At 75.4% G+C, this 41,414-nt stretch carries 45 protein-coding genes; 23 read left to right on the forward strand and 22 right to left on the reverse strand.

Features of this window, described 5'->3' with window-relative positions:
* Positions 1-590 (reverse strand): SDR family NAD(P)-dependent oxidoreductase (locus VGP36_15720; protein HEV7656161.1); only part of this gene is annotated, 590 nt, incomplete at its 3' end.
* A 24-nt stretch (positions 591-614) separates the two neighbouring features.
* Positions 615-1,757: an acyltransferase gene (locus VGP36_15725; GenBank protein HEV7656162.1), complete on the reverse strand. Its 1,143-nt coding sequence runs from the start codon at positions 1,755-1,757 to the stop codon at positions 615-617.
* Positions 1,758-1,865: 108 nt separating this feature from the next.
* On the opposite strand from VGP36_15725, the gene VGP36_15730 reads away from it, so the two are divergent.
* Together VGP36_15730 and VGP36_15735 are read left to right on the forward strand one after the other, a co-directional pair.
* Complete coding sequence (locus tag VGP36_15730; GenBank protein ID HEV7656163.1) at positions 1,866-2,585, forward strand: VIT family protein; 720 nt, start codon at positions 1,866-1,868, stop codon at positions 2,583-2,585.
* Positions 2,586-2,632: 47 nt separating this feature from the next.
* Positions 2,633-4,204, forward strand: coding sequence for a phospholipase D-like domain-containing protein (locus VGP36_15735; protein HEV7656164.1), 1,572 nt, complete (start codon positions 2,633-2,635; stop codon positions 4,202-4,204).
* Between the two features lie 58 nt (positions 4,205-4,262).
* On the opposite strand, the gene VGP36_15740 is transcribed toward VGP36_15735, so the two are convergent.
* Genes VGP36_15740 through VGP36_15750 form a run of 3 tightly spaced genes read right to left on the reverse strand, consistent with a single transcriptional unit; the run spans position 4,263 to position 7,254 of the window.
* On the reverse strand, positions 4,263-5,090 hold the full coding sequence (locus VGP36_15740; protein HEV7656165.1) for a hypothetical protein: 828 nt from the start codon (positions 5,088-5,090) through the stop codon (positions 4,263-4,265).
* A gap of 18 nt (positions 5,091-5,108) precedes the next feature.
* Positions 5,109-5,792, reverse strand: coding sequence for a response regulator transcription factor (locus VGP36_15745; protein HEV7656166.1), 684 nt, complete (start codon positions 5,790-5,792; stop codon positions 5,109-5,111).
* Positions 5,793-5,799: 7 nt separating this feature from the next.
* Complete coding sequence (locus VGP36_15750; protein HEV7656167.1) at positions 5,800-7,254, reverse strand: HAMP domain-containing sensor histidine kinase; 1,455 nt, start codon at positions 7,252-7,254, stop codon at positions 5,800-5,802.
* 211 nt (positions 7,255-7,465) lie between these two features.
* Here VGP36_15750 and VGP36_15755 point away from each other — a divergent pair, with 211 nt between their 5' ends.
* Positions 7,466-7,927: a hypothetical protein gene (locus VGP36_15755; GenBank protein ID HEV7656168.1), complete on the forward strand. Its 462-nt coding sequence runs from the start codon at positions 7,466-7,468 to the stop codon at positions 7,925-7,927.
* Here the strand turns inward: VGP36_15755 and VGP36_15760 are convergent.
* The 6 genes from VGP36_15760 to VGP36_15785 all read right to left on the reverse strand — a co-directional run bounded on the left by VGP36_15760 (position 7,851) and on the right by VGP36_15785 (position 14,173).
* Positions 7,851-9,047, reverse strand: a complete 1,197-nt coding sequence (locus tag VGP36_15760) for an MFS transporter (protein ID HEV7656169.1) — start codon at positions 9,045-9,047, stop codon at positions 7,851-7,853. The two genes, VGP36_15755 and VGP36_15760, sit on opposite strands and share 77 nt — an antisense overlap.
* Complete coding sequence (locus VGP36_15765) at positions 9,031-9,774, reverse strand: phosphatase PAP2 family protein (protein ID HEV7656170.1); 744 nt, start codon at positions 9,772-9,774, stop codon at positions 9,031-9,033. The genes VGP36_15760 and VGP36_15765 overlap by 17 nt, the downstream gene beginning before the upstream one ends.
* Positions 9,774-10,739 (reverse strand): lysylphosphatidylglycerol synthase transmembrane domain-containing protein, encoded by a 966-nt coding sequence (locus tag VGP36_15770; GenBank protein ID HEV7656171.1) that lies wholly within the window; start codon positions 10,737-10,739, stop codon positions 9,774-9,776. Before VGP36_15770 ends, VGP36_15765 begins: the two co-directional genes overlap by 1 nt.
* Positions 10,736-11,848, reverse strand: a complete 1,113-nt coding sequence (locus VGP36_15775; GenBank protein ID HEV7656172.1) for a glycosyltransferase family 4 protein — start codon at positions 11,846-11,848, stop codon at positions 10,736-10,738. The genes VGP36_15770 and VGP36_15775 overlap by 4 nt, the downstream gene beginning before the upstream one ends.
* Positions 11,845-12,693, reverse strand: a complete 849-nt coding sequence (locus tag VGP36_15780; GenBank protein ID HEV7656173.1) for a PIG-L family deacetylase — start codon at positions 12,691-12,693, stop codon at positions 11,845-11,847. Before VGP36_15780 ends, VGP36_15775 begins: the two co-directional genes overlap by 4 nt.
* 259 nt (positions 12,694-12,952) lie before the next feature.
* Entirely contained in the window at positions 12,953-14,173 is a 1,221-nt protein-coding gene (locus tag VGP36_15785) for an MFS transporter (GenBank protein HEV7656174.1), read from the reverse strand.
* A gap of 65 nt (positions 14,174-14,238) precedes the next feature.
* Here VGP36_15785 and VGP36_15790 point away from each other — a divergent pair, with 65 nt between their 5' ends.
* The 6 genes from VGP36_15790 (at position 14,239) to VGP36_15815 (ending at position 19,753) form a co-directional block, all read left to right on the forward strand.
* Positions 14,239-15,282 (forward strand): metalloregulator ArsR/SmtB family transcription factor, encoded by a 1,044-nt coding sequence (locus tag VGP36_15790; protein HEV7656175.1) that lies wholly within the window; start codon positions 14,239-14,241, stop codon positions 15,280-15,282.
* Between the two features lie 9 nt (positions 15,283-15,291).
* Positions 15,292-15,894 carry a maleylpyruvate isomerase N-terminal domain-containing protein gene (locus tag VGP36_15795; protein HEV7656176.1) on the forward strand — a complete coding sequence of 201 codons (603 nt, stop codon included), beginning with the start codon at positions 15,292-15,294 and terminating at the stop codon, positions 15,892-15,894.
* Between the two features lie 19 nt (positions 15,895-15,913).
* Positions 15,914-16,408 (forward strand): SRPBCC family protein, encoded by a 495-nt coding sequence (locus tag VGP36_15800; protein HEV7656177.1) that lies wholly within the window; start codon positions 15,914-15,916, stop codon positions 16,406-16,408.
* Between the two features lie 79 nt (positions 16,409-16,487).
* Positions 16,488-18,074 (forward strand): hypothetical protein, encoded by a 1,587-nt coding sequence (locus VGP36_15805; protein HEV7656178.1) that lies wholly within the window; start codon positions 16,488-16,490, stop codon positions 18,072-18,074.
* 247 nt (positions 18,075-18,321) lie between these two features.
* The gene (locus VGP36_15810; GenBank protein HEV7656179.1) at positions 18,322-19,002 is read left to right on the forward strand and encodes a DUF6308 family protein; all 681 of its coding nucleotides are present in this window, start codon (positions 18,322-18,324) and stop codon (positions 19,000-19,002) included.
* Between the two features lie 34 nt (positions 19,003-19,036).
* A complete protein-coding gene (locus VGP36_15815; protein HEV7656180.1) occupies positions 19,037-19,753 on the forward strand; it encodes a class I SAM-dependent methyltransferase in 717 nt (238 codons plus the stop codon).
* A gap of 92 nt (positions 19,754-19,845) precedes the next feature.
* Here VGP36_15815 and VGP36_15820 read toward each other — a convergent pair whose 3' ends face one another.
* The 3 genes from VGP36_15820 to VGP36_15830 are packed head-to-tail and all read right to left on the reverse strand — an operon-like array spanning position 19,846 to position 22,605.
* Positions 19,846-20,988 carry an MFS transporter gene (locus tag VGP36_15820; protein ID HEV7656181.1) on the reverse strand — a complete coding sequence of 381 codons (1,143 nt, stop codon included), beginning with the start codon at positions 20,986-20,988 and terminating at the stop codon, positions 19,846-19,848.
* Complete coding sequence (locus tag VGP36_15825) at positions 20,985-22,145, reverse strand: MFS transporter (protein HEV7656182.1); 1,161 nt, start codon at positions 22,143-22,145, stop codon at positions 20,985-20,987. The genes VGP36_15820 and VGP36_15825 overlap by 4 nt, the downstream gene beginning before the upstream one ends.
* Before the next feature lie 43 nt (positions 22,146-22,188).
* The gene (locus VGP36_15830) at positions 22,189-22,605 is read right to left on the reverse strand and encodes a VOC family protein (protein HEV7656183.1); all 417 of its coding nucleotides are present in this window, start codon (positions 22,603-22,605) and stop codon (positions 22,189-22,191) included.
* A gap of 182 nt (positions 22,606-22,787) precedes the next feature.
* Here VGP36_15830 and VGP36_15835 point away from each other — a divergent pair, with 182 nt between their 5' ends.
* Positions 22,788-23,240: an ATP-binding protein gene (locus VGP36_15835; GenBank protein HEV7656184.1), complete on the forward strand. Its 453-nt coding sequence runs from the start codon at positions 22,788-22,790 to the stop codon at positions 23,238-23,240.
* A gap of 80 nt (positions 23,241-23,320) precedes the next feature.
* The gene (locus tag VGP36_15840) at positions 23,321-24,469 is read left to right on the forward strand and encodes an aminotransferase class I/II-fold pyridoxal phosphate-dependent enzyme (protein HEV7656185.1); all 1,149 of its coding nucleotides are present in this window, start codon (positions 23,321-23,323) and stop codon (positions 24,467-24,469) included.
* A gap of 3 nt (positions 24,470-24,472) precedes the next feature.
* On the opposite strand, the gene VGP36_15845 is transcribed toward VGP36_15840, so the two are convergent.
* A complete protein-coding gene (locus tag VGP36_15845) occupies positions 24,473-25,111 on the reverse strand; it encodes a nitroreductase family protein (protein HEV7656186.1) in 639 nt (212 codons plus the stop codon).
* Positions 25,112-25,120: 9 nt separating this feature from the next.
* Positions 25,121-26,383 carry an MFS transporter gene (locus VGP36_15850; protein HEV7656187.1) on the reverse strand — a complete coding sequence of 421 codons (1,263 nt, stop codon included), beginning with the start codon at positions 26,381-26,383 and terminating at the stop codon, positions 25,121-25,123.
* An 89-nt stretch (positions 26,384-26,472) separates the two neighbouring features.
* Here VGP36_15850 and VGP36_15855 point away from each other — a divergent pair, with 89 nt between their 5' ends.
* Positions 26,473-26,784: a helix-turn-helix domain-containing protein gene (locus VGP36_15855; GenBank protein HEV7656188.1), complete on the forward strand. Its 312-nt coding sequence runs from the start codon at positions 26,473-26,475 to the stop codon at positions 26,782-26,784.
* An 11-nt stretch (positions 26,785-26,795) separates the two neighbouring features.
* Here VGP36_15855 and VGP36_15860 read toward each other — a convergent pair whose 3' ends face one another.
* On the reverse strand, positions 26,796-27,176 hold the full coding sequence (locus tag VGP36_15860; GenBank protein HEV7656189.1) for a nitroreductase family deazaflavin-dependent oxidoreductase: 381 nt from the start codon (positions 27,174-27,176) through the stop codon (positions 26,796-26,798).
* A gap of 158 nt (positions 27,177-27,334) precedes the next feature.
* Here VGP36_15860 and VGP36_15865 point away from each other — a divergent pair, with 158 nt between their 5' ends.
* The 3 genes from VGP36_15865 to VGP36_15875 all read left to right on the forward strand — a co-directional run bounded on the left by VGP36_15865 (position 27,335) and on the right by VGP36_15875 (position 29,691).
* Positions 27,335-27,502 carry a hypothetical protein gene (locus tag VGP36_15865; GenBank protein HEV7656190.1) on the forward strand — a complete coding sequence of 56 codons (168 nt, stop codon included), beginning with the start codon at positions 27,335-27,337 and terminating at the stop codon, positions 27,500-27,502.
* Positions 27,503-27,672: 170 nt separating this feature from the next.
* Positions 27,673-28,005: a TfoX/Sxy family protein gene (locus VGP36_15870; GenBank protein ID HEV7656191.1), complete on the forward strand. Its 333-nt coding sequence runs from the start codon at positions 27,673-27,675 to the stop codon at positions 28,003-28,005.
* A gap of 111 nt (positions 28,006-28,116) precedes the next feature.
* The gene (locus tag VGP36_15875; GenBank protein HEV7656192.1) at positions 28,117-29,691 is read left to right on the forward strand and encodes a DHA2 family efflux MFS transporter permease subunit; all 1,575 of its coding nucleotides are present in this window, start codon (positions 28,117-28,119) and stop codon (positions 29,689-29,691) included.
* A gap of 15 nt (positions 29,692-29,706) precedes the next feature.
* Here VGP36_15875 and VGP36_15880 read toward each other — a convergent pair whose 3' ends face one another.
* Positions 29,707-30,552, reverse strand: a complete 846-nt coding sequence (locus VGP36_15880; GenBank protein HEV7656193.1) for an ABC transporter permease — start codon at positions 30,550-30,552, stop codon at positions 29,707-29,709.
* Positions 30,549-31,541 (reverse strand): ATP-binding cassette domain-containing protein, encoded by a 993-nt coding sequence (locus VGP36_15885; GenBank protein ID HEV7656194.1) that lies wholly within the window; start codon positions 31,539-31,541, stop codon positions 30,549-30,551. Before VGP36_15885 ends, VGP36_15880 begins: the two co-directional genes overlap by 4 nt.
* Before the next feature lie 95 nt (positions 31,542-31,636).
* Here VGP36_15885 and VGP36_15890 point away from each other — a divergent pair, with 95 nt between their 5' ends.
* The 3 genes from VGP36_15890 to VGP36_15900 are packed head-to-tail and all read left to right on the forward strand — an operon-like array spanning position 31,637 to position 33,878.
* Positions 31,637-32,527, forward strand: coding sequence for an NAD(P)H-binding protein (locus VGP36_15890; protein HEV7656195.1), 891 nt, complete (start codon positions 31,637-31,639; stop codon positions 32,525-32,527).
* Positions 32,524-33,255: a CPBP family intramembrane glutamic endopeptidase gene (locus VGP36_15895; protein HEV7656196.1), complete on the forward strand. Its 732-nt coding sequence runs from the start codon at positions 32,524-32,526 to the stop codon at positions 33,253-33,255. Before VGP36_15890 ends, VGP36_15895 begins: the two co-directional genes overlap by 4 nt.
* Positions 33,240-33,878, forward strand: a complete 639-nt coding sequence (locus VGP36_15900; protein HEV7656197.1) for a hypothetical protein — start codon at positions 33,240-33,242, stop codon at positions 33,876-33,878. The genes VGP36_15895 and VGP36_15900 overlap by 16 nt, the downstream gene beginning before the upstream one ends.
* Before the next feature lie 31 nt (positions 33,879-33,909).
* On the opposite strand, the gene VGP36_15905 is transcribed toward VGP36_15900, so the two are convergent.
* Positions 33,910-34,623 carry a class I SAM-dependent methyltransferase gene (locus VGP36_15905; GenBank protein HEV7656198.1) on the reverse strand — a complete coding sequence of 238 codons (714 nt, stop codon included), beginning with the start codon at positions 34,621-34,623 and terminating at the stop codon, positions 33,910-33,912.
* 220 nt (positions 34,624-34,843) lie between these two features.
* Between VGP36_15905 and VGP36_15910 the strand changes: the two genes are divergently transcribed.
* The 5 genes from VGP36_15910 to VGP36_15930 are packed head-to-tail and all read left to right on the forward strand — an operon-like array spanning position 34,844 to position 40,028.
* The gene (locus tag VGP36_15910) at positions 34,844-35,698 is read left to right on the forward strand and encodes a hypothetical protein (protein HEV7656199.1); all 855 of its coding nucleotides are present in this window, start codon (positions 34,844-34,846) and stop codon (positions 35,696-35,698) included.
* A 29-nt stretch (positions 35,699-35,727) separates the two neighbouring features.
* The gene (locus VGP36_15915) at positions 35,728-37,134 is read left to right on the forward strand and encodes an aminotransferase class V-fold PLP-dependent enzyme (GenBank protein ID HEV7656200.1); all 1,407 of its coding nucleotides are present in this window, start codon (positions 35,728-35,730) and stop codon (positions 37,132-37,134) included.
* Positions 37,131-37,637 (forward strand): DinB family protein, encoded by a 507-nt coding sequence (locus tag VGP36_15920; GenBank protein HEV7656201.1) that lies wholly within the window; start codon positions 37,131-37,133, stop codon positions 37,635-37,637. Before VGP36_15915 ends, VGP36_15920 begins: the two co-directional genes overlap by 4 nt.
* A gap of 46 nt (positions 37,638-37,683) precedes the next feature.
* Positions 37,684-39,078 (forward strand): ATP-binding protein, encoded by a 1,395-nt coding sequence (locus VGP36_15925; GenBank protein ID HEV7656202.1) that lies wholly within the window; start codon positions 37,684-37,686, stop codon positions 39,076-39,078.
* Between the two features lie 41 nt (positions 39,079-39,119).
* Entirely contained in the window at positions 39,120-40,028 is a 909-nt protein-coding gene (locus VGP36_15930; GenBank protein ID HEV7656203.1) for a LysR family transcriptional regulator, read from the forward strand.
* Positions 40,029-40,049: 21 nt separating this feature from the next.
* On the opposite strand, the gene VGP36_15935 is transcribed toward VGP36_15930, so the two are convergent.
* Positions 40,050-40,490 carry a methylglyoxal synthase gene (locus tag VGP36_15935; protein ID HEV7656204.1) on the reverse strand — a complete coding sequence of 147 codons (441 nt, stop codon included), beginning with the start codon at positions 40,488-40,490 and terminating at the stop codon, positions 40,050-40,052.
* A 425-nt stretch (positions 40,491-40,915) separates the two neighbouring features.
* On the reverse strand, positions 40,916-41,293 hold the full coding sequence (locus VGP36_15940; GenBank protein HEV7656205.1) for a VOC family protein: 378 nt from the start codon (positions 41,291-41,293) through the stop codon (positions 40,916-40,918).
* Between the last annotated feature and the right edge of the window lie 121 nt (positions 41,294-41,414).

Below are 41,414 nucleotides of genomic sequence, written 5' to 3' on the forward strand. Positions count from 1 at the left end.
CGGGCCGCGGCCCCGACCGCGAACAGCACGTTGGCGGTCTTCGACTGCGCGTACGCGAGCCAGGGGTCGTACGGGCGGCGGTCGAAGAACAGGTCGTCGAAGTCCACCCCGCCGTTGACGTGCCCGACCGAGCTGACCGAGACGACCCGGGCGTCGCCGGCCGCGGCCAGCGCCTCGGACAGGCCGGTGGCCAGCGCGAAGTGGCCGAGGTGGTTGGTGGCGAACTGGAGCTCCCAGCCCTCGGCCGTGCGCAGCAGCGGGGTGGCCATGACCCCGGCGTTGTTCACCAGCACGTGCAGCGGTCCGGTCCAGCCGGCCACGAACGCGGCCACCGACGCCTGGTCGGCCAGGTCCAGCGGCGCGACCAGGACGTCCCCCGCGATGCCGGCCGCCGCGCGCGACCCGGCCTCGACGTTCCGCACGGCCAGCGTCACCTCGGCGCCCGCGCCCGCCAGCGCCCGCGCGGTCTCGACCCCGATCCCGGAGGAGGCGCCGGTGACGATCGCCCGCCGGCCGGTGAGGTCGACGCCCGCGACCACCTCCGCCGCCGTCGACGTCGCCCCGAACCCTGTCCGCACCAAGCCGGTCATCCGGTCCTCCTCCGCGTCCGTCCCTCAGAGGCTAACCGGAGTCTCCTCCGCTTCTTCCCGTGGGTGGTGGAAGGGCCAGCCGCGGTGGCGCTGGAAGGGGATCTCGAAGACGGCGGCGAACAGCCGGGCCACGACCAGCGCGAGCGGGACGGCCACCCCGAGCGTGGCCCAGAACGTCGGCAGCCCGCGCGGGACGAGGTCATGGTGCTTGATCGTGCGGCTCACGATCACCACCAGCGGCAGCTGGACCAGGTAGAGGCTGTAGGAGAACGAGCCCAGCCCGCGCACCGGCCGGGTGTCCAGCAGCCGGACCAGCGGCGCCGGCCGCCCGGACGTCACCGCCACCAGCAGCAGCACCAGCGCCGGGCCGATCGCGAGGTCGATCCAGACGTACTCGCGGACGGTCCAGATGGTGCCGCGGATCACGATGACGGCCAGCACGGGAGCGGCGGCCAGTGCGGCCAGCCAGGGCCAGGGCAGCCGGCGGACCCGGTCCGAGGCGACCACGATCCCGGCGCCGGCCATCCCGAGCACGAACAGCGGCGCCAGCTGCGGGGTCAGCCCGCTCAGCTTGTTCACCGGCGACACGGCCGGGCCGAACAGGCCGACCGCGACGGCCGGCAGCGTGGCCAGCACCACCATCGCCACGGTCCCGAGCCGGCGGCGGAGCAGGAGCAGCAGCGGGAACACGACGTACAGCTCGGCCTCGACGGCGATCGACCAGAACGTGCCGTTCGGGGTCGGCGCGACCACGAGGTCCTGCAGCAGCAGGCCGTAGACGGCGACCGTCCGGCCGGTGGGCGCGACCGAGTGCGGCTGCGGCCCGTACGACCAGGCGACGATCAGGCTGAACACCAGCGCCGCCCAGTACGGCGGGAGGATCCGCCAGGCCCGGCGGCGCGCGTACCGCCCGATCCCGCCGAGCCGCCAGCCGTGCCGGGCCGGCGACACCGAGAGGGAGAAGCCCGAGACGACGAGGAAGAACACCACGGCCAGGTGCCCGAACAGCAGCCCGCCGAGCCACCACGGCCCGTGGTTGCGCGGGAAGCCGGGGTAGGTCAGCAGCCAGCAGTGGAACAGCAGCACGTAGAGCGCGGCGAACCCGCGCAGCCCGTCGAGCCCGGCCAGCCGGCTGCGGGCCGGGGCAGACACCGGAGCTTGCTCCACACGGGTCACCGTCCTCTGGTACGCCTTCGGACTCGCTGGGGTTCATGTCCAGATCAGGCAAGTCTTGCCTTGCTGGCGGCCGATCCCGGATCTGCGGACAGTGGTGGGGTGAGCGAGCAGCTGGCGACCCATCCGTACGAGCCCCATGCGGGCGGCCTGGCCGGGCGGCTGAACTGGCTGCGGGCCGGCGTCCTCGGGGCCAACGACGGGATCGTGTCGGTGGCCGGGATCGTCGTCGGCGTCGCCGGGGCGACCCCGGCCCGCGGACCGGTGTTCACCGCGGGCCTGGCCGGGCTGGTCGCGGGGACGGTCTCGATGGCGCTGGGCGAGTACGTCTCGGTCAGCAGCCAGCGCGACAGCGAGCGGGCGCTGCTGGCCAAGGAGGCGGCGGAGCTGCGGGACATGCCGGAGTCGGAGCTGGCCGAGCTGGCCGCGATCTACGAGGGCAAGGGGCTGCGGCCGGAGACCGCGCGGCAGGTCGCGGTCGAGCTGACCGCGCACGACGGGCTGACCGCGCACGCCGAGGCCGAGCTGGGCGTACACCCCGACCAGCTGGCCAGCCCGGGGCGGGCGGCGCTCGCCTCCGCGGTGGCGTTCGTGGCCGGGGCGCTGCTGCCGCTGGTGGCGATCCTGCTGCCGCCGGTGGGGGCGCGGGTCTGGGTCACGGTCGCGGCCGTGCTGGCCGCGCTCGGGATCGCGGGGGCGGTCAGCGCCCGCATCGGCGGCAGCGACCCGCGCCGGGCGGTCCTGCGGGTGGTCCTCGGTGGCGCCGCGGGCCTGGCGCTGACCTGGTCCATCGGCTACCTCTTCGGAACCGCCCTGCACTGAGGCCACCCCCTCGGCGGCCCGTGGACCCGAGGGGGTAGACAGCAGTCGTGGGAGTGGAGGACTGGCTGCTGACGGCGGCCGAGCGCGGCAACCCGGCGACCGGGATCGACCGCCGGCACCCCGGCGGCGAGGCCTGGTCGACCGGCAACCGGGTCACCCCGCTGGTGCACGGCGGCCGCTACTTCGCCGCCCTCGTCGCCGCGGTGGACCGTACGGTCGCCGGGGACCTGGTGTTGTTCACCGACTGGCGCGGGGACCCGGACGAGCGGCTGACCGGCGAGCCCGGCAGCGAGGTGTCCGGGCTGCTGGCCCGGGCGGCCGGGCGCGGGGTCGACGTCCGGGGGCTGGTCTGGCGCTCGCACCTGGACCGGCTGGCGTTCTCGGCCGCGGAGAACCGGCGGCTCGGGGCCGAGATCAACCGGGCCGGCGGCCAGTGCCTGCTGGACATGCGGGTCCGCCTCGGCGGCTCGCACCACCAGAAGTTCGTCGTGCTGCGGCACCCCGGGCGGCCCGAGCTGGACGTCGCCTACGTCGGCGGGATCGACCTGTGCCACAGCCGCCGGGACGACGCGACGCACGCCGGCGACCCGCAGCCGATGGGGATGGCCGCGGCGTACGGACCGCGGCCGCCCTGGCACGACGTGCAGCTGGAGATCCGCGGGCCGGCCGTGGCCGACGTCGAGGCGGTGTTCCGGGAGCGGTGGGACGACCCGCAGCCGCTGTCCCGCAACCCGGTGCACCTGCTCGTGGACCGGGTCCGGGAGCACGAGCGGCGGCGGCGCCCGCTGCCGGGCCCGCTGCCGGAGCCGCCGGCGGCCGGGCCGCACACCGTGCAGCTGCTGCGGACGTACCCGGCCCGGCGCGGGGGGTACCCGTTCGCGCCGGCGGGGGAGCGCAGCGTCGCCCGGGGCTACCTCAAGGCGCTGGAGAGGGCCCGGCACCTGATCTACGTCGAGGACCAGTACCTCTGGTCGGCCGACGTGGCGTCGGTGTTCGTCGCGGCGCTGCGGCGGGAGCCGGAGCTGCGGCTGATCGTGGTGCTGCCGCACCACCCGGACCAGGACGGGCGGCTGTCGAAGCCGCCGAACCTGGTCGGCCGGGGCCGCGCGCTGGACCGGATCCGGGCCGCCGGCGGGGACCGGGTCGCGATCTACGGCGTGGAGAACCCGCAGGGCACCCCGGTGTACGTGCACGCGAAGGTCTGCGTCGTCGACGACATCTGGGCCTCGGTCGGGTCGGACAACCTCAACCGGCGGTCCTGGACCCACGACTCCGAGCTGGCCGCGGTCGTGCTGGACGAGACGGCCGGGGAGGCCGAGGGGCCGCGGGCGTTCGCCCGGGAGCTGCGGCTCACGCTGGCCCGGGAGCACCTCGACCGGGCCGACGGGGACGTCGCCGACCTGCTCGACGTCCGGTCCGCGTTCGACCCGATGGCGGCGTCGGCGCGGGCCCTGCAGGCCTGGCACGACCGGGGCCGTACGGGGCCGCGGCCGCCGGGCCGGCTGCGGCCGCTGGACGACTCGGCCGATCCGCGGTCCTGGTGGGCGGCCGCGCTCTACCGCACGGCCTACGACCCGGACGGGCGGCCGCGCGAGCTCCGTCGCCGGCACACCTTCTGATCCGCCGGCGTCGGCGGGTCAGGCGGGCGGTGCGGCCTGTCCGCCGGCCTCGGCAGGGTCAGGCGGGTTGTACGGCCTGGGTCCGGGAGAGGCGCAGCGCGCCGGCCAGGACGAGGGCGACGCCGGCCAGGGCCGCGGGCACCCAGCCCGGCCGGGGCGTGTCGCCGAGCAGGGCCGCGCCGGCCAGCGCCGGGGCCAGGGTCTCGGCCGCGACGACCGTGGCCGAGGTCGCGGTGACCGAGCCCCGCTGCAGCGCGGCCGGGTAGAGCACCTGGGAGACGGCGCCGGCCCCGAGCAGCGCCCACACCGCCGGATCCCGCACCAGCACGGTCGGGTCGAGGGTCGCCGGCACCACCCGGCCGGCCAGCGCGACCAGCCCGAACTCCAGCCCGGCCAGCAGCCCGAGCACGATCCCGGTCACGCCCGGCCGCCGCGCCAGCGCGGCCGCGACGAGCGACAGCAGCACGGCCGTCGCGAGCAGCCCCCAGCGCCCGGATCCGGACAGCACGCCCGGGTGCTCCCGCCCGGCCGAGAGCGCGACCAGCCCGAGCCCGGCCACGACGGCGCCGACCGCCAGCCACGCCGGCCGGCCGATCCGCGCGTGCAGCACCGGCCCGGACAGCAGCGCGACGACCGCGAGGTTGGCCGAGATCGCCGACTGCACGGCGTACACGGGCAGCTGGCGGAGCGCGACCAGGCTGAGCGCGAAGCCGACCAGGTCGAGCAGCAGCCCGGCCGCGTACGGTCCGGACCGCAGCAGGCGCAGCAGCAGCCGCGGGTCCAGCCCCTCGGCCCGGTCGGCCCGGGCCGCGGCGACCGCCTGCAGGACGGTCGCCCCGCCGTACGCGACGGCGGCCGCCAGCGCGCACAGCAATGCGAGGACCACGCGCCGACCGTACGGGGATCAGGGCGCCTCGTAGCGGTAGCCGTAGCCGCGCAGGGTGGTGATGCGACCGGTGAGGCCGGCCTCGCCGAGCTTCCGCCGTACGGCCAGGACGTGCATGTCGAGGGTCTTGGTCGAGCCGAACCAGTTCTCGTCCCAGACGTCGGACATCAGCCGCTCCCGGCTCAGCGCCTCCCCGGCCGAGCGGGCCAGCACGGCCAGCAGGTCGAACTCCCGCGGCCGCAGCGGCACCTCCACCCCGTCCACGGTGACCCGGCGGCTGCCCGGGTCGACCAGCAGCGGGCCGACCCCGATCGGCGGCTCGGGGGCCGGCTCGGAGTTGCCGCGGCGCAGGTGGGCCCGGACCCGGGCCAGCAGCTCGGTCAGCCGGAACGGCTTGGTCAGGTAGTCGTCGGCCCCGGCGTCCAGGCCGAGCACCACGTCGATCTCGTCCGTACGGGCGGTGAGCATGACGATCACCACGTCCGGCAGGGCCGAGCGCAGCTGCCGGCACAGCGCGGTCCCGTCCAGGTCCGGCAGGCCGAGGTCGAGCAGGATCAGGTCGACCCGGGCCCCGCCGGCCATGTGCTCCAGCGCGGCCCGGCCGGTGCGGGCCCAGCGGACCCGGTGACCCTGGGTGGCGAGCGCGCCGGCCAGCTGGTCGCCGATGTCCGGGTCGTCCTCGACCAGGAGCAGCTCGGACACGCAGCGATTATGCCGCCGTCCACGACCGAAGGATCAGACTCACCACCGGCCCCGCCCCGGGCTGGCCTCCCGGCCCCGTTCCGGGCCCGGCTCCCGGCCCCGCCTCGGGCCCGGCTCCCGGCCCCGCCTCGGGCCCGGCTTCCGGCCCCGCCTCGGGCCCGGCTTCCGGCCCCGTTCCGGGCCCGACTTCGGGGCCGCGCAGCGGGCCGGAGCCGGGGTCGGTGACGACGAGGCGGGCGCCGATGGACTCGGCGAGATCGCGGGCGAGGGCGAGGCCGATCCCGGTGCCGCGAGCGCGAGGGTCCCCGCGGCGGAACGCGGCCGCGAGCCCGGCCGCGTCGAACCCCGGTCCCTGGTCGGACACGTCCACCGCGAGCCCGCCCCCGGCCGTGCGGACCGTGACCGTGACCGTGCCGGCCCCGTGCGCGAGCGCGTTGGTGACCAGCACGTCCAGGACCTGGTGCAGGACCGCCGGGGTCGCCGCGGCCGGCGGCAGCCCGGGCTCGACCCGGATCAGCGCCTCCCGGCCGCGGCCGGCCGCCAGCTCGGCCCAGCGGCCGGCCCGGGCCGACTCGACCAGCGTGCCCAGGTCCACCGGCCCGACCGGCGCGAGCGGGTCGCGACCGCGGGCGATCAGCTCGTCGACGGTCGACTCGACCCGGTCGGCCCGCGCCAGCGCCTCCCGGATCGCGGCGTCCCGGTCGGCGGTGGGCGTCAGCAGCGTCCGTTCCAGGCCGAGCCGGAGCGCGGTCAGCGGCGTACGGACCTGGTGGGAGGCGTCCGCGGCCACCGACCCGGCCCGCTCCAGCAGGCCGCCCAGCCGCCGGGCCGTGGCCCGCAGCGCCCGGCCCGCCTCGGCCGCCTCGTAGAGCCGGGACGACCGCGGCTCGACCGCGAAGTCGCCCTCGCCGAGCGCGTGCGCGGCCCGGGTCAGCTCCTCCAGCGGGGCCGCGATCCGGCCGGCCTGGCGGCGGGCCAGCAGGGCCGCGACCGCGAGCACGAGGACCGCGAGCACGGCCATCGCCCCGAACGTGGCCCAGGTCCGGTCCAGCACCCGGTCGTACGCGACCGCGGCCCGGACCACCACGTCCCGCCCGCCCGACCGGACCGGGACGGCGACGGCCAGCTCGCCGCCGGAGAGCTCCTGCTCCTCGTCCCGGCCCGCGCCGACGGCGACCGCGAGGGCGCTGTGCGCGGGGCCGGTGCCGGTCAGGCGGGTGCCGCCGGCGTCGTACACGGCCAGGTGGGTCTCCGGGCGCCGGGGTTCGGGCAGGCCCGCGCCCAGGCCGGAGGTGTCGCCGGACAGGGACCCGGCCGCCCGGCTGGCCTCGGCGGACAGGCGGGCGGCGGCCTCGCCGCGGTAGAGCCGGGCCGCCGCGATCGCCAGCGGGACCGCGAACAACGTCACCGCGAGGACGGCGACGACGAGGATCGCCGAGCCGACCGCGCGCCGCACCGGCACCAGCCGCCCGTCCTCGTCCCGCCGAGGCCCCGGCACCGGCCCGGGCGCGGGGTCCGGAGGGGCGACGGGGGGCGGGGGAGCGGGCGTTGACCGTCCGCTGACCTCCGGTACCGGCGCCGTTGACCGGCGCTGACCTAGCGTCATGTCCGTCTACCGCGGCCGGCATCGGCGCCAGCACCACACCGATCGCCCGCACCCGCCGAGGAGCCCGGTGACCGAGTCCGTCCCACCCGCACACGGTCCCACGCCCGGTTCCGTATGCCGCCGCGGTGCCGGGATCGTCGCACTGCTGCTGCTCGCCGGCACGCACGTCGCCCCGCTGCGGACCGGCGGAAGAGCCGCCTACCTGGACGCCGGCCTGGCCACGGTCGCGGCCGCCGCGCTGCTCACCGCCGGCCTGCTCGCCGCCCGGGACACCCGCTGGGACTGGTACGGCGCGGGCCTGCTGGCCGCCGCGGCCCTGGCCGGCTACCTGGTCAGCCGCGGCATCGGCTGGCCCGGCGCCAGCACCGTCGTCGGCCACTGGAGGTCCCCGGCCGGCACCGCGGCCGTCGCCGCCGACCTGCTCACGCTGGCCGTGGTGGCGGCCGGGCCGGTCAGCGAGCGGCACGCAGGAGCGGCACGAACAGAACCAGGGCGACCGCCTGGACCGTCCCCACGAACGCGACCGTGACGCCGAGGCCGTGCTCGTAGAGCAGGCCGATCAGCGCCGCGCCGGCCAGCCAGGCCAGGCCGTACACGGCGGTGAAGGTGCCGTAGCCGGCGCCGCGGCGGTGCGCCGGGACGAGGTCGGCGACGGCGGCCCGCATGGTCGAGTCGTGCACGCCCATGGCGGCGCCCCAGACCACCGCGCCGGCCACGAACAGCCCGGTCGTCGCGGAGAACGAGAGCAGCGGGACCACCGCGGCCAGCGGCGGCAGCACCACCAGCCCGCGCAGCCCGATCCGGTCGTAGACCCGGCCGAAGGCGACGGCGGCGATCGCGGCCGCGGCCATCGCCACCGCGTACAGGACCGGGACGAGCGGGGTGGCGAGCAGGTGCCGGCTGGTGAGGTGGAAGGCGAGCACGGCCCAGGTGGAGAAGCCGAGCATGGTGGTCGCGGAGAACGCCGCGTACTGCCAGAACCGGCGCGGCAGGCCGGCCTCCAGCCGCAGCCGTTTCTTCTCCGGGACCTCCACGGCCGGCTCCCAGACCGCCGGGTCCGGCGCCCGGCGGCGCAGCCGGGCCAGCGCCGCCAGCGCCAGCGCCCCCGGTACGGCCAGCAGCCCGAACGCCAGCCGGTACCCGCCGCCGAGCGCGATCGTCGCCGCGATCAGCAGCGGCCCGGTCATCGCGCCGACCTGGTCGACCGCCTCGTGCAGCCCGAAGGCGTAGCCGCGGCCGAGCTTCGCCGAGGCATGCGCGAGCATCGTGTCCCGGGCCGGGGTCCGCACCGCCTTGCCGACCCGCTCGCCGTTGTAGAGCAGGCCGGCCGCGGTCAGGCCGCCGGCCAGCGCGAGCAGCGGTACGCAGACCGCGGTCAGCCCGTAGCCGAGGATCGTCTGCGGCCAGGGCCGCCGGGACCGGTCCACGAACCGGCCGGTGACCAGCCGCAGCACCAGCGCGGCCGCCTCCCCGGCGCCGGTGACCAGCCCGACGACCGCGGCGGTCGCGCCGAGCGAGCCCAGGTACGGCCCGATGATCGAGCGGGCGCCCTCGTAGACCACGTCGGCCAGCGCGGAGACGATCCCGAAGCCGACGACGAACCGGACCGGGCTGATCCGGTTGGCCGCCGGCTCAGGTCGGGGCGGCACGTTCGGCGGCGGCCAGCGGCCGGGGCGCCGGCGCCCACCGCAGCACGCCGGTCGCGGCGGTCGCGGCCAGCGCGACGGCCACCCCGGCGACGACGTCGAGGGTGTAGTGGTTCGCGGTGGTGACCGTCACCGCGGCGGTGATCAGCGGGTAGACGGCGGCCCCGATCTTCCGTACGCGGCCGGTCAGGACCGTGCCGGCCAGCACCGCGACCCAGGTCGCCCAGGCCAGGTGCAGCGAGGGCATGGCCGCGAACTCGTCCGGGGACACCGGTCCGGCCGGTCCGGTGCCGAGCCCGGCCGCGGCCAGCGAGTCGACGAACCCGCCGCCGGGCAGCAGCCGCGGCGGCATCACCGGGTAGACCAGGAAGACCGCCAGCCCGACCAGGTTGATCGCGACCAGCGCGGTCCGGGCCGGCCGGTACGCGTCCGGCCGGAACCACCAGCACCAGGCCAGCAGCCCGATCGTGACCGGGATGTGCGCGAACTGGTACCAGCCGCCGGCCAGCAGCTCGAACAGCCCGTGCCGGGACAGCCAGTCGTTCGCCGGGTGCTCGAGGTCCAGGTGCAGGACCCGCTCCAGCGCGAGCACGTCGTCCGCGTGCCGCTCGGCCTCGCCGCTGCGGGTCGCGGCCAGCCGGCGGACCCAGTCGTACACCCGCACCAGCAGGAGCACGACGACGATCTCGCCGAGCAGGTACGGCCGGACGCGGTCGCGGCGCAATCCCATCAAATGATGCGGCGTTTCACGAGCACCCCGAGGGTCCAGGCGCCCGGCACGAGCGGCACCCACACCGTGAGGAACCGGTACGCCAGCAGCCCGCCCACGGCCGCCGGCACCGTCAGGCCGGACGCGACCAACGCGGCTCCGAGCACGACGTCCAGGCTACCGATGCCGCCGGGTGACGGGATCAGCGCGCTCAGCGCGGACGAGCCGAGGTAGACCGCCAGCACCACCCCGAGCGGGAGCGGGCTCCCGACCGCGTGCAGGACGCCGTACAGGACGATCCCGTGCACGACCGGCAGGGCGAGCGCGCCGGCCCAGAGCTGGGCCGCCCGCCGCGGGTGGGTGGCGACCGCGGCCAGCCGGCGGTACTCCTCGACCACCCGGACCCGCACCGCCCGCAGCGGCCGCCGGGCCAGCACCGCGGCGGCGGCCAGCACGACCAGGACACCGGCCAGCACGAGGCCGCCGGACCCGTCGGAGAGCCGGTCGACCCGGGTGCTCGCCTCCGTCCGCAGCGCCGGCGGGGCGAACGCGATCGTCGCCACCAGCAGCGCCAGGTGGGTCACCGCGCCGGCGCTGGCGTTCAGTGCCTGGCAGGCGAACGCGGCGTCGCGGGTCATCCCCTGCCGGCGCAGGAACCGGACGTTCACGGCCAGCCCGCCGGCCCCGGCCGGCAGCACGTGGTTGACGAACGAGCCCGCGACCTGGACCGCGAACAGCCGCAGCAGCGGCGGCCGGTCGGCCAGCACGCCCATCTGCATGACCGTCCCGGAGATCCAGATCAGGCAGGCGGCCGCGGCGGCGAAGATCAGCCACTCGCCGTCCGCGGCCAGCAGCTGGCCGGCCCCACCGGCCAGCGCGGACCGGTGCAGCACCGCGACGACGACCGCGCCGAGCGCGACCAGCCCGGCCAGCCCGGTGGTCACCGGCGAGATCCGGCCGTCCTCGATCGGGTCGAGCGCGGTCACCGCCGGGCCCCGGTGAGCGGACGGGGCATGCCCAGCAGCGCCGCCGCCTCGTCGTACGCGGCGGCCGAGCGGGCCAGCACCGCGTCCCAGCTGATCGGGCAGGGCGTCTCCCGGTTGTGCCGGGAGATCGACTCGCGCAGCGGCTCGTCGGTGGCCAGCCGGACCAGCTGCGCGGCCATCTGCTCGTCGGTGCCGGACAGCAGCCCCTCCTGCCCGTGCCGGACGAACTCGACCACCCCGGTCGAGGCCCGGGCCAGCACCGGCAGCCCGGCGCAGCGGGCCTCCAGCGCCGCGATGCCGAACGACTCCAGCCCGGCCGGCGCCACGAACACGTCGGCCGAGTGCAGCAGGCCGGCGACGACCGAGCGCGGGGCACTGCCGGGAAGGGTCACCCACGGCATCATGCCGTGTTCGCGCAGGTACCGCTGGGCCGCCGGCCGGCGCGGTCCGTCCCCGAGCACCACGGCCCGCAGCCGGATCGAGTCCGGGATCTCGGCCCGGGCCTGCCGCAGCATGCGCAGCAGCGGCAGGGTGCGCTTGCGAACGGTCAGCCGCATCACCGCGGCGATCACGATCGTGTCCGGGATCCGGGGCCGCCGCGGCTGGTCCCAGTCCCCCTGGTCGATGCCGTTGGGCAGCATCGTCACGGTGGTGCCGCGGGGGAGCATCCGGCGGACCGGGGCCGCGGCGGCCGCGCTGACCGCGGTCCAGCGGATCGGCAACCGGCTGATCCCGGCGACCGCGTCGACCGACCGGAAGATCGGGGCCACGTACGCCCAGAGCGAGTGCACGGTCACCACGGTCGGGATGCCGGCCCGGGCGGCCGCGCCCGCGACCGAGAACGCCAGCGGCGAGCCCACCCCGACGTGCACGTGCACGGCGTCGAACTTCCCGCCCAGGACCGTACGGACGGCGGCGGCGGGGCGGCGTACCCGCGGGCCGCTCACCCGGTGCACCGGCAGCGGATCGGGCTCCGGTCCCGGGCCGGAGCCGGTGACGACCTCGACGGTGTGCCCGGCCGCCTGCTGGTGGCCCGCGAGCCCGGCGATCTGCAGCTCCATCCCGCCGAGCCGCGGCAGGTACGAGTCGCTGACGTGCGCGATCCTCATGCGTCCTGCCGGACCGGCGTACGCAGCGAGGCGAAGACGTCGTCGGACAGCGGCGGGCCCGGGACCCGGCCGCGCTCGACGTACCACTCCCGGCCGAGGACGCGGGCGAACACCGGGCGGGGCAGCCGCAGCAGCACCGCCACCGTCCGGATCCCGGTGTCGGCGCCGGCCTGGCTGGCGTGCGCGGCCAGCGCCGCCCGCTTCGCCGCCAGGTACGGCCGGACGTCCAGCTCGTGGGTCAGCTCCGCCCGCGGCGTGTACGCCCGGTCCAGCGCCGGCATCGACCAGCGCCGCCGCAGCACGGGCAGCCGGCGCAGCAGCCGGACCACCCGCAGCAGCGTGTCCCGGTCCACGGTCGCCTCCAGCACGACCGGCGTGCCGGCCAGCGCCGCGGCCCGGACCCCGACCCGGTGCACCTGCACGTGGTCGGGGTGGCCGTAGCCGCCGGCCGGGTCGTACACGGTCAGCGCGTCGGCCCGCTCGGCCCGCAGGATCACGGCCACCTGCTCGGCCACGGCCTCGACGTCGGCGTCGGCGAACGCGCCCGGGACCCGGTGCGCACCGTCCATGCCGGAGTCGGCGTGGCCGAGCCAGCGCACGTCGTAGCAGCCGAGCGCGGACGCGGCCGTCTCCAGCTCCCGGACCCGGCGGTCGCCGAGCCCGTCCCGGCGGGCGGCGTCGGTCAGCCCGGCCTCGCCGCGGGTCGCGACGACCAGCACGACCCGGTGCCCCTCGGCCGCCGCGCGGGCCATCAGGCCGCCGGTCAGCAGGGCCTCGTCGTCGGGGTGGGCGTGCAGGCAGACGAGGGTGCGGGAGGCCGCGTCGACCGCGGACGGCGTGGTCACGGCGCGACGCTAGAAACCCCCCGGCAAACGGACGGCAAACGGGCTCAGCCCAGGCGGAGGCGGCGAGGCGGTCCGGGTCGGCGAGCACGTCGATGGCGGCCGGACCTGGCCGGGCCGGAGGCTCTCCCGATGGCCGGGCTCGTCCGGACGTACCTGCGAGCCACCGGGCGGCGCCGGCTGATCCTGCCGGTCCGCAGTCCGGCGGCGCGGGCGATCCGGGCCGGTGCGAACCTCGCCCCCGACCGCGCCGTCGGCGAACTCACCTGGGCCGACCACGTCGCCCACCGGGGCCCCGCTCCGCGCTGAGCTCCCGTACGAGGACGGGGAGCGCGACGAGCAGGGCGAGCGCGCGGATCGCGCCGGCGACGGGATAGCCGGCGCGGACGCCGAGGGCGTGCGCCACCAGCCCGCCGGTGAGCGCGCCGGGCGGGATCAGCCCCCAGCCCAGCATCCGGTAGACGCTGTTGACCCGGCCCAGCAGTTCCGACGGCACGATCTGCTGGCGCAGGCTCACGGTCACGATGTTCCAGAGCCCGGTGACGAACCCGTTGCCGGCCAGCAGCACCGCCAGCACCGCCGGGTCCGGCGCCAGCCCGATGCCGACGAACAGCAGCACGTTCGCCGCCAGCGCGGCCAGCAGCGCCGGCAGCGCGCCGGTCCGGGCGATGATCCGCGCGTTCACCAGCCCGCCGACCACGCTGCCGACGGCCCCGCCGGCGAGCAGCAGCCCGTACCCGCGGGCGTCGAGGTGCAGCGTCCGGGTGGCCAGCAGCACCAGCGTCACGCCGCCGAGCTGGAAACAGAAGTTGTTGACGCCGAGCAGCAGCGCGAGCGTGCGCAGCAGCCGGTGCCGGGTCAGGTAACGCAGGCCGTCCGCGATCGCGGTCCGGATCGGCAGCTGCCCCGACGGCCGGGCCCGCCGGGGCAGCGTGGCCAGCAGCGCCGCCGACAGCGCGAACGTCCCGGCGTCCAGGCCGAACGGCAGCGCCACCGAGACCGCGAACAGCAGGCTGCCCACCGGCGGCCCGAGGAACAGCTGCCCGATCGTGGTGACCGTGTACTGGGCCGCGTTCGCCTTGTGCAGCAGGGGTTTCGGGACGAGGTCGGGCAGGATCGCCTGGGCCGCGTTGCCGAACACCACCTCGCCCGCGCCGAGCCCGAACGCGAGCACGGCGAGCACCGGGATCGTGATCGTCCCGAACGCGGCCAGCACGGCCACGACGGCGACCAGCCCGGCCTGCAGGGCCTGCGCGCGCCACATCAGCGCGGCCCGGTCGTACCGGTCGACGAGGGCGCCGGCCGGCAACGACAACACCAGCCAGGGCAGGTACGTCGCGGCCGAGACGACCGAGATCAGCCGCGGATCGCGGGTGATCGTCACCGCCAGCAGCGCAACGGCGGCGGCGAACGCGCCGTCGCCGACGTTGTCCACCGCCGCCGCCCACCACAGCCGCCGGTACTCGGTGGACAGTCGGGTCACCGGGCGAGTGTCCGATCAGGACAGTCGTCGGGACAGTGTGTAGCTCTGTGCTACATACTCGGCCGGTGGCCCTGACCGTGGAGCTCGGCGTCGACGACCTGGCCGGGACCCGGTTCGCGGTCTCGCCGCTGTCGGAGACGCTGTCGGCGCTGCAGCTGCTCGGCGGCGTCGCCGCCCGGCCGGAGCAGAGCCTGCGCTGGCTGCGCTGGGCCACCGACGAGCTCGCCGCCCGGCCGCTGGAGCTGCCGCGGACCTGGCCGCTGATCGTCAACGGCCGGCCGAGCTGGCCGCAGTTCCTGTTCCCGGCGCCGGTCTCGGCGGCCGGCACCCTCGACGACGAGCTCGCCGCGATGCGCCGGACCACCGCCCGGCAGGTCCGGGCCAGCCTGCGCCGGGTCTTCGGCGACGACCTCCCGGACGCGGCGGCCGAGCTGGCCGCGCACCCGGCCGCCGGACTGCGGGCGATCGCGGCCGAGCTGCGGGCCGCGTACGACCGGCTGGTGGCGCCGCACTGGCCGCGGATCCGGGCCGTGCTCGACGCCGACATCGCGTACCGGGCCCGGCAGCTGACCGGCGGGGGAGCGCGGCGGCTGTTCGAGGACCTGCACCCGGACCTGGCCTGGCAGGACGGGCGGCTGCGGGTGACCCGGCCCCGGACCGACCGGGTCGTGACGGCCGCCGGCGGCGGGCTGGTGCTGCTCCCGGTCGTGCTCGCCACCCCGTACGTGCTGGTCAAGCTGCACACGACCACGCGGACCACGGTGCGCTACCCGGCCCGCGGGGCCGGTGCGCTCTGGACCGCCGGCACCCGGCCGCCGCGCGGCTCCGCGGTCCGCCTGCTCGGCCGTCCCCGGGCGTCGCTGCTGGAGGCGCTGCGCTCGCCGGCGACGACCACCGACCTGGCCCGGGCCCTCGGCGTCACCCCGAGCGCGGTCTCCCAGCACCTGTCCGTCCTGCGCGACAGCGGCCTCGTCACGGCCGAACGCCGCGGCCGCACCGTCCTCTACCTCACCACCGCCCGCGCCCTCCCCCTCCTCGACCCCCTGACGGAGTCCGTGCCGCGTCCGTGCACGGGGGTGGCGCGGCCTGGCGGAGGGTGCGGTGGCTAGGTTCGGCCGGTGGAGTCACCGGAGCTGGTCGAGGGCGTGCGGGTGGCGCACGGGCGGTTGCACGGGACGGTCGGCGGCCTGGACGAGGCGGCCGTGCGGGCGCCGAGCCGGCTGCCGGGGTGGAGCGTCGGGCACGTGCTCACCCACCTCGCCCGCAACGCCGACTCGGTCGTCCGGCGGCTGGAGGCCGCGGCCGACGGCCGGCAGGTCGAGCAGTACCCCGGCGGTGAGGCCCAGCGGACGGCCGAGATCGATGCGGGCGCGGGCCGGCCGGTGGAGGAGATCAGGGCCGACCTGCTCGCCGCCGACGCGGCCGTCGACCGCCTGCTCGGAACGCTCCCGGCCACGGTCTGGGAGCGGCCGGTGCGTCGTTCGGGCGACGGCGGGACGGTCCCGGCCGGCCGGCTGCTCTACTCGCGGTGGCGGGAGGTCGAGATCCACCACGTCGACCTGGGCCTGGCGTACACGCCGGCGGACTGGCCGGCCGAGTTGGTCGCGCTGATGCTGCCGGGCCTGGTGGCCGGGCTGCCGGACCGCGCCGGCGCGACCGCCCTGGCGGCCTGGGCACTGGACCGCGCGCCCGCGCCGGACCTGGACCGCTGGGACCGCTAGGCGCCGTTAGGTTGGGCGGATGTACGCGACGCGGGTGACCCAGCACATCGCCGCACCCCGGGCCCGGGTGTACGCGGCTCTCCTGGATCCCGATGCGGTCGGGCGGTGGCGGGTGCCGGACGGGATGAGCAGCGTGGTGCACCAGTTCGAGCCGCGCGAGGGCGGCGCGTTCCGGGTCTCGCTCACGTACGACGCGCCGGACGCGCAGGGCAAGTCCGAGGCCCGCACCGACACGTACCACGGGCGGTTCGTGACGCTGGTGCCGGACGAGCGGGTGGTCGAGCGGTTCGAGTTCGAGACCGCCGACCCGGCGCTGGCCGGCGAGATGACGATCACCACCACGCTCGCCGACGCCGGCGGCGGCACCGACGTGACGATGGAGCACGAGGGCCTCCCCGACGCGATCCCCGCCGCCGACAACGAGACCGGCACCCGCATGGCGCTGGACAACCTCGCCCGCCTGCTCACCTCCCACGGCATCGGGGACTTCCCCCAGGGCCCGCGCGCAGGGTGACGCAGCCTGTATCAACGTCGGCCCAGCCGTCCTCCTGGTCAGGGAAGCGAACAAGCAGGGCCATCGATCGGAACACGTCATGTCGGACACCGACCTGTCCAAGACGCTGATCCGGGCCGCGAAGCGGGCCGAGACGTCATCCGAGTGCGTCCTGGAGCAGGCCTTCGTGCCGGTCGGCTCGCTGATGGCGCATCTGCAGTCCTCCGATCACCACGTGCTGTTCGGCCGGCGCGGGACGGGCAAGACGCACGTGTTGCGTTACCTGCGGCAGGAGAAGATCGCCGACGGCCAGCTCGCCGTGTACGTCGACCTCCGCCGGATCGGCTCGCCCGAGGACATCTACTCGGCGAACCAGGAGGACTTCCTGCCGCAGGCGACGGCGCTGCTGGTCGACGTCGTCGAGTCGATCCACGGTTCGATCTGCGACCAGGTGCTGGCCGACAGCTGGGGTGATCGGCTGGAACGGGTCAGCGCCGGCCTGGACGCCCTCGCCGCGGCGGCCACCCGGATCCGGGTCGTCGGCGAGGTCGAGATCGAGCGGCAGCAGGAGGAGCGGTCGGACTCCGGCCGCTCGGCCGAGATGGCGCTCGCGGTGTCCCGCGATCCCGGCGCCTCGGTCACGGTGGGCCGCCGGGCCGAGCGGTCGAAGCGACACCTGGAGCGCACGGTGAGCCGGGGACGCGAGTCCCACCACGTGCTGCTCGGACCGCTGTCGGCGGCCATCCAGACGATCGCCGAAGCGATCGCGCCGGACGAGCTCTGGCTGCTGGTCGACGAGTGGTCGGCACTGCCGCTGGAGGTGCAGCCGCTGATGGCCGACCTGCTGCGCCGGACCTTCCTGGCCACCGGCGGGGTGGTCGTCAAGATCAGCGCCGTCCACGGGCGTTCGGTCTTCCAGAGCGCGGACACGGCCGTCGGACTGGAACTGGGCGCCGACACGGCGGCCAGCCTCGACCTCGACGACTTCCTGCTGTTCCGCAACGACGCGGCCGCCACCATGGACTTCTACGCCGACCTGCTGTTCCGGCACGTGAGCGCCATCGCCGGTCGTCTCGGTGTATCGGAGAAGGATCGGCTGCGCCGGCTGACGAGCCCGACCGCGCTGACCCGTGAGCTGTTCGCCGACGAGGCCAGCTTCCATCACCTCGTCCTCGGCGCGGAGGGCGTTCCCCGCGATGCGCTGCAGATCGCGGCGCTGGCGGCCGGGATGGCGTACGGCCGGCCGATCGGCTCGACCCAGGTGGCCAACGCCACCCGGGACTTCTACCTGCGGGACAAGGAACGGCAGCTGCCCCGGCAGGCGCACGAGGTGTTCACCAACCTCATCGAGCACTGCGCCCGGCAGAAGAGCCGGATCATCCCGCTGCGCCGCAAGGGCGAGTCGAACGAGAAGGTGATCCAGCGCCTGTACGACGCCCGCCTGATCCACCGGGTCCGCCAGGGGGTCTCACTGGATCCGCAGCATCCCAGCGACGTCTACGACGTGTACGTCATCGACTACGGCTGCTTCCTCGGCCTGATCACCGCCGGCCGGATCCGCACCTCGGAGGACGGGCTGGATCCGGGGGCACGGTTCGCCGACTCCAACGAGGTGGAGATCCGCGGTCGCGCCTTCGTCCGGATGGCGCCGGGCTGGTATCGCCGCCCGCCGCAGCGACGACCCTGACCGCCGACCTGGGGGCCGGCGCCGCAGGAGTCCTGGTCCGCGCCGGTCGCCGCTGCGGGTGGGACCAGACCCGCCGCGCCCGCTCCGCCGCCGCGACCCCACCGTCGTGGCGCCCGTTCGCCATCCGCACCGCCGACCTCGGCGCCGGTCTTGCCCGCGGGGTGTCGGGGCCGTGAGCGGGCGACCCCGGGTTGATACTCACGTGGCGGGCGGGGGTGCGCGCGGACTGGTCACGGGGGCTCGGCGGATGGCGAACTCGATCGCGTCGTTGCGGGACTGTGCCGCGCGGCACCTGGCGTACTACACCGACCCGGAGGGGCCGCGGGCGTTCCGGACGTATGACCGGCTCGGCGTTCCGGACGAGCTGACGCCGCTGGACTGCCTGGCCCCGGCGCTGCTCAGCGTCGGCATCAACTACCGGCAGGTGGTGCCGCTGTTCCGGCCGACCGGGCCCGGCCCGCTCGTGCTCGACGCGATGCAGGCCGTGCTGGACCACCCGGACAGCGCCACCGACCACTTCCTCGACGCCGATCTGGGCGCGGACGACGGCCCACCCGCCGGCACCGCCTGGGCCGCGGTCGACGCCGCGATCGTCGCCTCCGGCGAGGCCGGCGGCGAGGGCCTGCACGGGTTCAAGGCCGTGGCGGTGACGAAGATCCTGCACCGCAAGCGGCCGGACCTGGTGCCGATCTTCGACAGCCGGGTGCACCGGTTCTACACCGGCGAACGCCCGCCGGCCGGTCCGTACAAGCAGACGCCGCGGCGGCTGTGGCGGCTGCTGCAGGCCGACCTGGTCGCGAACCGGGACTGGCTGGCCGAGCTCGCCGCGACCGTCCGGACGCCGGACGAGCGCCCGCTGTCGCTGCTGCGCGCGGCCGACATCGTCGTCTGGGAACACGAGACCAGCGGCGACGCCGTATTCCGGTAGTGACGGCAGGGCGGTTCGTGCCACGGTCCGGTCCATGAGCGGATGGGACGAGCAGGCCACCCGGTACGACGCGGACTCGGCCGACATGTACGCGCCGGACATCCTCGGCCCGGCCGTCGGCTTCCTCGCCGCGCTCGCCCCCGGCGGCCGCGCGCTGGAGTTCGCGATCGGCACCGGCCGGATCGCCCTGCCGCTGCGGGAACACGGGATCGCGGTGTCCGGTGTGGACAGTTCGGCCGGGATGCTGGCGGCGCTGCGGGCGAAGCCGGGCGCGGACGGGATCGACGCCGTGCTCGGCGACATGGCCACCGACCGGGTGCCGGGGACGTTCGACCTCGTCTACCTGGTCTACAACACGATCACGAACCTGCTGACCCAGGCCGAGCAGGTCGCCTGCTTCCGCAACGCCGCCCGGCACCTGCGGCCCGGCGGGCACTTCGTGATCGAGGTGTTCGTGCCGGACCTGCGCCGGCTGCCGATCGGCGCGACGGCGCAGGCGTTCCGGATCGAGGACCAGCGGGTCGGCTTCGACACGTACGACCTGCTGCGGCAGGGCCTCGTCTCCCACCACTACTGGCTGGCGGAGGGCCAGGCCTTCCATTCCCGACACCGCTACGTCTGGCCGTCCGAAGTGGACCTGATGGCGGAGCTGGCCGGGCTGCGGCTGCGGGAGCGCTGGGCCGACTGGAGCCGGGCCGAGTTCACCGCCGAGAGCCCCTCCCACGTGTCGGTCTGGGAGCTGCCGGCCTGAGCGCGCCAGGCCCGGCCTGCTCCCGGGGGCCGGCCTCTCGCCGGCCGCGAGACCACCGGCCCGAACTCGCCGGGTCGAGAGCCTGGTAGGACTCAGCGCGGCGCCGCGACGATCGCGGGCTCGGGCAGCCGCCGGACGAACAGCCAGCTGACCACCGGCAGCGCGATCAGCGGGGTCAGCGCGGTCTGCAGGCTGCTCGCGTCGGCGATCGCGCCGAGAACCGGGCTGGCCAGGCCGCCCACGCTGACCGTGAGCCCGAGCGTGACCCCGCTGGCGGTGCCGACCCGGCTGGGCAGGTAGTCCTGCCCGAGCGTGACCTGCAGGGAGAACGGCACGTACAGGCCGGCCGAGGCGAGCGCGACGAAACCGAACAGCGCCGGTCCCGGGACCAGGACGACGCCGGCCACCGCGAGCACCGTCAGCAGGTACGACCAGCGCACCACCGTGACCCGGCTCCACCGCTCGGCCAGCCGGCCGCCGGCCACGGTGCCGACGGCGCCGCCGGCGTACAGGACGAGCAGGGCGGCCGCGCCGACCGCGGGGCCGCCGCCGACCCGCTGCTGGGCGTACAGGGAGACGAAGGCGCTGAGGCCCACGAACACGATCGAGCGGAACACGATCGCCCCGGCCAGCCGCAGGAACGAACGCCGGTCGTCGGTCCCGGCGCGGTCGGGGCGCGGGGCCGTCCGGCTGCCGGAGATGACCCGCAGGGCCGCCACCGCGGCGACCGCGCCGGCCAGCGCCGGGATCACCAGCAGCGGGGTCCGGGTCAGGCCGCCGGTGGCGACCACGGCGGTGACCAGCAGCGGCGCGGTGGCGAAGCCGATGTTGCCGCCGAGGGAGAACCAGCCCATCGCGGTGTGGCTGCCGGCGCTGGCGGTCCGGGCCACCGCGGCCGACTCGGGGTGGTAGGCGGCCACCCCGACCCCGGACACCGCCACCGCCAGCAGCGTCAGCGCGTACGAGGAGCTGACGCCGGACAGCGCGATCCCGATCCCGGCGGTCGCGGTCGCCGCCGGCAGCAGCCAGGGCAGCGGCCGCCGGTCGGTCAGCGCCCCGAACAGCGGCTGCGCGACCGAGGACAGCAGCGAGGCCGCCAGCACGATGCCGGACGCGGCCGCGTAGGAGTAGGCGCGTTCGGAGACGAAGAACGGGACCAGCGCGGCGACCGCGCCCTGGTAGACGTCGACGCAGGCGTGCCCGGCGGCGAGCAGGCCGATCGACCGGCGGGTCATGTCGCCCGGCTGCGGACCGCCGACACCGTGCCCTGGGTGAGCGCGATCGCGGCGATCAGCAGCAGTGCCGGCGTCCAGGAGCCGGTCCGGTCGCGCAGCCAGCCGACCACCACCGGCCCGGTCGCGGCCAGCAGGTAGCCGATCGACTGGGCCATGCCCGAGAGCCGGGTGGCGTGCGCGGAGGTCCGGGCGGTCAGGCTGATCCGGGTCAGCGCGTAGACCAGGGCGGCGCCGGAGCTGGCCCCGGCCAGGACCACCCAGAGCGGCAGCGCGGCCGGCAGCACCACGATCCCGAGGGCGGCCGCGACCATCGGCGCGCTCACGATCGCCCCGGTGGCCGCGGTCCCGGTGCGGTGCAGGATCGCGGGCACGGCCAGGCCGGTCAGCAGGCCGACCACCTGGTACGCGAACAGGTACCAGCCGCCGAGCGTGCCGGACACGCCGTGGCTGGTCGCGATCGACGGCAGCCAGGCGGCCATCACGTAGAAGCTGGTCGACTGCAGGCCCATGATCGCGGTCAGCCGCCAGGCCGCGGCCGACCGCCAGACGGGTCGGTGGTCGACCTCCGGGGGCGGCACCGCCTGTTCCCGCGGCGGCCGCAGGCTCCAGAACACCACCGCCGCGGCGGCCGGCAGCGCCCAGACCCCCAGCGACCAGCGCCACTCGCCCGGCAGGTGGGACAGCGGCAGCGAGACCCCCGAGGCCAGCGCCGCGGCCGTCCCCATCGTCGCGGAGTAGAGCCCGGTCATCAACGCGACCCGAGCGGGGTGGTCGCGGCGGACCACGACCGGGATCAGCACGTTGCAGACGGCGATGCCGGCGCCGGCCAGCGCGGTGCCGAGCCAGAGCGACGGCAGCCCCGGCAGCGACCGGACCACCACCCCGACGGCCAGCGCGGCCAGCGCCCAGACCACCGTCCGCTCGATGCCGAGCCGCCGGGCCGGCCCCTGCACCAGCGGCGACACCGCCGAGAACGCCAGCAACGGGAGCGCGCTGAGCAGGCCCAGCAGGGTGTTGCTCAGCCCGGTGTCGTCGCCGATCAGCGTGAGCACGGGGCCGACGGAGGTCAGCGCCGGGCGCAGGCAGACCGCCGCGACGATGATCGCGGCGACGCCGGCTCCTCTGCCGGTGCTGACCCTTACCTGCTCGTCCTGCACCCGGCCACGCTAACCGGGCGGGGCCGCCTCAGCCGCGGGCCCGTCAGGTGAGGCAGAACTCGTTGCCCTCGGGGTCGGCCATGACGATGTGGTGGGTGCCGTCCACGGCGAGCACCCGGCCGCCGGCCTCGGTCAGGCGCCGCGCCGCCGCCGTCACCTCGGTCCAGCGCTGCTCCGGCGTTCCGGCGCCGGACACCCGGACGTCCATGTGCAGCCGGTTCTTCGCCACCTTGGGCTCGGGCACCTTGAGGATCGACAGCCGCGGGCCGACCCCGGCCGGGTCCCGCAGGTAGGCCGAGTCGTTCCACTCCTCCGGCGGTACGTCGTAGTGGGCCAGCCAGTCCTCGCGGGTCGCGTACGGCGCCGGCGGCGGCTCGTCCTCGTAGCCGAGGGCCAGCCGCCAGAACGCGGCCAGCCGCTGGGCGTCGGTGCAGTCGAAGGTCAGGTCGACTCGAGGCATGCGCCACCCTAGGACGCGGGCCCGGCCGGGTCGGAGAGAGCCGCGTCCCGAGCGATCCGTCCCGGCCGGCGACTGCGCTCCGCGCACGGCTGAAGACCTCTCCACCCCGGTCGGGTGGTTCGCCGGGCCGAGCGGGGGTACCTAAAAGGATGTCCCGCTGCGGGGCGAAAGCGGAGGTTTCGGTGTGCTGGCGACGGCGGCACGACGCTACGTGTGAGAAGACCGCGATCGGAGAGGTACGCCGATTCGTCCGGTCGTGCATCCACGACGTCTTCCGCACCCACGACGCCCACGAGCTGGTCGGCGATGCCGAGCTCGTGGTCAGCGAGCTGGCCGCCAACTCCGTGAACGCCGACTGCGACCACGTCGAGGTGAGCGTCACCGTGCACGACCAGTGGCTGGAGATCTCGGTGCAGGACGACGCCGCCGGGACCCCGACGATGCGTCCGCCGACACCGCATGCGGCCTGCGGACGAGGGTTACGGATCGTGGCCGCCCTGTCCTCGGACTGGGGCGTGATCCCGGTCGCGGGCGGCGGGAAGACGGTCTGGAGCCGGCTCGCGGTGCCGCGAGACCTGCCGGCGCAGCCGCGCTGCCGCCGTCCCGGCCCGCCGTCCCGGCCCGCCGCCGCCTGACACCCGCCCCTCGCCCCCGCCGGCCGGGCCCGCCGGTCGGCGGTCCGGGCCGCTCCTGGGTAGGTCGGCATCATGGGGTGATGGACGAGCGACCCGGCTTCGCCGCGAGCCTGGGCGACTTCCGGCTGGAGACGTACTTCTCCCGCTGGGAGTTCGCCGCCACCCACCACCTCACCGCGTCCGACGCCGAGACCCTGACCGTCGGCGAGCTGCTCGCGCTCGGCGGCGAGGAGGAGTCCTTCGCCGACCTCCGGCTGTCCTACGTCGAGACCTGGGGCACCGACCGGCTCCGGACGGCGATCGCCGCCACGTACGAGACCTGCACGCCCGAGGACGTCCTCGCCTTCGCCGGTGCCGAGGAGGCGATCTTCTGGGCGATGCAGCTGCTGGCCGGACCGGGTGACCACGTCGTCGTCACCGTGCCGAACTACCAGGCGCTGGAGGAGGTCCCGCGCGCCGCCGGGGCCGAGGTGAGCGGCGTGCTGCTGGACGAGGCCGACGGCTGGCGACTGGACCTCGACGCCGTGCGGGCCGCGCTGCGCCCGAACACCACCCTGGTCGCGGTGAACTTCCCCAACAACCCGACCGGTGCCGTACCCGACCACGCCACCTGGCAGGGCCTGGTCGACCTGTGCGAGGAACGCGGCCTCCGGCTGCTCGCCGACGAGGTCTACCGCGGCCTCGAGCTCGACGGCGACCGCACCCTGGCCCAGGCCGCGGACCTGTCGCCGACGGCGGTCTCGGTCAACGTGCTGTCCAAGTCGTACGGGCTGCCGGGGCTGCGGGTGGGCTGGATCGCCTGCCGCGACCACGCGCTGCTGCAGTCGCTGGAACGGCACAAGCACTACACGTCGATCTGCAACGCCGGCCCGAGCGAGCGGCTGGCCGCGATCGCGCTGGAGTCCGGGCCGCGGATACAGCAGCGCAACCGGGAGATCGTGCGGGCCAACCTCGGCCCGGTCGGCGACTTCTTCGCCCGGCACGAGGACCTCTTCGACTGGGCGCCGCCGCAGGGCGGCTGCGTGGCCTTCCCGCGCTACCGCGGCCCGGACGGCGTCGAGGCGTTCTGCCGTGAGCTGGTCGAGACCGCGGGCGTGCTGCTGCTGCCGGCCGGCATCTACGCCTCGGAGCTGGCGCCGGTGCCGGCCGACCGGTTCCGCATCGGCCTCGGCCGCCGCGATCCCGAGCCCGGCCTGGCCGCGCTGGAAGGGTTCCTCAGCTCGCGCTGAGCGTCACCACGTGTCCCAGTGGATCACCGTGTCCGGAGCCGGGCGGGCGGCGGGGGAGAAGTCGGTGCCGACCGTGTACGCGACCGGGGTGAGGACGGCCTGGGCCACCGTCTCGTACGGGATGCCGAGGATGTCGGCGACGTCCCGCTCCCGGGCGCGGTGCATCGTGGTCCAGGCGGTGCCGAGGCCGCGGGCCCGGGCGGCGAGCATGAAGCTCCACATCCCCGGCAGGATGTTGCCCTGGCCCGCCTCGGCCGCGGCCCGGTTCCGGCCCTGCGTGCAGCCCAGCACCAGGACGGGCACCTCGCCCAGGTGCTCGCCGAGGTGGTCGGCGGACGCGGCGACCCGGGCCTGGACCCGGTCCCGCCCGGGGTCGCCGGTCGCGTTGCCGGGGTAGCCCGCGGACGCGCGGTAGCCCGCGTACACCTGGCGGTAGACCTCGCCGATCGCGGCCCGGGCGGCCTGGTCACGGACCACCACGAACCGCATCGTCACGACGTTCGAGCCGGACGGAGCCTGCAGGGCCAGCGCGACGCACTCGCGGATCAGCTCGTCCGGCACCGGCCGGGTGAGATCGAGCCGCTTCCGTACGGCGCGGGTCGTCGACAGCAACTGATCCGGATCCAGGTCCAGCAGGCTCATGTCCCGAGGTTAGGACTGGGTCTGCAGCTGGGGGCAGGGGCGGGCCGCCGTGGCGGCCGGGCGGGCGACCACCGACCCCGCGACCAGGCTGACCAGCGCGGCGACGCCGACCAGCCCGCCGTACCAGAGCGCGGTCTCGCGCAGCCCGACGTGCGTGATGAGCACGCCCGCGACCAGCGCCGGGATGCTGAACGCGAGGTAGCTGGCCAGGTAGACGGCCGACAGCAGCGCCGCCCGCTCGTGCGGCCGGGCCAGTTGCGTCACCGACCGCAGCGAGCCGAGGAATCCGGCCCCGAACCCGCTGCCGGCGACCACGGCCGCGACCACGAACAGCCCGAGCGAGGAGAGCGCCAGCGCGGTCAGGAACAGCCCGCTGCCGACGACCAGCGCGAGCGTCCCGAGCCGCTCCATCGGCGCCGGTGCCATCCGGCTGACCAGCACCGCGGCCAGCGCGCCGGAGCCCGCGAAGATCCCGAGCACCAGCCCGACGACGGCCGAGTTCGGCGCGCCGAAGACGGTGCGCACCAGGGACCCGCCGACCGAGAGCATCAGCCCGCCCAGGGCCCAGGTCGCCATCATCGTCGGCACCGCGGCCGCGAACGCCTTCCGGGCCGGTGCCGGCACCGCGACCTGCGGCCGCAGCGAGGCGACCGCCCCGGGCATCCGGCGGACCGTCTCCGGCAGCGCCGCCGTGACCACGGCCAGCGCGGCGAAGACCACGATGAGGATGAGGAAGACCAGCCGGGTCGGGTGCGGGCCGTACTGGACGAGCAGGCCGGTGCCGAGCGCGCCCACGCCGAGCCCGGTCGCGGGCGCGGCGCTGTTCACCAGCGAGCCGAGGCGGGAGCCGTCGGCCGGCTGGAGGTCCAGCAGGTACGCGCCGAGCACGCCGATCGCGGCCCCGGTCGCCAGCCCCTGCACGGTCCGTGCGGCCAGCAGCCAGGTGCTGCTGCCGGCGTCGAGGAAGACGGCCATCGCGATCGCCTCGACGGCGAGGGCGGCGGCCAGCACCGGGCGCCGCCCGACGAAGTCCGACAGCCGGCCGACGGTGAGCAGGCTGACCAGCAGGGCCAGCACGTACACGGCGAAGATCGTGGTCAGCTCCAGCGCGGAGAAGCCGAACTCCTGCTGGTAGACGGGGTAGAGCGGGCTCGGCGCGCTGGAGGCGGCGAGCATCGCGACCACGGTGGCGCCGACGACCCAGAAGGCCGCGGCCCGGGGCATGCGCCGGGCGAGTGCCGCGGGATGTGAGATGAGTCTCAGGGTGGACACTGGTGGCTCCGATCGGCGGACCGTTCGAGTTGTATCGAACGGTCCGAACACCACCACCGCGAGAATAGTTCCAAGAAAGTCGAACTGTCATGGCTGTCACCACCCGCGAGCTGACGCACCCGCCGCTGACCGAGGTCGAGCTGACCGCGGTCCTGTTCGCGCTGAGCGACCCGGCCCGCCTCGATCTCGTCCGGCTCATCGCCCGCAGCGGGCCGCAGACCGTCGCGAACTGCCAGGTCGTCGACCCGGACGCGCCGAAGTCGACGTTCTCGCACCACCTGAAGACGCTGCGCGAGGCCGGCCTGGTCCGCAACGAGCCGGCCGGGCGGCAGCGGATGATCTCACTGCGCCGGGACGAGGTGGACGCCCGCTTCCCCGGGCTGCTCGACTCCGTGCTCTGAGCAGCCCGCCGTCAGGCGGTGTCGCAGACCAGGAAGTCCTCGACCCGGATCGCCCGCAGGATCAGCCGGACGGGTGCGTTGATCTCGGCCCGGGTCTCGTCGTGCACCAGCCGCGGGCCGACCAGGTGCAGGCTGCGGCCGCCGCGGACGCGCAGGTCGCAGGAGCCGGCCGCGAGCACGTTCTTCACCCAGTCGCTGTCCTTGCCGTACGTGAGGGCGAAGACGACGCGGCCGGGCTTGAGGAAGACGCTGACCGGTGTCCGGAACTCCCGCCCGGACCGGCGGCCGCGGTGGGTGACCTCGCCGAAGCCGGGCAACCGCAGCACGATCGGGCGCAGCACCTTGTTCGACACCCGCTTGTTGACCCGGGCCATCACCCGCGGTATCGGCATGCACACGCTCCTTTGCGACGTCCCCGCGGCATGGTCCCACCCACGCCGATCACCACCAGCCCGCGGCTCACTCCTGCCGGTGCTGATCAGGACAGCCCGCGGCTCGGTTCTACCCCCCGCGCCGATCACCACGAGCCGCGTCCTGGTTGACTGGTCCGATGGTGGAACCGGAACTCGACCCGGCCAGCTACCCACCGATCGACCCGGGCGAGGCCGCCCCGGACGATCCCGGCGAGCTGCTCCCGGACACCCCCGAGACCCTGCCGCCCGCTCCGGCCGAGCCCGGCCCGGGCGACCCCGAGGACCCCGACGGCGTCCCCGCCTGACCCGGCCAGGTGGGGTTCCTCAGCTTCCGCCAGCCGCCGGCCCGGTTGGTCGCGATGATCTGCCGGGCCATCCGGCAGCGCGTCGATGTACTGGTCCGCCCGCGGATCGGCGACGTACGGCATGGCCGGAGACCGTAGCCGCCCGGGCCGCGGCCGGGCAGACTCTGGCGATGCCGTACGACGCCGAGCTCGCCGACCGGATCCGCACCGTCGTCGGGGCCGAACCGGGCCTGACCGAGAAGCGCATGTTCGGCGGGCACGCGTTCCTGATCGGCGGGTCCATGGCGGTCGCCGCCAGCAGCCAGGGCGGCCTGCTGCTGCGGGTCGACCCGGCCGACACCGAGTCGCTGCTGGACGAGCCGCTGGTCCGGCGGTTCGAGATGCGCGGCCGGGAGATGGACGGCTGGCTGCGGGTGGACCCGGAGGCGGTCCGGACCGACGACGAGCTGCGGCGCTGGGTCGCCCACGGCGTTGCGTACGCCCGGTCACTGCCGCCGAGGTAGCGCCGCCGAAGCAGCGCCGCCGCGCCGAGGAGAACCGGGGGAGGTACGGTCGCGGCGGCTCCGCGGGGGGAATGCCCGCGGGCCTCCACCCTTGATCGGAGCGAGACGGCGATGACGGAGACCGGCACCAGTGCCGCACCGGTGGAGGGCGCGGAGCCCGACCACGGGACCACGAAGTGGTGGACGCTGGTGGCGGTCTGCCTCGGCACGTTCATGCTGTTGCTGGACATCACGATCGTCAACGTCGCGCTGCCGGACATCCAGACGGCGCTGGGGGCGAGCTTCTCCGGCCTGCAGTGGGTCGTCGACGCGTACGCCCTGACGCTGGCGGCGTTGCTGCTCACCGCCGGCAGCCTGGCCGACCTCTACGGGCGGCGCCGGCTCTACGTCGTCGGGCTGGCCGTGTTCACCCTGGCCTCGCTGCTCTGCGGGGTCGCCGGGTCCACGCTGATCCTCCAGCTCTCCCGCGGCCTGCAGGGCGTCGGCGGCGCGATCATGTTCTCGGTCTCGCTGGCGCTGCTCGCGGACGCCTTCCGGGGCAAGGAGCGGGGCACCGCGTTCGGCGTCTGGGGCGCGATCACCGGGCTGGCCGTCGCGATCGGCCCGCTGCTCGGCGGCGCGCTGACCTCGGGCCTGTCCTGGCGCTGGATCTTCCTGGTCAACCTGCCGCTCGGCGTGATCGCGATCGTCATCGCGGCGACCCGGGTGGCCGAGTCCCGGGCGCCGCGGGCCCGCCGGCCCGACTGGGTCGGCTTCGCGCTGTTCACCCTGGCGCTGGCGAGCCTCGTCTACGGCCTGATCGAGTCCAACCAGCGCACCTTCTCCGACGGCCGGGTGCTCGGCTTCCTGATCGCCGCGGCGGTGCTGATGGCCGCGTTCCTGGTCGTGGAGTGGCGCGGGCGGCAGCCGATGTTCGACCTGAGCCTGTTCCGGCTGCCGACCTTCACCGGCGGCTCGGTCGCGGCCTTCGGGATGAGCGCGTCGATCTTCGCGCTGCTGCTCTACCTCGTCCTCTACGTCCAGGACGTGCTCGGTTACAGCGCGCTCGGCACCGGCCTGCGGCTGCTGGTGCTCTCCGGCGGGACGCTGGCGACCTCGACCCTGGCCGGCCGGCTGTCCTCCCGGGTCCCGGTCCGGCTGCTCATCGGGCCGGGGCTGCTGCTGGTCGGCATCGGGCTGCTGCTCATGCGCGGGCTGGACGCGACCTCGAGCTGGACCCACCTCATCCCCGGCCTGATCGTCGCGGGCGCGGGCATCGGCATGGTCAACCCGCCGCTGGCCTCGACCGCGGTCGGCGTGGTCCGGCCGCAGCAGGCCGGCATGGCCTCGGGCATCAACTCGACCTTCCGCCAGGTCGGCATCGCCACCGGCATCGCGCTGCTGGGCACGCTGTTCTCCAGCCGGGTCCAGGGCTACGTGCTCGACCACGTCGCCGCCGTACCGGGGCTGGCCGGGAAGGGCGAGACGCTGGCCACCGCGATCCGCTCCGGCGACGTCGGCCCGGCGCTCGGCAGCCTGCCGGCCTCGTCCCGCGGACCGGCGGCGCAGATCGCCACCGCCGCGTTCGCGGCCGGGTTGAACCGCATCCTGCTCGTCGCGGCGATCATCGCGCTCGCCTCCGCGGTCGTGGCCTTCGTCGCGATCCGCACCAAGGACTTCGTCCAGCACGACCCCGGCCGGGCCTGACCGGCCGCTGCGGACTCAGCGGCTGAGGGCTCGGTAGCGGCGGGTGCAGAGGACGCCGAAGAGCAGGCCGATGCCGAGGGTCCAGGCCAGCGACTGCAGCACCAGCGAACCCGTCCCGGTGTTGCCGAGCAGCAGCTCGCGCTGCTGGGGCGTGGCCGTGTCGCCGAGGATCAGCGAGCGGGCCGCGTTGATCACGATGCTGACCGGCTGGTGCGTCGCGAAACCCTGCAGCCAGCTCGGCATCGTCTTCACCGGCACGAACGCCGAGGACGCGAACGTCAGCGGGAAGATGATCGGGAACGTCGCCGCGTTGACCGCCTCCGGGCTGCGGACGGTCATGCCGATCAGCGCGTAGCCGAGGCTGGTGGCCAGCGCGAACAGCAGCAGCAGCAACGCCGCGAGCACCAGGCCGAGCGCGTTGGCCGGCCGGAAGCCGACCGCGAACCCGGTGGCGAGCAGGACCACCAGGCCGAACGCGTTGAGCACCGTGTCCGACGCGACCCGGCCGCCGAAGACGGCGCTGCGGGCCATCGGCAGCGACCGCAGCCGCTTGACGAACCCCTTCTGCATGTCGTCGGCGAGCGCGAACCCGGTGGTGCCGGCGCTGAACAGCACCGTCTGCACGGCGATCCCGGGGATCAGGTAGTTGACGTAGTTCAGCCCCTGCAGACCGCTGATCGCGCCGCCGAAGACGTACCGGAACAGCAGTACGAACATGATCGGCGAGACCAGGTTGAACACGATCTGCTCGGGCTGGCGGGTGAGCCGGCGCAGGTTGCGCCCGGCCATCGCGCCGGTGTCGCGCAGCGCCCAGGCCGGGCCGCTGCCCTGGGAGGGCCGGCGTTCGGTCACGGTGGTCATCGGTCGCTCCCGTCGTCGCGGCGTCGGCCGGGCGCCCCGGCCGTGTTCTCCTCGGCGGCGTGCCCGGTCAGGGAGAGGAAGACGTCGTCCAGGCTCGGCTCCCGCAGCTGCAGCCCGCGGGCCTGGACCCCGGCCGCGTCCAGCCGCCGGACGACCTCGGCCAGCGTCGCGGTCCCGTCCTTGGCCGGCACCCGGACCAGCTCGTCGTCGGTGGTCGCGTCCCCGCTGCCCGCGCCGGACAGCGTGGCCACGACCCGGCTCGCCTCGGCCGCGTCGGCCAGCCGGACCTCGACCAGCGCCCCGCCGAGCGTGGCCTTGAGCTCGGACGAGGTGCCCTCGGCGATGACCCGGCCCCGGTCGACCACCGAGATGCGGTCGGCCAGCCGGTCGGCCTCCTCCAGGTACTGCGTGGTCAGCAGCAGCGTGGTCCCCTCCCGGACCAGGTCCTCGATCACGCCCCAGAGCTCGATCCGGCTGCGCGGGTCGAGCCCGGTGGTCGGCTCGTCCAGGAACAGCACCGGCGGCCGGGCCACCAGCGCCGCGGCCAGGTCCAGCCGCCGCCGCATCCCCCCGGAGTACGTCTTGGCCGTCCGCCCGGCGGCGTCGGAGAGCTCGAAGCGCTCCAGCAGCTCGGCCGCCCGGGACTTCGCCTCGGCCGTCGGCAGGTGGTTGAGCCGGCCGACCAGCGTGAGGTTCTCCGAGCCGGTCAGGTTCTCGTCCACGGCCGCGTACTGCCCGGCCAGGCCGATCTTGCGGCGGACCGCCTCGGGGTCGCGCAACACGTCGATGCCGGCCACCTCGGCCCGTCCGGAGTCCGGCTGCAGCAGCGTGGTCAGGATGTCGACGGTCGTGGTCTTGCCGGCGCCGTTCGGCCCGAGCAGGCCCAGCACGGTGCCCTGCTGGACCTCCAGCGACACCCCGTCCAGGGCCCGGACGTCCTTGCCGAAGGTCTTGACCAGTGTGTCGGCGATCACCGCGGGACCGTTCATCCGCGCGATCGTACTGTTCGGCGCGAGCGCAAGCCTGTTCACAACGCTCCGGGCCGGGTACGGGGACCGGCAGGCGACAGGACGGGGGTCATCGGGTGCGGGTACTGGTAGCGGGGGCGTCGGGCTTCGTGGGGCGGCGGCTGACCCCGGCGTTGGCCGAGGCGGGGCACGAGGTGCGGGCGATGACCCGGCATCCCGACACGTACCAGGGTGCGGGGGAGCCGGTCCGCGGCGACGTGTCCCAGCCGGAGACGCTGGGCGGCGCGCTGGCGGGCTGCACCGCTGCCTACTACCTGGTGCACTCGCTCGACAAGCCCGAGTTCGCCGCGGACGACGCCGAGGGCGCGACGGCGTTCGCGGCGGCCGCGGCCGAGGCCGGGCTGTCGCGGATCGTCTACCTCGGGGGGCTCGGCGAGGACTCCGACACGCTCTCGGCCCACCTGCGCAGCCGGCGCCAGGTCGAGCAGCTGCTCGGCAGCACCGGCGTGCCGACCACGACGCTGCGGGCCGGCATCATCGTCGGCAACGGCGGGATCTCCTGGGAGCTGACCCGGCAGCTGGTCGAGCACCTGCCCGCGATGATCACCCCGCGCTGGGTGCACACCCGGACCCAGCCGATCGCGATCGCCGACGTGATCCGGTATCTGGTCGGCGTGCTGGAGCTGCCCGAGGCGGCCGGCCGGCACTTCGACATCGGCGGCCCGGACGTCCTGGAATACCTGGAGATGCTGCGGCGGGTCGGCCGCATCGAGGGCCGCCGCCCGCTGATCGTGCCGGTGCCACTGCTGACCCCGTCGCTGTCGGCCCGCTGGCTGTCGCTGGTGACGAGCGTCGACGTGACCACCGGGCGGTCGCTGATCGACTCGATGACCAACGAGGTGGTCGTCCGGGACGACAGCATCCGCAAGCTGGTCCCGTTCGAGCCGCTGGACTACGACTCGGCGGTGCTGCAGGCGCTGGGCGAGCGGGCGAAGGAGGGACGGTGACGGCCCTGTTCCGGCCGGTCCCGCGGGATCACCACGAGACCGACGCCGCGTTCCGGCGCCGCCGGAAGATCGTCGCCGGGGTGTCGCTGGCGGGGGCGGGCCTGCTCGGGGTGTCGCTGTCCACCGAACCGGACTCGCCCGAGTTCTACGCGCTGACCCTCGGCGTGGCCGGCACCTGGGCCGCCGGCGGCGTGCTGTCCGGCCCGCTGCACCTCGGCCGGATCGAGCACGGGCCGGAGCTCCGGCGGCCGGTCCTGGTGCCGGTCCTGATCGGGGCGGCCGCGTTCGGCGCGTTCTACGGGGCCGCGCTGGTCGCCCGGGAGATCCCGGTGCTGGACACCGCGCTGCGCTCGATCCTGCAGTACGCGAAGCAGGGCTCCGGCCCGCTGGTCGCGTTGACCACGCTGGCCAACGGGGCGGCCGAAGAGTTCTTCTTCCGCGGCGCGCTCTACGCGGCGGTCGGCGTCGAGGGCCCGGTCGCCGGCTCCACCGCCGGCTACGTGCTGGCCACCGCCGCGACCCGCAACCCGGCCCTGATCCTGGCCTCGGTCCCGATGGGCGCGTTGTTCGCCCTGCAGCGCAAGGCGTCCGGCGGCATCCAGGCGCCGATCGTCACCCACCTGACCTGGTCGGCACTGATGCTGCGCTATCTTCCGCCGCTGTTCCGGGACGCGCCCGCCGACCGGGCCGCGCGGCTGCGAGACTGGTACCCGTGGCGAACCGGATGACGGGATACGAGGCGACGCGGCACGGCCTGCATGCGGTGGCCGAGAGGCTCCTGGCCGGCCCGCAGTACCGGGCGACCGGCACGGTGCGGCTGCGCCAGCTCGCGGGCGGCTTCGGCACCGTCCGGCCGTACGGGGACGTCCTGCTGGTGACCGTCGACGGGACCGAGCTGGTCGTGTCGCGTGTGGACGGTGGCGCGGACCGGCACCCGCTGCGCGGCACGCTCGGCGAGCTGGCCGCGGCGACCGGGCTGGAGTACGGCGGCCCGGACGGCGTCTACGCCGACGGCTCCGGCGCGACCCCCGACCTCGCGCTCGACCTCGATGCCGACGCGGCGGCCGTGCTCGCCGACGCCTTCGCCACCGGCGCCGCCGCACTGGACGCCCTCGGCGACCCGGTGATCTGGCCCGAGCACTTCGACATCGCGGTCACCGTCGACGAGGTGAACTACGGCGTCTCGCCCGGCGACGCCGCGATCGCCGAGCCCTACGCGTACGTCGGCCCGCACCGGCCGCGGACCGGTCCGTTCTGGAACCAGTCCTTCGGTGCCGCCCACCCGCTGCGCGAGGTCCCCGACGTCGCCGCGTTCTTCGCCGAGGGCCGCCGGCTCACCGCCGGCGAGTGACCAGCCACCGGCGGGCGGGTGACCAGCCGCGTCACGGCCGGCGGCCGATCGTGATCAGCTCGGGGCTGTCGTCGGTGACCGGCGTACGGTCCCAGTCGCCGAAGCGGGACTCCGGCACCAGACCGGCCCCGGCCAGGAACCGGTCCAGCGCGGCCGCGGACAGGAACCGCAGCGTGCCCCGGTCGGCCTGGGCGCGCCAGCGCCCGCCGTCGGTCGTCTCGGTGAACGTGACCAGGTCGCCCTCGACCCCGTGGACCTCGTACGAGACCCGGACCGGCGCGCCCGCGTACGCGACCTCGAAGGCGGCGCCGTGCCAGCGCTCCCACGCCCGCGCGGCCGGGTTGCGGGTCTCGAACGCGACCCGCCCGCCGGGCCGCAGCGCGTCCCGCATCCCGGCCAGCACGGACGCGACCTCCGCGTCCGCCCGCAGCTCCTGGAACGCGTGCCCGGTCATCGTCACGAGGTCGAACGCGGCCGAGTACGCCCCCGGCGCCAGCGTCCCGGCCACCCACTCGACCGCGGGTTCCGCGCGGGCCACGGCGAGCATCCCCGCACCCGGGTCGAGGCCGACGAGCCGGCCCCGGTGCCCGTCGCGGCGGGCCCGCTTGAGCAGGGTCCCGGTGCCGCAGCCGACGTCGAGCACGTCCCCGGCCGCCCGGACCAGCCCGAGATAGAAGTCGTCCGATGCCCCCCACACGTTCTGCACGTCGTAGAGACGGGCGTCCTCGAGGTCGTCGTAGCTCACGCGCAGCACCGTAGCCAGCGCCTGCGCCGGCCCGACAGCGAGTTTGGGTGGGCCGGTGACGACGGACTGGTGGCGGGCCCCGACCACCGCGACGTCGACCGGGACGAACTTCTGGGTCCTCGCCGGCGGTCGGTGCTGATCGCTGCCCCTGAGTCCCTGCCCGGAACGGGGAGCGACCGGCTACGGTCCCTTCGCGCAGTCGGGTGTGGGGGTGGGGCGCGTGCGGACGACGGCGTACCGGTGGGTGCCGATCGCGGTCGGGCTCGTCTTCGGCGGTTGGTTCGTGGCCACCTCGGCGTACCGGGACCAGCCGTTGTGGACGGTGTGGGCGCCGCTCGTGGTCGCGCTGACCACCGCGGCCGGCGTGATCTTCGGCTACGGCGTCGACCGCTGGCGCGAGCTGACCGCGCTGGGCGCGAGCGCGGGCCGGACCGCCCGGCAGGTGACCGCCGCCGCCGCGACCGCCCTGGTGCCGCTGGTGGTCTCGCTGGTGCTGCCGGTCACCGACACCCGCGCGGCCGTCCGGGCGGCCGTGCTGCTCACGGTCACCGTGATCGGCGGCGCGCCCGCGGCCGCGGTGCTCTACCGGATCCGGAGCGTCGCGGTCGGCCGGCCGACCGGAGGGCGAGGGGCCGAGGCCGAGCTGCTGCTGCGGCTGCGCCGGGTGCTGCAACGGATCCTCGCCGCCGTCGGCACTCTCGTCGCACTGTCCACAGTGGCCACCGCGGCGGTGATCGCGCTGGGCCAGCAGGGCGCCCGGGCGGCCGGGCGGCCGGTCCCGCAGACGCCGGCGGAGGTCGTGGTCGTCTTCGGCGGCGCCGGCTCGCTCCTCGTCGCGCTGATCTATGCGCCGGCGGCCGTGGCCGTCTCCGACCGCGCCCGCCGGCTCTGCGACGAGCTGTTCCCGCTGCGCGGGGCCGAGGAGCCGGCCGACATCCTGGCCGTGGCCGAGAGCCGCCGCACGCTGGAGTCGTTCCTCGGCGCCGACCGCGGCCTGCTGGCCGACCTGCAGACCGGGCTGGTCGTGCTCGCCCCGCTGCTCGCCAGCGGCTTCGCCGTGTTCCTGCCCGGCTGACCTCCCTTATCGTGGCGGCGTGGGTGGGGATGGCTGAGACCGACTGGGACTGGGGTCCCGAGGAGCTGCGCGCGCACGGGCACCGGATGGTCGACCTGCTGGTCGAGCACCTGAGCACGCTGCCGGAACAGCCGGTGTTCCGGCCGTACCCGCGGGCGCTGGCGCAGGAACGGCTGTCCGCGCCGCTGCCGGAGCTGGGCCGCCCGGCCGGGGAGCTGTTCGACGAGCTGGCCGGCACCGTGCTGCCGTGGCCGTTCGGCAACGGGCACCCGCGCTGGGCCGGCTGGGTCAACGGGCCGCCGAGCCCGGTCGCGGTGCTCGCGGACGCGCTGGCCGCGGCGATGAACCCGTCCGTGGCCGGCGGCAACCACGCCGCGACGTACGTGGAGAAGCAGGTCGTGCGCTGGCTCGGCGAGCTGCTCGGCCTGCCGGGCTGGGGCGGCCTGCTGGTCAGCGGCGGCTCGGCCGCGACCGTGCACGCGCTGGCCGCGGCCCGGCACCGGGCCACCGCCGGCGCGGTCCGCCAGTCCGGCCTGGACCAGTCCACGGCCCCGCTGACCGTGTACGCCTCGGACCAGACCCACAGCGCGGTCGCCAAGGCGGTCGAGCTGCTCGGCCTCGGCGCCGCGGCCCTGCGGGTGCTGCCCGCGGACCGCGATCGCCGGCTGCCGGTCGCCGCGCTGGCGTCGGCGCTGGCGTCCGACCGCGCCCGGGGCGCCCGGCCGATGGCGGTGGTGGCCTCGGCCGGCACGGTGAACACCGGCGCGATCGACCCGCTGGCCGAGATCGGTTCGCTCTGCGCGGCCGAGCGGGTCTGGCTGCACGTCGACGGCGCGTACGGCGCCCCCGCGGTGCTCGACCCGCGGCACGCCGCCGCGCTGGCCCCGATGGCCGCCGCCGACAGCGTCGCGGTGGACGCGCACAAGTGGCTGTCGGTGCCGTACGAGGCCGGGGCCGTGCTGGTGCGGGACGAGGAGACGCTGCGGGCGGCGTTCAGCCGGGTGGCGGCGTACCTGGCCGAGGACAGCGACCCGGACGGGGTCACCTGGCTGCCCTGGTTCAGCGAGTACGGCAGCCAGCAGACCCGGGGCTTCCGCGCGCTCAAGGTCTGGGCCGCGCTGGCCCACCACGGCCGGTCCGGGTACGCGACCACCATCGGGCACGACCTCGACCTGGCCGAGCGGCTCGCGGCCACGGTCGACCGGTCGCCGCTGCTGACCCTGGTCTCCACCGGGCTCAGCGTGGTGACGTTCCGGTCCCGTGCCTCGGACGACCGCGAGGTGCTGCGCCGGGTCCAGCTCGGCGGCGAGGCCTTCCTGACCGGCACCGCGCTGGACGGCGGGTTCGTCCTGCGGGCCTGTATCACCAACCCCCGGATGCGGGCCGAGGACGTCGACCGGATCGTCGCCGCGGTCGAGGCCGCCGCCCGGCCGTGACCGACCTGCCGCCGCTCGCCGGCGAGGACCACGTCTGCGCCGCCTGCGGCCTCGCGTACGCGGACCTCGCCGTCGCCGAGGCGCCCGCACGCCTGGAAGTCCTGGTCCGGGACTTCGAGGCCGCCGTCGTGGCCGCGCCCGACCCGGCGGTGCGCCCGCAGCCGTCGGTCTGGTCGCCGGCCGAGTACGCCTGCCACGTGCGCGACGTGCTCGTGACGTACACGGTCCGGCTGCACCGGGCGCGCCGGGAGGACCGCCCGGTGCTGGAGCCGATGTACAACGACCTGCGGGCCCGGCGTTTCGACTACGCCCACGCCGACCTCGCGGCCGTCCGGGCCGAGAGCCGGGCGGCCGCCGCCGGCCTCACCGCCGAGATCGCCCGCATCACCGACGCGGACCGGCTCGTCAGCCGGTTGCCGGGCGAGCACCGCAGCACCCGCTGGCTCGTCCGCCAGACCCTGCACGAGGTCCGCCACCACACCCTGGACATCCGCTCCCAGTAGTCCGGATCCGCGGACCTGGGCGGTGCTTGCTCCGTACTGTCGCCAGATGAGCGTCGAGGACCTCCGCGCGATCGCCCTGTTCGACGGGCTGAGCGACGGACAGCTGGGGGAGCTGCTGGCGGCCGGCGAGGTCCGGCGGTTCGAGCCCGGCGAGGAGCTGTTCACCGAGGCCCGGGCGGCCGACGTCTGGTGGGTGCTGCTGGCCGGGACCGTCACGCTGGTGCGCCGGGTCGGCCACGAGGACACCGTGCTCGGCCGGATGGAGACGCCGGGCCAGTGGGCCGGCGGCTTCCGGGCCTGGGACGCGCACGGCGTCTACCTCGCGTCCGGGCGCGCGGTCACGGCCGGCCGGGTGCTGCGGGTGCCGGCCGACCGGCTGCGGGCGCTGGCCGACGTCTGGTTCCCGTTCGGCGTCCACTTCATCGGCGGGCTGGTCGGCACGGTCCGCCGGATCGAGTCGGTGGCCCGCCAGCGCGAGGCCCTGGTCGCCCTGGGCACGCTCGCCGCCGGGCTCGCGCACGAGATCAACAACCCGGCCGCGGCGGCCACCCGCGCGGTCGACACGCTGCGCGACACCACCGAGGTGCTGCTGGCCTCGCTGGGACAACTGGCGGCGGCGCCGGTCTCGGCGGCCCAGTTCCGCGCGCTGGACGCGCTGCGCCGGGAGATCGTGCCGCCCGCGGTGCCGCCCTCGCCGCTGGCCCTGGCCGACCGGGAGGACGAGCTGTCCGACTGGCTGGTCGAGCGCGGCGTCGAGCGGGACTGGCTGATCGCCGCGCCGTTCGCCGCCGCCGGGCTCGACGTGGCCTGGTGCGAGCGGGCCGCCGCCGTGCTCGACGGCGCCCCGCTGGCGGCCGGGCTGCACTGGGTCGCGAGCTCGCTGTCGATGGCGACCCTGCTGGCCGAGGTCAAGGAGTCGACCGGGCGGATCACCGACCTGGTCGCCGCGGTCCGGACGTACTCGCAGCTGGATCGGGCCTCGCTGCAGTGGGCCGACGTCTCCGAGGGGCTGGAGAGCACCCTGGTCATGCTCGCGCACCGGCTGCCCGGCGGGATCACGGTCGTGCGCGACTACGGCCCGGACGTGCCGCGGATCGAGGCCGTGCCGGGCGAGCTGAACCAGGTCTGGACCCACCTGATCGACAACGCCGCCGACGCGATGGGGGAGAAGGGGACGCTGCGCATCTCCGTACGGGGGCACGGCGACGGCGTCCAGGTCGAGATCGGCGACACCGGCGCGGGGATGAGCGACGAGGTGCGCACGCACGCGTTCGAGCCGTTCTTCACCACCAAGGGCGTCGGCGAGGGCACCGGCCTCGGCCTGGACACCTCCCGCCGGATCGTCGTCGAGCGGCACGGCGGCGAGATCACCATCGACCCGGGTCCCGGCGAGACCGTCCTGCGCGTCACGCTCCCGGCCCGCTCCCACCCGCATCCCTGACCCGCATCCATGACTCGGTATCCATGATCTAGCGTCATGGGATGGACACTGACGCGCTGCGGTGGTTCCAGCAGGTCGCGGACGGGGTGACGGTCACCGAGGTCAGCGGGACCGCGGCGGTCAGCCAGCCCGGGGTGTCCCGGGCGCTGGCCCGGCTGGAGGCCGAGCTGGGGACCCCGCTGCTGCGGCGCTCCGGCCGGACGCTGCGGATGACCCAGGCCGGCGCCGCCTTCAAGCGGCACGTCGACGCGGCGCTGCACAGCCTCGATGACGGGATCGCCGAGATCGAGCAGCTGCTGGACCCGGAGACCGGGCGGGTGGCGCTGGCGTTCCAGCACTCGTTCGGGACCTGGCTGGTGCCGGATCTGATCCGGTCGTTCCGGATCGACCACCCGGAGGTCCAGTTCGCGCTGACCCAGGTCCGGGACGACCCGCCCGGGCCGGGCGTGGAGGACGGTCTCGAGCTCGGCACCCGTACTCCGGGCGGATCGACGCGGTCGCAGTTGCTCGGCGTCGAGCCGCTGCGGCTGGTGCTGCCGCGCGACCACCGGCTGCGGCGGCGGCGGAAGGTCGCGCTCGCGGACCTGGCCGGGGAGGCGTTCGTGGGGCTGCCGCCGTCCTCGGCGCTGCGGCGGCTGACCGACGAGCTCTGCCAGCGCGCCGGGTTCGCCTCATCGGTCGTCTTCGAGGGCGACGACCTCTCGACCGTACGGGGGATGGTGGCGGCCGGGCTCGGCGTCGCCGTGGTCCCGGCGCCGCGGACGGGCACGGCCGAGGCGGCCGGCGGGCCGGTGCACTACTGCGAGATCCTCGACGCCGGCGCGTCCCGGCAGATCCGGCTGACCTGGCCGGCCGATCGGCGGCTGTCGCCGGCCGCGCTCGCGTTCCGGGAGCACGTGCTGCGCCGGTTCCGGGCCGGGAAGATCCCGGCGGTCAGCGACGGTCGCTAGTGGACCGTCGTGTGTGGACGGTCACTGGGGGATCAGCTCGACGTGGTCGCGGGCGCCGATGTCCGGGCGCAGCCCGCGGTAGTCGCTGCCGAACAGCGGCGAGGAGATGATGAGGTCGGCCGTGGCCAGGTTGGTCGCGACCGGGACGTTCCACACCGTCGCCAGCCGGAGCAGGGCCTTGACGTCCGGGTCGTGCGGCTGCGGCTCCAGCGGGTCCCAGAAGAAGATGAGCATGTCGATCGCGCCCTCGGCGATCTTGGCGCCGATCTGCTGGTCGCCGCCGACCGGCCCGCTGAGGAAGCGGGTCACCGACAGGCCGAGCTCGAACTCGAGCATCGCCCCGGTGGTGCCGGTCGCGTAGAGCCGGTGCTGGCTGAGGGTGAGGCGGTTGTAGTCCGCCCAGGCCAGCAGCTCCACCTTCTTGTTGTCGTGCGCCACCATGGCGACGTGTCGTTGTGGCATCTGATCCTTCCTTCCCCCGCGGGTACTTGACCGATCCAGTGTCGCTCGGATCGGTCCATGCGTCCAATGCCTCGATGTGCGGCTACTGATGCAGCTGAAGCATGGGACGTGACATGGCTAGCCTCGCGCGGGTGGCCGTCGAGATCACCGTCATGCACGACTACCAGTGCGATCCGCTCTGGGTGTCGCGGGACGGCGCCCTGCGGGAGCCGGAGGCGCCCGCGGACCACGGGCTGTCCGCCCCGCTGACCGGCCGTTTCGAGGCCTGGCGGCAGTGGGGCGAGAGCCGGCTGAACCTCGCCGATCCGCACGACAGCCGTGCGGTCTCCGCCACCGAGGACGCTGCGTTCGACGCCGAGGGCCGGGAGCTCGGCCCGGACCGCGGCCGAGCTCCCGCACGCGCTCGTCCGCTACTGGAAGGACGGCTAGGAAACCTCCCGGGAACGTTCGCTGAAGTCGGGCGACTCGGCCGGGACCACGCAGAACAACAGCCCGGCCGGGTCGCGCAGCACCGTCCAGGTCCGGCCCCGGCCCACCTCCCGGGCCCCGAGCCGGACCAGCCGGGCGACCTCGGCCGCGACGTCGTCGGTCTCGATGTCGAGGTGAAGGCGGGCCCGGTCCGTACCGATGTCCTGCAGGCCCACGACCGACAGCGCGGCCGGGTCCTCCAGCGCGGTGAACTCCGGGTAGTCCCCCACCAGCCGGGCCCGCGCCAGCAGCGCCGCGGCCCAGAAGTCCCGTGTCGCCGCGAAGTCCTCGGTCGGCGCGTCGATGACGACCTCACGCAACAGGATCCGGTGCATCCCGACATTCAAGCGTGCCGGTCCGGGGGTGGTCCTCGCGGCGGTGCCAGGGTAGGGAAGGGTAGCCGGGAACACCGGCGGGACGAGTGGAGGACGCGTGGCGCCGATCGACATCACCACG

Source organism: Mycobacteriales bacterium (genome assembly GCA_035995165.1).
In the GTDB taxonomy this organism is placed as follows: Bacteria; Actinomycetota; Actinomycetes; order Mycobacteriales; family CADCTP01; genus CADCTP01.

What these genes read in the sequence shown, in the direction of transcription:
- VGP36_15830 (HEV7656183.1), bottom strand. Translation starts at nt 22,605, where the DNA reads ATGCCTCGAGTCGACCTGACCTTCGACTGCACCGACGCCCAGCGGCTG.
- VGP36_15765 (HEV7656170.1), bottom strand. Translation starts at nt 9,774, where the DNA reads ATGGGATTGCGCCGCGACCGCGTCCGGCCGTACCTGCTCGGCGAGATC.
- VGP36_15885 (HEV7656194.1), bottom strand. Translation starts at nt 31,541, where the DNA reads ATGAACGGTCCCGCGGTGATCGCCGACACACTGGTCAAGACCTTCGGC.
- VGP36_15860 (HEV7656189.1), bottom strand. Translation starts at nt 27,176, where the DNA reads ATGCCGATACCGCGGGTGATGGCCCGGGTCAACAAGCGGGTGTCGAAC.
- VGP36_15810 (HEV7656179.1), top strand. Translation starts at nt 18,322, where the DNA reads ATGGCGAACTCGATCGCGTCGTTGCGGGACTGTGCCGCGCGGCACCTG.
- VGP36_15820 (HEV7656181.1), bottom strand. Translation starts at nt 20,988, where the DNA reads ATGACCCGCCGGTCGATCGGCCTGCTCGCCGCCGGGCACGCCTGCGTC.
- VGP36_15845 (HEV7656186.1), bottom strand. Translation starts at nt 25,111, where the DNA reads ATGAGCCTGCTGGACCTGGATCCGGATCAGTTGCTGTCGACGACCCGC.
- VGP36_15865 (HEV7656190.1), top strand. Translation starts at nt 27,335, where the DNA reads ATGGTGGAACCGGAACTCGACCCGGCCAGCTACCCACCGATCGACCCG.
- VGP36_15855 (HEV7656188.1), top strand. Translation starts at nt 26,473, where the DNA reads ATGGCTGTCACCACCCGCGAGCTGACGCACCCGCCGCTGACCGAGGTC.
- VGP36_15815 (HEV7656180.1), top strand. Translation starts at nt 19,037, where the DNA reads ATGAGCGGATGGGACGAGCAGGCCACCCGGTACGACGCGGACTCGGCC.
- VGP36_15775 (HEV7656172.1), bottom strand. Translation starts at nt 11,848, where the DNA reads ATGAGGATCGCGCACGTCAGCGACTCGTACCTGCCGCGGCTCGGCGGG.
- VGP36_15805 (HEV7656178.1), top strand. Translation starts at nt 16,488, where the DNA reads ATGTCGGACACCGACCTGTCCAAGACGCTGATCCGGGCCGCGAAGCGG.
- VGP36_15915 (HEV7656200.1), top strand. Translation starts at nt 35,728, where the DNA reads ATGGCTGAGACCGACTGGGACTGGGGTCCCGAGGAGCTGCGCGCGCAC.
- VGP36_15940 (HEV7656205.1), bottom strand. Translation starts at nt 41,293, where the DNA reads ATGCACCGGATCCTGTTGCGTGAGGTCGTCATCGACGCGCCGACCGAG.
- VGP36_15925 (HEV7656202.1), top strand. Translation starts at nt 37,684, where the DNA reads ATGAGCGTCGAGGACCTCCGCGCGATCGCCCTGTTCGACGGGCTGAGC.
- VGP36_15930 (HEV7656203.1), top strand. Translation starts at nt 39,120, where the DNA reads ATGGACACTGACGCGCTGCGGTGGTTCCAGCAGGTCGCGGACGGGGTG.
- VGP36_15870 (HEV7656191.1), top strand. Translation starts at nt 27,673, where the DNA reads ATGCCGTACGACGCCGAGCTCGCCGACCGGATCCGCACCGTCGTCGGG.
- VGP36_15875 (HEV7656192.1), top strand. Translation starts at nt 28,117, where the DNA reads ATGACGGAGACCGGCACCAGTGCCGCACCGGTGGAGGGCGCGGAGCCC.
- VGP36_15800 (HEV7656177.1), top strand. Translation starts at nt 15,914, where the DNA reads ATGTACGCGACGCGGGTGACCCAGCACATCGCCGCACCCCGGGCCCGG.
- VGP36_15935 (HEV7656204.1), bottom strand. Translation starts at nt 40,490, where the DNA reads ATGCCACAACGACACGTCGCCATGGTGGCGCACGACAACAAGAAGGTG.
- VGP36_15880 (HEV7656193.1), bottom strand. Translation starts at nt 30,552, where the DNA reads ATGACCACCGTGACCGAACGCCGGCCCTCCCAGGGCAGCGGCCCGGCC.
- VGP36_15840 (HEV7656185.1), top strand. Translation starts at nt 23,321, where the DNA reads ATGGACGAGCGACCCGGCTTCGCCGCGAGCCTGGGCGACTTCCGGCTG.